This is a genomic window from Algorimicrobium algoritergicola (genome assembly GCF_008086165.1).
In the GTDB taxonomy this organism is placed as follows: domain Bacteria; phylum Bacteroidota; class Bacteroidia; order Flavobacteriales; family Flavobacteriaceae; genus Algorimicrobium; species Algorimicrobium algoritergicola.
Window position 1 is genome coordinate 173,015 of record NZ_VSKL01000004.1, and the last position, 57,671, is coordinate 230,685.

Annotated in this window: 52 protein-coding genes and 1 other RNA gene (2 of these 53 running past the window's edge); 24 read left to right on the forward strand and 29 right to left on the reverse strand. The window is 33.4% G+C overall.

Annotated features, from left to right (window positions below; all coding sequences use genetic code 11):
* The 4 genes from ES675_RS11380 to ES675_RS11395 form a co-directional block, all read left to right on the forward strand.
* Positions 1-521: the 3' portion of a gluzincin family metallopeptidase gene (locus tag ES675_RS11380; protein WP_066252900.1), read on the forward strand. 2,317 nt of this gene lie to the left of the window's left edge; only the last 521 of its 2,838 coding nucleotides appear in the window; its start codon lies off the left edge, out of view; its stop codon occupies positions 519-521.
* Positions 522-706: 185 nt separating this feature from the next.
* On the forward strand, positions 707-3,118 hold the full coding sequence (locus tag ES675_RS11385) for an alpha-ketoacid dehydrogenase subunit alpha/beta (RefSeq protein ID WP_066252896.1): 2,412 nt from the start codon (positions 707-709) through the stop codon (positions 3,116-3,118).
* Positions 3,119-3,254: 136 nt separating this feature from the next.
* Positions 3,255-3,632: a DoxX family protein gene (locus ES675_RS11390; RefSeq protein WP_066253024.1), complete on the forward strand. Its 378-nt coding sequence runs from the start codon at positions 3,255-3,257 to the stop codon at positions 3,630-3,632.
* A 116-nt stretch (positions 3,633-3,748) separates the two neighbouring features.
* Positions 3,749-4,225, forward strand: a complete 477-nt coding sequence (locus ES675_RS11395; protein WP_066252893.1) for a hypothetical protein — start codon at positions 3,749-3,751, stop codon at positions 4,223-4,225.
* A gap of 181 nt (positions 4,226-4,406) precedes the next feature.
* Here the strand turns inward: ES675_RS11395 and ES675_RS11400 are convergent, their stop codons facing one another.
* Both ES675_RS11400 and holA read right to left on the reverse strand, forming a co-directional pair.
* Complete coding sequence (locus ES675_RS11400; RefSeq protein WP_066256326.1) at positions 4,407-4,967, reverse strand: type 1 glutamine amidotransferase domain-containing protein; 561 nt, start codon at positions 4,965-4,967, stop codon at positions 4,407-4,409.
* Positions 4,968-5,110: 143 nt separating this feature from the next.
* Entirely contained in the window at positions 5,111-6,115 is a 1,005-nt protein-coding gene (gene holA, locus ES675_RS11405; RefSeq protein WP_066256329.1) for a DNA polymerase III subunit delta, read from the reverse strand.
* Between the two features lie 106 nt (positions 6,116-6,221).
* Here holA and ES675_RS11410 point away from each other — a divergent pair, with 106 nt between their 5' ends.
* From ES675_RS11410 to ES675_RS11420, 3 genes are all read left to right on the forward strand, one after another.
* Positions 6,222-6,671, forward strand: coding sequence for a type I restriction enzyme HsdR N-terminal domain-containing protein (locus ES675_RS11410; protein WP_066256333.1), 450 nt, complete (start codon positions 6,222-6,224; stop codon positions 6,669-6,671).
* A gap of 4 nt (positions 6,672-6,675) precedes the next feature.
* On the forward strand, positions 6,676-7,656 hold the full coding sequence (locus tag ES675_RS11415; protein ID WP_066256339.1) for a glycosyltransferase family 2 protein: 981 nt from the start codon (positions 6,676-6,678) through the stop codon (positions 7,654-7,656).
* A 191-nt stretch (positions 7,657-7,847) separates the two neighbouring features.
* Entirely contained in the window at positions 7,848-8,687 is an 840-nt protein-coding gene (locus tag ES675_RS11420) for an OmpA/MotB family protein (RefSeq protein WP_066256342.1), read from the forward strand.
* Between the two features lie 110 nt (positions 8,688-8,797).
* Here ES675_RS11420 and ES675_RS11425 read toward each other — a convergent pair whose 3' ends face one another.
* Positions 8,798-9,418, reverse strand: coding sequence for an L-threonylcarbamoyladenylate synthase (locus ES675_RS11425; protein ID WP_066256344.1), 621 nt, complete (start codon positions 9,416-9,418; stop codon positions 8,798-8,800).
* 54 nt (positions 9,419-9,472) lie between these two features.
* On the opposite strand from ES675_RS11425, the gene ES675_RS11430 reads away from it, so the two are divergent.
* Positions 9,473-10,336, forward strand: coding sequence for an alpha/beta hydrolase (locus ES675_RS11430; protein ID WP_066256347.1), 864 nt, complete (start codon positions 9,473-9,475; stop codon positions 10,334-10,336).
* A 5-nt stretch (positions 10,337-10,341) separates the two neighbouring features.
* On the opposite strand, the gene ES675_RS11435 is transcribed toward ES675_RS11430, so the two are convergent.
* From ES675_RS11435 to ES675_RS11450, 4 genes are all read right to left on the reverse strand, one after another.
* On the reverse strand, positions 10,342-12,675 hold the full coding sequence (locus tag ES675_RS11435; RefSeq protein WP_066256351.1) for an ATP-dependent helicase: 2,334 nt from the start codon (positions 12,673-12,675) through the stop codon (positions 10,342-10,344).
* Positions 12,676-12,776: 101 nt separating this feature from the next.
* Positions 12,777-13,151 carry a hypothetical protein gene (locus ES675_RS11440; protein ID WP_066256356.1) on the reverse strand — a complete coding sequence of 125 codons (375 nt, stop codon included), beginning with the start codon at positions 13,149-13,151 and terminating at the stop codon, positions 12,777-12,779.
* A 190-nt stretch (positions 13,152-13,341) separates the two neighbouring features.
* Complete coding sequence (locus tag ES675_RS11445; protein ID WP_066256360.1) at positions 13,342-14,451, reverse strand: TlpA disulfide reductase family protein; 1,110 nt, start codon at positions 14,449-14,451, stop codon at positions 13,342-13,344.
* 72 nt (positions 14,452-14,523) lie between these two features.
* Entirely contained in the window at positions 14,524-15,948 is a 1,425-nt protein-coding gene (locus tag ES675_RS11450; protein WP_246126255.1) for a hypothetical protein, read from the reverse strand.
* Between the two features lie 197 nt (positions 15,949-16,145).
* Between ES675_RS11450 and ES675_RS11455 the strand changes: the two genes are divergently transcribed.
* Positions 16,146-17,705 carry an FMN-binding glutamate synthase family protein gene (locus tag ES675_RS11455; protein WP_066256367.1) on the forward strand — a complete coding sequence of 520 codons (1,560 nt, stop codon included), beginning with the start codon at positions 16,146-16,148 and terminating at the stop codon, positions 17,703-17,705.
* Here ES675_RS11455 and ES675_RS11460 read toward each other — a convergent pair.
* From ES675_RS11460 to ES675_RS11500, 9 genes are all read right to left on the reverse strand, one after another.
* Positions 17,702-18,442 carry a LytR/AlgR family response regulator transcription factor gene (locus ES675_RS11460; RefSeq protein WP_066256371.1) on the reverse strand — a complete coding sequence of 247 codons (741 nt, stop codon included), beginning with the start codon at positions 18,440-18,442 and terminating at the stop codon, positions 17,702-17,704. The two genes, ES675_RS11455 and ES675_RS11460, sit on opposite strands and share 4 nt — an antisense overlap.
* A complete protein-coding gene (locus ES675_RS11465; RefSeq protein ID WP_066256377.1) occupies positions 18,439-21,384 on the reverse strand; it encodes a sensor histidine kinase in 2,946 nt (981 codons plus the stop codon). Before ES675_RS11465 ends, ES675_RS11460 begins: the two co-directional genes overlap by 4 nt.
* 95 nt (positions 21,385-21,479) lie before the next feature.
* Entirely contained in the window at positions 21,480-22,127 is a 648-nt protein-coding gene (locus ES675_RS11470) for a hypothetical protein (RefSeq protein ID WP_066256381.1), read from the reverse strand.
* Between the two features lie 16 nt (positions 22,128-22,143).
* Complete coding sequence (locus tag ES675_RS11475; protein WP_066256383.1) at positions 22,144-22,593, reverse strand: hypothetical protein; 450 nt, start codon at positions 22,591-22,593, stop codon at positions 22,144-22,146.
* 66 nt (positions 22,594-22,659) lie between these two features.
* A complete protein-coding gene (locus ES675_RS11480; protein ID WP_066256386.1) occupies positions 22,660-23,709 on the reverse strand; it encodes an LVIVD repeat-containing protein in 1,050 nt (349 codons plus the stop codon).
* Positions 23,710-24,110: 401 nt separating this feature from the next.
* The gene (locus ES675_RS11485) at positions 24,111-24,965 is read right to left on the reverse strand and encodes a CPBP family glutamic-type intramembrane protease (protein WP_148367458.1); all 855 of its coding nucleotides are present in this window, start codon (positions 24,963-24,965) and stop codon (positions 24,111-24,113) included.
* A 454-nt stretch (positions 24,966-25,419) separates the two neighbouring features.
* Entirely contained in the window at positions 25,420-26,112 is a 693-nt protein-coding gene (locus ES675_RS11490; protein ID WP_066251611.1) for a putative metal-binding motif-containing protein, read from the reverse strand.
* A 4-nt stretch (positions 26,113-26,116) separates the two neighbouring features.
* Complete coding sequence (locus ES675_RS11495) at positions 26,117-26,917, reverse strand: prolipoprotein diacylglyceryl transferase (RefSeq protein ID WP_148367460.1); 801 nt, start codon at positions 26,915-26,917, stop codon at positions 26,117-26,119.
* Positions 26,918-26,922: 5 nt separating this feature from the next.
* Positions 26,923-28,815, reverse strand: a complete 1,893-nt coding sequence (locus ES675_RS11500; RefSeq protein ID WP_066251604.1) for a T9SS type A sorting domain-containing protein — start codon at positions 28,813-28,815, stop codon at positions 26,923-26,925.
* Between the two features lie 227 nt (positions 28,816-29,042).
* Here ES675_RS11500 and ES675_RS11505 point away from each other — a divergent pair, with 227 nt between their 5' ends.
* The 4 genes from ES675_RS11505 to ES675_RS11520 all read left to right on the forward strand — a co-directional run bounded on the left by ES675_RS11505 (position 29,043) and on the right by ES675_RS11520 (position 31,247).
* Positions 29,043-29,561 carry a DUF7935 family protein gene (locus ES675_RS11505; protein WP_066251601.1) on the forward strand — a complete coding sequence of 173 codons (519 nt, stop codon included), beginning with the start codon at positions 29,043-29,045 and terminating at the stop codon, positions 29,559-29,561.
* Positions 29,562-29,604: 43 nt separating this feature from the next.
* Positions 29,605-30,258, forward strand: coding sequence for a hypothetical protein (locus ES675_RS11510; protein WP_066251598.1), 654 nt, complete (start codon positions 29,605-29,607; stop codon positions 30,256-30,258).
* A 123-nt stretch (positions 30,259-30,381) separates the two neighbouring features.
* The gene (locus ES675_RS11515) at positions 30,382-30,858 is read left to right on the forward strand and encodes a hypothetical protein (protein WP_066251593.1); all 477 of its coding nucleotides are present in this window, start codon (positions 30,382-30,384) and stop codon (positions 30,856-30,858) included.
* A gap of 8 nt (positions 30,859-30,866) precedes the next feature.
* Positions 30,867-31,247, forward strand: a complete 381-nt coding sequence (locus ES675_RS11520) for a hypothetical protein (RefSeq protein WP_066251590.1) — start codon at positions 30,867-30,869, stop codon at positions 31,245-31,247.
* Positions 31,248-31,297: 50 nt separating this feature from the next.
* On the opposite strand, the gene ES675_RS11525 is transcribed toward ES675_RS11520, so the two are convergent.
* From ES675_RS11525 to ES675_RS11535, 3 genes are read right to left on the reverse strand one after another with little or no spacing between them, the layout of a single operon-like run.
* The gene (locus tag ES675_RS11525) at positions 31,298-32,191 is read right to left on the reverse strand and encodes a patatin-like phospholipase family protein (RefSeq protein ID WP_066251587.1); all 894 of its coding nucleotides are present in this window, start codon (positions 32,189-32,191) and stop codon (positions 31,298-31,300) included.
* Positions 32,188-33,114: a patatin-like phospholipase family protein gene (locus ES675_RS11530; RefSeq protein WP_066251583.1), complete on the reverse strand. Its 927-nt coding sequence runs from the start codon at positions 33,112-33,114 to the stop codon at positions 32,188-32,190. Before ES675_RS11530 ends, ES675_RS11525 begins: the two co-directional genes overlap by 4 nt.
* A gap of 2 nt (positions 33,115-33,116) precedes the next feature.
* Complete coding sequence (locus ES675_RS11535) at positions 33,117-35,120, reverse strand: M1 family metallopeptidase (RefSeq protein WP_066251580.1); 2,004 nt, start codon at positions 35,118-35,120, stop codon at positions 33,117-33,119.
* An 81-nt stretch (positions 35,121-35,201) separates the two neighbouring features.
* Between ES675_RS11535 and recG the strand changes: the two genes are divergently transcribed.
* Both recG and ES675_RS11545 read left to right on the forward strand, forming a co-directional pair.
* The gene (recG, locus tag ES675_RS11540) at positions 35,202-37,355 is read left to right on the forward strand and encodes an ATP-dependent DNA helicase RecG (RefSeq protein ID WP_066251577.1); all 2,154 of its coding nucleotides are present in this window, start codon (positions 35,202-35,204) and stop codon (positions 37,353-37,355) included.
* Positions 37,356-37,418: 63 nt separating this feature from the next.
* Positions 37,419-37,892: a tRNA (cytidine(34)-2'-O)-methyltransferase gene (locus tag ES675_RS11545; protein WP_066251569.1), complete on the forward strand. Its 474-nt coding sequence runs from the start codon at positions 37,419-37,421 to the stop codon at positions 37,890-37,892.
* Here the strand turns inward: ES675_RS11545 and ES675_RS11550 are convergent.
* The gene (locus ES675_RS11550) at positions 37,882-38,487 is read right to left on the reverse strand and encodes a hypothetical protein (RefSeq protein ID WP_066251566.1); all 606 of its coding nucleotides are present in this window, start codon (positions 38,485-38,487) and stop codon (positions 37,882-37,884) included. The two genes, ES675_RS11545 and ES675_RS11550, sit on opposite strands and share 11 nt — an antisense overlap.
* Positions 38,488-38,731: 244 nt before the next feature.
* Between ES675_RS11550 and pheT the strand changes: the two genes are divergently transcribed.
* Together pheT and ES675_RS11560 are read left to right on the forward strand one after the other, a co-directional pair.
* Positions 38,732-41,158 carry a phenylalanine--tRNA ligase subunit beta gene (gene pheT / locus ES675_RS11555; RefSeq protein WP_066251563.1) on the forward strand — a complete coding sequence of 809 codons (2,427 nt, stop codon included), beginning with the start codon at positions 38,732-38,734 and terminating at the stop codon, positions 41,156-41,158.
* Between the two features lie 8 nt (positions 41,159-41,166).
* Positions 41,167-42,006, forward strand: a complete 840-nt coding sequence (locus tag ES675_RS11560) for a phosphatase PAP2 family protein (RefSeq protein ID WP_066251559.1) — start codon at positions 41,167-41,169, stop codon at positions 42,004-42,006.
* Between the two features lie 60 nt (positions 42,007-42,066).
* Here the strand turns inward: ES675_RS11560 and ES675_RS11565 are convergent, their stop codons facing one another.
* Positions 42,067-42,258 (reverse strand): cold-shock protein, encoded by a 192-nt coding sequence (locus ES675_RS11565; protein WP_066251557.1) that lies wholly within the window; start codon positions 42,256-42,258, stop codon positions 42,067-42,069.
* A gap of 200 nt (positions 42,259-42,458) precedes the next feature.
* On the opposite strand from ES675_RS11565, the gene ES675_RS11570 reads away from it, so the two are divergent.
* A complete protein-coding gene (locus ES675_RS11570; protein ID WP_066251554.1) occupies positions 42,459-42,695 on the forward strand; it encodes a DUF2007 domain-containing protein in 237 nt (78 codons plus the stop codon).
* A gap of 142 nt (positions 42,696-42,837) precedes the next feature.
* Here ES675_RS11570 and ES675_RS11575 read toward each other — a convergent pair whose 3' ends face one another.
* Positions 42,838-44,463: an ABC-F family ATP-binding cassette domain-containing protein gene (locus ES675_RS11575; RefSeq protein WP_066251551.1), complete on the reverse strand. Its 1,626-nt coding sequence runs from the start codon at positions 44,461-44,463 to the stop codon at positions 42,838-42,840.
* A 154-nt stretch (positions 44,464-44,617) separates the two neighbouring features.
* Here ES675_RS11575 and ES675_RS11580 point away from each other — a divergent pair, with 154 nt between their 5' ends.
* Entirely contained in the window at positions 44,618-46,054 is a 1,437-nt protein-coding gene (locus ES675_RS11580) for a TlpA family protein disulfide reductase (RefSeq protein WP_066251548.1), read from the forward strand.
* A gap of 72 nt (positions 46,055-46,126) precedes the next feature.
* On the opposite strand, the gene fsa is transcribed toward ES675_RS11580, so the two are convergent.
* The 3 genes from fsa to ffs all read right to left on the reverse strand — a co-directional run bounded on the left by fsa (position 46,127) and on the right by ffs (position 47,907).
* Entirely contained in the window at positions 46,127-46,780 is a 654-nt protein-coding gene (gene fsa, locus ES675_RS11585; RefSeq protein ID WP_066251546.1) for a fructose-6-phosphate aldolase, read from the reverse strand.
* A gap of 80 nt (positions 46,781-46,860) precedes the next feature.
* Positions 46,861-47,664, reverse strand: coding sequence for an SDR family oxidoreductase (locus ES675_RS11590; protein ID WP_066251543.1), 804 nt, complete (start codon positions 47,662-47,664; stop codon positions 46,861-46,863).
* 144 nt (positions 47,665-47,808) lie between these two features.
* Positions 47,809-47,907: signal recognition particle sRNA small type (ffs, locus tag ES675_RS11595), an RNA gene on the reverse strand.
* Between the two features lie 88 nt (positions 47,908-47,995).
* Between ffs and ES675_RS11600 the strand changes: the two genes are divergently transcribed.
* The 4 genes from ES675_RS11600 to ES675_RS11615 all read left to right on the forward strand — a co-directional run bounded on the left by ES675_RS11600 (position 47,996) and on the right by ES675_RS11615 (position 51,750).
* Complete coding sequence (locus tag ES675_RS11600; protein ID WP_066251540.1) at positions 47,996-49,030, forward strand: glutaminyl-peptide cyclotransferase; 1,035 nt, start codon at positions 47,996-47,998, stop codon at positions 49,028-49,030.
* An 84-nt stretch (positions 49,031-49,114) separates the two neighbouring features.
* Entirely contained in the window at positions 49,115-49,498 is a 384-nt protein-coding gene (locus ES675_RS11605) for an acyl-CoA thioesterase (RefSeq protein ID WP_066251637.1), read from the forward strand.
* A 147-nt stretch (positions 49,499-49,645) separates the two neighbouring features.
* Positions 49,646-51,193, forward strand: a complete 1,548-nt coding sequence (locus ES675_RS11610) for a right-handed parallel beta-helix repeat-containing protein (RefSeq protein ID WP_066251535.1) — start codon at positions 49,646-49,648, stop codon at positions 51,191-51,193.
* A 2-nt stretch (positions 51,194-51,195) separates the two neighbouring features.
* Positions 51,196-51,750, forward strand: coding sequence for a hypothetical protein (locus tag ES675_RS11615; protein WP_148367461.1), 555 nt, complete (start codon positions 51,196-51,198; stop codon positions 51,748-51,750).
* Between the two features lie 118 nt (positions 51,751-51,868).
* On the opposite strand, the gene glyA is transcribed toward ES675_RS11615, so the two are convergent.
* On the reverse strand, positions 51,869-53,140 hold the full coding sequence (gene glyA / locus ES675_RS11620) for a serine hydroxymethyltransferase (RefSeq protein ID WP_066251527.1): 1,272 nt from the start codon (positions 53,138-53,140) through the stop codon (positions 51,869-51,871).
* Positions 53,141-53,339: 199 nt separating this feature from the next.
* On the opposite strand from glyA, the gene fahA reads away from it, so the two are divergent.
* Positions 53,340-54,632, forward strand: coding sequence for a fumarylacetoacetase (gene fahA / locus ES675_RS11625; protein WP_066251525.1), 1,293 nt, complete (start codon positions 53,340-53,342; stop codon positions 54,630-54,632).
* A gap of 103 nt (positions 54,633-54,735) precedes the next feature.
* Here fahA and ES675_RS11630 read toward each other — a convergent pair whose 3' ends face one another.
* From ES675_RS11630 to ES675_RS11640, 3 genes are all read right to left on the reverse strand, one after another.
* The gene (locus ES675_RS11630; protein WP_066251519.1) at positions 54,736-55,710 is read right to left on the reverse strand and encodes a bile acid:sodium symporter family protein; all 975 of its coding nucleotides are present in this window, start codon (positions 55,708-55,710) and stop codon (positions 54,736-54,738) included.
* 209 nt (positions 55,711-55,919) lie between these two features.
* On the reverse strand, positions 55,920-57,362 hold the full coding sequence (locus tag ES675_RS11635; RefSeq protein WP_066251516.1) for a hypothetical protein: 1,443 nt from the start codon (positions 57,360-57,362) through the stop codon (positions 55,920-55,922).
* A gap of 4 nt (positions 57,363-57,366) precedes the next feature.
* On the reverse strand, positions 57,367-57,671 hold the 3' end of the coding sequence (locus tag ES675_RS11640; protein ID WP_148367463.1) for a hypothetical protein. The gene runs 889 nt beyond the window's last position; only the last 305 of its 1,194 coding nucleotides appear in the window; its start codon lies beyond the right edge, outside the window — the gene reads right to left on this strand; the stop codon is at positions 57,367-57,369.

Here is a 57,671-nt window from a genome sequence, read left to right on the forward strand (position 1 = left end):
ATGAATACAGAAAGCTATCTAAAAACAATCGTCAATATAATTTACGCTTCTTTGCTGGTGTTTTTCTTTATAATAAGACTTATAATAATTCCGATTACTTCAGCTTTGCTCTAGATAGACCAACCGATTATTTATTCGACTACAACTATTACGGGCGCTCGGAAAGTGATGGATTATTCAGCCAGCAGCTCATAATTGCTGAAGGTGGATTTAAATCGCAATTAGAACCTAGTTTTGCCAATCAATGGATAACCACCTTAAATGGCAGTATGACTATTTGGAAATACATCATGGCTTATGGTGATGTTGGCTTCGTAAAAAACCATAATGATGGCGCCGAATTTGTTTATGATACGGGTGTACGCGTGAGTTTAATTGAAGATTATTTTGAACTCTATTTTCCGGTTTATTCTAATTTAGGATGGGAAGTTGCCCAGCCACAATATGCCGATAAAATTAGATTTATTGTCACGTTAGATTTTAAAACCTTGTTAGGATTGTTTACGAGGCGTTGGTATTAAATATTTATAAAATAGCATCTTCTCATTCACTACACTATCTGTAACAGAATCCTTTAAATCATCATTTTATTATTAATTTAACAGAAAAACAGGGTGTTTTCTTATAATCATGCATTTTTATAACAGTATTTCCCGTTGTGAATCTTACTTATAATAATTACCTTTGCAAAAACACCTAATCACCTATGAAAGCAAATCCTGAAGTAAATAAAGACCTTTCTTTTGAAGATTTTAAAACCGAAGTTTTAAACGATTACAACCTAGCAGTCACCTCACGTGAGTGCAGTTTATTAGGTCGTCGTGAAGTGCTTACTGGTAAAGCAAAATTCGGAATTTTTGGCGATGGTAAAGAAGTACCACAATTAGCCATGGCTAAAGCTTTCAAAAATGGCGATTTCCGTTCAGGATATTATCGAGATCAAACTTTTATGATGGCCATTGGTGCTTTAAATATTGAGCAGTTTTTTGCTGGACTTTATGGAAATACGGATTTAAAGGAAGAACCTATGTCTGCTGGACGCCAAATGGGTGGACACTTTGCAACGCAGAGTTTAGATGAACATGGCAATTGGAAAAACCTGTTAGAACAAAAAAATTCCAGTGCTGATATTTCGCCTACAGCTGGACAAATGCCACGTTTATTAGGATTAGCGCAAGCATCAAAAATATACAGACAGGTTAAAGGCATTGATACCACTAATTTTTCCAACGAAGGTCATGAAGTGGCTTGGGGAACGATTGGAAATGCAAGCACAAGTGAAGGGTTATTTTTTGAAACCATCAATGCTGCTGGTGTTTTACAAGTCCCAATGGTGATGAGTGTATGGGATGATGACTACGGGATTTCGGTTCACGCCAGACATCAAACGACTAAAGAAAATATATCAGAAATCTTAAAAGGTTTCCAACGTGAAGAAGACGTTAAAGGTTTTGAAATTTTACGTGTTCTGGGCTGGGATTATCCAGCTTTAATTGAAACCTACCAAAAAGCGTCAAAAGTAGCACGTGAGGAACATGTTCCAGTTTTAATTCACGTTCAAGAATTAACGCAACCACAAGGGCATTCCACGTCTGGTTCGCATGAACGTTATAAAAATGAAGAGCGTTTAGCTTGGGAAGCTGCATTTGATTGTAATGTGAAACTTCGTGAGTGGATTATTGCCAATGGAATAGCAACTGATGACGATTTACTGGCTGTTGAGAAAACCATTAAAAAGCAAGTTCGCGATGGTAAGAAAGCAGCTTGGACAGCGTTTACGCAGCCTTTAAAGCAAGAACAGAATGATTTGGTTGCTTTATTAGAAACGGTAGCTGCTGCGAGTTCAAATAAAGTATTTATTGAGAAATTAAAAAATGATTTGGCTGAAATTTCAGAGCCAATTCGTAAAGATATGTTATCAACAGCACGAAAAGCATTACGCTTTGTGGTGAAAGATTCTGCTGAAACGAAACAGCAACTAACAACTTGGATTAACGACTATTTCGCGGTTGTTCAACCTAAATATAGTTCACATTTATATTCGCATTCTGATAAATCGGCTTTAAAAATCAAAGAAGTAAAACCGACTTATGATGATAATAGCGAAGACGTAGATGCACGATTAGTAATTCGTGATAATTTTGATGCTATTTTTAGCAAATACCCAGAAGCCCTTGTTTTTGGTGAAGATGCTGGACATATTGGCGATGTTAACCAAGGTTTAGAAGGCATGCAAGAAAAGTATGGTGAATTACGTGTTTCCGATGTTGGGATTCGTGAAGCTACTATTTTGGGTCAGGGAATTGGCATGGCCATGCGTGGTTTACGTCCAATTGCAGAAATTCAGTATTTGGATTATATTCTGTACGCCTTGCAAATTATGAGTGATGATTTAGCAACTTTGCAATATAGAACCAAAGGCAGACAAAAAGCACCATTAATTATCAGAACACGTGGTCATAGACTGGAAGGTATTTGGCATTCAGGTTCGCAAATGGGAGGTGTAATGCATTTAATCCGTGGTATTCACGTTTTAGTACCAAGAAACATGACCAAAGCTGCAGGATTTTATAACACATTATTAGAAGGTGATGAACCTGCTTTAATTGTAGAGTGTTTAAATGGGTATCGTTTAAAAGAAAAAATGCCTACTAATATTGGTGAATTTAAAACACCATTAGGAGTTGTTGAAACCATTCGTGAAGGGACTGATATTACATTAGTATCTTACGGCTCAACACTTCGTGTGATTGAACAAGCAGCTAAAGAATTGTTAGAAGTTGGGATTAGTGCCGAAATTATTGATGTACAATCCTTATTGCCTTTCGATTTAAATCATGATATTGTTAAGAGCGTGGCGAAAACAAACCGTTTAATGGTGATTGATGAAGATGTTCCTGGAGGCGCTTCGGCATTTATTTTAAATGAAATCTTAAATACCCAAAATGCTTATAAGCATTTGGATAGCAAACCAGAAACATTAACAGCTAAAGCACACAGGCCAGCTTATGGAACGGATGGTGACTATTTTTCTAAACCGTCTGTTGAAGATGTTTTTGAAGCGGTTTACAACGTCATGCACGAGTCAAATCCAGGTGATTTTCCAAAATTGAGATAAGTCGCAATTTTTAAAAATAATTTTAAAGACCTGATTGTTTAAATTAACAATCAGGTCTTTTTGTTTTACTATATTTATGCTCGAACTAAAACAATGACGCTTTTTATTTATATTGGCTTCACAAAAAAACGAACCTATGCTGACAAAAAATTATAACGATTTAGGTTTGGCCGTTTTAAGAATTAGCCTCTCTGGAATGATGCTCGTTCATGGAATTCCCAAAATTGAACGTTTATTTGCAAGTCCTATTGAATTTGGTGACCCTATTGGTGTTGGTCCAACATTATCATTAATTTTAGCCCTTATTGGTGAAGTGGTGGCACCTATATTTATTATTATTGGATTTAAAACCAAATTAGCTGCTCTACCACCAACTATAACCATGTTGGTTGCTGCTTTTATTGTTCATTGGGAAGATGATTTTGGCACCAAAGAAAAAGCACTTTTATATCTTGTTGGATTTCTAGTGATATTTTTAGCGGGTCCTGGAAAGTATTCTTTAGATAAGCCTTAATTTTAAACCTAACTCAAAATAGAAAGGATCCCTCATTTTGAGAGATCAATATGATTTAATAAAACAAAAAAAATCTCGTTCCTACCTGTCGGTAGACAAGTTCACGAAAAATAAATATGAAAGCCGTTTCCGTAGTTACCATAAAAAAAGAGTTACAGCATAAATCCGATAAAGATTTAATGGAATTGGTGCTGCGCTTGTCTAAATTTAAAAAAGAAAACAAGGAGTTGCTTACCTATTTATTGTTTGAATCTCATGATGAAACGGGTTATATAGAATCCGTTAAAAGTGAAATCGATTTGCAGTTTTCAACTATCAATACCAACAGCTATTTCTATATAAAAAAAAGTGTTCGGAAAATCTTGAGACTCATTAAAAAGTACGCACGCTATTCCCTAAAAAAGGAAACGGAAGTCGAGCTCCTACTCTATTTTTGTGAATGCTTAAAGGATATGACACCTTCTATAAAAAGAAATGTGACACTTACCAATATTTATGATAGACAGATTTTAATGATTGAAAAAATTGTTAAAACCTTACATGAAGATTTACAGTATGATTACAATTTGGTTTTGGAAGAGTTGAAAGAATAATAAATCAAATACGGCGTTAAATTAAACACCTATCAAAGTCCCCAAAATTTCTTTGTTTTCGCTATTCAGAAAAAAATGATGGGTTTCTGAAACTAGTTCAGAATGATGCAGGTTTGAATAAACATAAAAAAAAACGCAAACCGTATAGCTTGCGTTTTTTTTTATAAGATTGACAACTAAATTATGCCATCTGTGCTTCATGTTTACCTTCATAAACCTCTTCCACTAATTTCTTATTGAAAGCTGGTAAATCTTTTGGTGAACGACTTGTTACTAACCCGCTATCCACCACAACTTCTTCATCTACCCAATTTGCGCCAGCATTCATAATATCAGTTTTAATTGAACCGTAAGATGTTACTTTTCGGCCTTTTAAAACATCTGCTTCAGCTAACAACCAAGGTGCGTGACAAATTGCTGCTACAGGTTTGTTATTTTCAAAAAATGATTTCACAAAACTCACGGCGTTTTTATTCGTTCGTAATACGTCAGGGTTAATGACTCCTCCTGGTAACATTAAGGCGTTGTAATCGCTTTGCGAAACACTGTCAAACGTTTTGTCAACAGTATAGGTTTTACCCCAATTTCCGTCTGTCCACGATTTTATAGTTCCTGATTCTAAACTCACAATATCAACATGAGCTCCTGCTTCCTCTAGTGCTTTTTTTGGTTCTCTTAATTCACTTTCTTCAAAACCATTTGTAGCTAATATGGCTACTCTCTTTTTATTTAAATCCTTCATTTTAAGTATTTTTAAGATTATTAATTCGTTTACCTTAATATAATAGATATCTAGGCTCACAACGAATTTGAGCCGTCATTTAACGGAAGTTTAATAAAAAGTGTTAAAGGATAAAGTTGAGATGTTAAAATGAAGAAAAACTGTTAATACATAATCCGAACCATGAGTTCTTTCAGTAAATCGCTTTGTGGAACCGCATTGGCGCCTACGCCTTTTCCTTTCACATCAAAAACACGAAGATCAGAAATAATAGCACTTACTTTTTTCATGGGATAATTACGAGCTGCAACAATATATTCCTCCGTAAAATACGGTGATATTTTTAAGGCAGCTGCCACACTTCTTGATGATTTATCCTTTAAACCATGCAAATGTAACACACGACTAAAATACGTATATAAAAAACCAACGGTTAAAACCATGGGATTATCTTTCGGGTTTTCACCAAAGTAGTTGATGATTTTATTCGCTTTTACCACATCACGATAGCCAATAGCTTTGTGTAACTCAAAATTATTATAGTCTTTACTGATTCCTATATTCACTTCAATCAGTTCAGGTGTAATTTGTGTGCCTTCTGGCAGAACAATTCGCAGTTTATCTAATTCATTACTAATTTTGCTTAAATCCGTACCCAAAAACTCGGTTAGCATTTGTGCACCTTTAGGCGTGATGCTATAATTTTTTCCAGCCAAAACCCGATTAATCCAAGCTGGCACTTGATTATCGTATAATTTTTTGCTTTCATAAACTATAGCTGTTTTATTCAGTGTCTTGTAAAGTGATTTACGCTTATCAATCGTTTTGTATTTGTAATTGAATACCAAAATGGTTGATGGCTGCGGGTTTTTAGCGTATTCCACTAAATTTTCAATCGTTCGAGATAAATCTTGTGCTTCCTTAACAATAATGACTTGGTATTCCGCCATCATGGGGAAACGTTTAGCATTACCAACAATTTCATCAATAGTTACATCGCGACCATATAATACCATTTGGTTAAAACCGCGTTCTTCTTCCGTTAAAACGGTTTCTTGAATATAATCGGAAACCTTATCAATATAATAAGGCTCTTCACCCATTAAAAAATAAATAGGCTTAAAATTCCGGTTCTTAATATCGCTTACTAATTGTTTGACTTCGTCCAAAATTGCTGACTTTTCGAAATTTAAAATACCTATTCTTAAAAAAGACTTAAGGCATTTGGTTTTTGACTATTGAACGTTAACTTTGGCAAAACCATAAGTGGCAACTATGCAAGCACTCAATTTTCCGAAGTTTTCGTTTCGTTTCAAAAATAGCGAAAATAAAGTATCTATATTCGATCCTATTCGGAAAAAATTTGTGATTTTACAACCTGAAGAATGGGTTCGTCAGCATTGCTTGCAAGTTTTAATGCAGGAAAAAAACTATCCTAAATCGCTTATAAACGTTGAAAAGGAATTGCGTGTCAACGATTTAAAGAAACGTTATGATATTGTCGTTTATAATTCTGATGGTACCATTCACCTAATTGTTGAATGTAAAGCGCCAAGCATTCCTATTAATCAAAGTACATTTGACCAAATTGCACAATATAACTTAACCCTAAACGCTACCTATTTAATGGTAACAAATGGTTTAAATCATTATTATTGCCAAATGGATTTAGAAGCGGAATGCTACACATTTTTAAAAGATATTCCTGATTATAAGAGAGATTAATACTATGAAAATAGCCGTTGTTATATTGAATTGGAATGGACAAAAACTTTTAGAGCAGTTTTTGCCTGCCGTTATGGCTTTTTCTGAAGAAGCTACCATTTATGTTGCCGATAATGCATCAACCGATGATTCTGTCCATTATATAAAGGAGAACTTTCCAGAAATCACCATTATTGAAAATTCTGAAAATGGTGGTTATGCAAAAGGCTATAATGATGCTTTAATACAGGTTGAGGAAGACATCTATTGTTTGTTGAATTCAGATGTGGAGGTAACAGAAAATTGGCTAAAACCTATTCTAACTGAATTTGTAAACAACTCCGAAACAGCAATCATTCAACCAAAAATTTTAGATTATAAAAACAAAGCTTATTTTGAATATGCTGGAGCAGCTGGCGGATTTATAGATAAATATGGATATCCATTTTGTCGTGGACGTGTTTTTAATGCTATTGAAAAAGATAATAAGCAATACAATGACAAAGCGGACATATTTTGGGCGTCAGGAGCCTGTTTCTTTATCCGAAAATCAGTTTTTAAAACGTTAGGAGGTTTTGATGAATCGTTTTTTGCCCACATGGAAGAGATTGATTTATGTTGGCGCGCTTTCAATCAAGATTTAAAAACGGTTTATATTGGAAAATCAACTGTGTTTCATGTTGGAGGTGCTACGTTAAAAAACACCAACCCCAAAAAAACCTATTTAAACTTTAGGAATAGTTTATTTACACTCACAAAAAATGCGTCTGGTAATTTATTCTTACTAATTTTCACACGTCTTTTATTAGATGGTGTTGCTAGTGTTATGTTTCTATTCACGTTTAAGTTTCAGCACATTTTAGCTGTCCTAAAAGCCCATTTAAGCTTTTATAAAAACCTTCCAACCTTATTGAAAAAGCGACACGTGCTAAATCAGAAAACAGGTTATTTTAAAACCAAATCTATTGTTTGGGATTATCATATTAAAGGTTTGTATCGTTCTTAAAAATGAACCTTATTTTATAGAGCACATTTCTTATTCAAATAAGTTAAAAATAATTCTTTTTTTAATTTATTATACTGAAAACTAATTGTTTATAAATTTGTTAAAGTTTTTGTTAATAGGTACCAAATGAACTAATCTTTTGTATAATTTTGGTATGTTAACAAATAACATCTAAAATCACATTAAGTATTATGAAAAAACTAATTTTATTGAGTATTTCTGCAATGTTCATCTTGAGTTCATGCGTTTCCAAGAAGGAATATGCAGCTCTTGAAGCGAAGCAAAAAGAAACACAAGATTTATTAAATACAGCGACGATAAAATTAAACTCCTGCTTAACTAAAGCACAAGGTTTAGAAGATCGTATTGCTGATTTAAAACGATCCAACGACAACCTAATTACAAGTAATGAGTCTTTAACCATGCTAACAACGAAAGGTGCTAGTAATGTTGAAAAATCATTAGAGAGTTTAAAAGAAAAAGACTTAAGAATTGGTCGTTTACAAGATGCTGTTAGTAAAAAAGACAGTGTTATGTTAGCGCTTGTAACAAGTTTGAAAAAAGAAGTTGGTATCAACGATCCAGACATTGAAATAAATGTTGAGAAAGGTGTGGTATTTATTTCTATTGCTGATAAAGTGTTATTCCAAAGTGGAAGCTATAGTGTAACAACTAGAGCTAAAGAAATTCTTGGAAAAGTGGCAACTGTTGTGAAAGCGAAACCTACATTTGAATGTATGGTTGAAGCACATACAGACCCAGTTCCTTATAACAAACCACCATTAATTGACAACTGGGATTTAAGTGTTAAACGTGCAACATCTGTTGTTCGTGTATTAGAAGATTTAGGTGTAGCACCTAAACAACTTATTGCAGCTGGACGTGGTGAATTTCAACCTTTAGTTGATAATGATACTGCTGAAAACAGAGCTAAAAACAGACGTACAAGAATCATTGTTTTACCAAAAATTGATGAATTTTACGACATGATTGATAAGGAAATGAAAAACCTTGAAGCTGACGGTAGATAATCGTTAAAGCCTATAAAATTAAAAGCCCAATCTTATCGATTGGGCTTTTTTTCTATCTATAAGTTAAATTGATAGCAGTAAAATTTGAGTATCAAACCTATTTAGGCTCATTAAAAAATCTCTAAACTACCTTTTCCTTCTCTAACTATTATTGGTGTGTCTTCAGATAAATCGATAACGGTAGATGCCACATTATCGCCATAACCAGCATCAATAACCAAATCGACTAAATTTTCCCATTTTTCAAAAATCAATTCGGGATCTGTAGTATATTCCAAAACATCATCTTCATCACGAATGGATGTAGAAATAATAGGATTCCCCAATTGCTTCACTATTTCAAGCGCTATATTATTACTCGGCACACGAATACCAACGGTTTTCTTTTTTTTGAAAACAGATGGAAGCGATTTTGCGCCAGGTAATATAAACGTATACGGCCCAGGAAGCGCCCGTTTTAGAATTTTAAAAGTTGTTGTATCTATTTGCTTAACATAATCACTTAAATTACTTAAATCGTGACAAATAAAGGAGAAATTTGATTTTTCTAGCTTTACCCCTTTAATTCTAGCAATTTTCTCCAAAGCTTTTACATTGGTAATATCACACCCTAATCCATAAACCGTGTCAGTAGGATAAATGATTAAACCGCCTCGCTTTAAAACGTCAACAACGCGCTTAATCTCTTTAGGGTTTGGGTTTTCTTCGTAAATTCTTATAAATTCAGCCATACTATTGTCGGGGAAATATCGTTAACTTAAGCAAGATACTTAATTCTATTTATTATGAAAACTATTCATTCGCTCTTAGTATGTTCATTAACAGTTTTACTTGTATTTTCTTGCGATTCTGATGATGAGGCAACTCAAGGCCCAGATTTAAATGCCAAAGCGTATTATGAAAAACTAAATGTTTCGTATGGAAATAGTATCCATCAAAAATTTGATATTTATCTTCCAGCAAACAGAACCCTAGACACCAACGTGATGATTTTGGTACATGGAGGTGGTTGGAGCGCAGGTGACAAAAATGACATGAATGGTTTTAGGGATTACATTAGAAGTGAATTTCCAAACATGGGAATTGTAAATATGAATTACCGCTTGGCAGACGCGAACAATCAGCCATACCCTATGCAAATTAATGATATTACTGCTGTAATTAACTACCTAAAGAATCAACGAAATTTTTATGTTATTGATGATAATTTTGCGTTTATAGGCGTAAGTGCTGGTGCACATTTAGCTTTACTGTGGAGCTATGCGTTTGATACTCACTCTGATATTGATATGGTTTGCAGTATTGTTGGCCCAACAAATTTAACGGATCCTGCATATTTAAATAATACGAGTCCTGAATTACAAGTCCTTCTGGATCTTTATGGTGTGGATGCGTCTACAGAATTTCTAGAAGAAGCAAGCCCATATCATCGTGCCACAGCTTCCGCACCTCCTACCATATTATTTTATGGCGGAATGGATCCACTAATTCCTGTATCACAAGGAACGGATATGCATGCGAAGCTGGATAATTTAGGTGTTATAAATGAATTTACACTATACCCAAATGCAGGTCATGGTTGGATTGGTCTTGAATTATTAGATTCCACTATTAAACTAAAAGCCTTTATGCAAACACATTTTGATTAGCGCGTTTAGCCAATCACTTCTAATTTAGCAAAGCGTAATAATAATTTTTTAACACCACCATTATTGAACTTGATTTCCGCTTTTGTGTCACCTCCTGCGCCTTCAATTTTTAAAACTTCGCCTTTGCCAAAACGCAAATGCTCTACCATATTTCCAACGGCTAATTTACCATCAAATAGATTCGTATTGCCTTTAGTTTGACTGACCGGTTTTAAATTTTTAGAAGTCGGTAATTCCTTTTTCACCACTTTAGAAACGGGTGCACCTTTCTTTTTAAAAGTCGGTTGAACTGGTTTTTTAAAGCGAACTTTATTGGGTTCCGGATCGCCAAAAATATCGGCATCCAGCATCGGGTTAAAACGGCGTTCTTCAATAGGTGTAATAATATCTAAATACTGCTCGTCTATTTCTTCAATAAAGCGACTTGGATCTGAATCAATCAGTTTTCCCCAACGGTAACGCGATAAGGCATAGGTTAAATAAGCTTGTTTTTCAGCTCGCGTTAAGGCCACATAAAACAAACGACGCTCCTCCTCCAACTCACTTCTAGTTCCCATACTCATAGCTGACGGAAACAAATCTTCCTCCAAACCAACAATATAAACATACGGAAATTCCAAACCTTTTGCCAAGTGAATGGTCATTAATGCTACGTGATCGGCATCGCCTTTATCTGCATCTAAATCGGTAGCCAGAGCCACATCTTCTAAAAATTCTGCTAATGAAGCCGTAGCATCTACAATTTCCTTTTGCCCTTCAACGAAATCTTTAATACCGTTTAAAAGCTCTTCAATATTTTCCATTTTAGCAACACCTTCTGGCGTGCTATCTTTATTCAATTCTCTAATTAAGCCACTGGCTTTCGCAACATGATCAGCCAATTCAAAAGCATTTGCTGATTGATTCATCACTTGAAAACTTTCAATAAGTGTGGTAAAATCCCGCAATTTATTACGTGCTCCCGAGTTGATATTCACATCTACTTTATCAATGTTTTGAAGGACTTCAAATATAGTTTTACCATAACCGTTTGCGGCTACAATCAATCTATCCATAGTTGTTTGCCCAATACCACGAGCCGGATAATTAATAACACGCTTTAAAGCTTCCTCATCAGCTGGGTTAATAATTAAACGTAAGTAAGACAGGACATCCTTAATTTCCTTTCGCTGATAAAATGATAAACCACCATAAATACGATACGGAATGTCACGTTTTCTCAACGCATCTTCAATAGAACGCGACTGTGCGTTGGTTCTATATAACACAGCAAAATCGCTGTTCAATAATTGATTTTGCATTTTGTTTTCAAAAATAGAACTCGCAACAAAACGCCCTTCATCACCATCGGTTAACGAACGGTTGACTTTTATTTTAGCACCTTCATCATTGGCCGTCCAAACAATTTTATCAAGCTTGGTTTGGTTTTTATCGATGATGGAATTGGCTGCATTTACAATATTTTTTGTAGAACGGTAATTCTGCTCCAAACGAAAGAGTTTCACATCGTCATAATCCTTTTGGAAGTTCAGAATATTATTAATGTTTGCACCACGGAAGGCATAAATACTTTGGGCATCATCACCTACCACACAGATGTTCTGAAACCGATCTGATAAGGCACGAACAATTAAATACTGCGAATGGTTGGTATCCTGGTACTCATCCACCAGGATATAGCGGAATTTATCCTGATATTTTGCTAATACTTCGGGGAAACGCGTTAGCAATTCGTTGGTTTTCAATAATAAATCATCAAAATCCATAACACCTGCTTTAAAACAGCGTTCCACATAGTTTTTATAAATATCGCCTAATCGTGGACGTCGTGCCATTTTATCAGCTTCCATTAATTCAGGATTCTGAAAATAGGCTTTTACGGTAATTAAACTGTTTTTGTAAGAAGAAATTCGGGAGCGAATCTGTTTGGTTTTATAGATTTCCTTATCCAGATTCATCTCTTTAATTATAGATGCAATCAATCTATCTGAATCTTGCGTATCATAAATAGTGAAGTTACTTGGATAGCCTAATTTATCAGCTTCAAAGCGTAAAATTTTAGCAAAAACCGAGTGAAAGGTTCCCATCCAAAGGTTTTTCGCTTCACTTTCTCCTACAATAGTTGCAATACGCTCTTTCATTTCACGTGCTGCTTTATTGGTAAATGTTAATGATAGGATATTAAAGGCATCCACACCTTGACTCATTAGGTATGCAATACGATAGGTTAACACACGCGTTTTGCCAGAACCAGCGCCTGCAATAACAATCATCGGTCCATCTTTCTGCAATGTTGGCGCGAGTTGCGCTTCATTTAACTGGCTTAAATACTTCTCCAAACTTCTATAATTTTTAAAGTGTGAAATTAACCATTGTTAGCCGTTTAGGCCGTCAGAATTATGAATAATTATAAACAATTTATTATGTAAAATTGAGAAGCCTACTCAAACGTCATAGCTTTGAGTAAACCAGCTCGTGTATTAATCCAGATATAATTGAAAACCGATTGGTTTTTGCTTCTTTCTATTCCTTGTTTGGTAACTTCTTTAAATTGAGATTCGCGATTATTACTATTTTTAGAAACAAAAATGTTTACCACATCTGATAAAAACGTATTCTTTTCTTTACCACCTTCTCGCAGTACAACAACATCAAAATTTTGATATTTTGTTTTGAAATCAATTTGTGAGAGATTGTCATTACCATCAATAGTTAGATAGGTTTTTTCTAATTCACCTTCCAAACGCACATTTAAATTGGGCTGTAAAAATTTATTTAAATAGGAGGCTTTTAAATTTAAAATGTTTTTTAACATAATGTAAAAATTTATAAAATTATATTTGCCGTGGACATTTTAAGACACTCACGGTTTGTGTCTATTGCTCGCGAGAGAATACTTTAAAATAATTGAATTCAAATTTCCATTAGCATTTAATTAATTCCTTTTAAATTAAGCTAGCGCTTACTTACCAATTTTTATTTATACTACCATTAGAAAGTAATCACTAATTCAATACTGATTTTTTGTTAAAAGGTTTTGAACTTTGCTGCGTCGATTCTTCAAGGATATTCTTCAAATCTTCCATGCTAATATCAACTGCTATAATAACACCATTTTCATCAAATAAAACATTGGAAGGTAAAAACGTAATGTTATAACTCGCTCCAATTTTACTCATCATACCATCAAGTTCAACAACGTTATCCCATTCTAACTTATCGTCTTCCAATGCAGAAATCCATTTTTCATAATTCGTATCGAAAGAAACACCTAACACTTTAAAATTTTTATCTTGATAGGATTTATAAATATCAGATAATACAACATTTTGCTTTCTACAAGGCGCACACCAACTTGCCCAGAAGTCTATTAACAACATGGATCCCCTATAATCAGTAGTGTTAATTGTTATAGCATCCTTATTTGGCAATTTAAAATCAATAATAGTATTACCTACATGTATTTCCCTTAAAGGCTCAATGATTCTGCGGATATATTCCATACTAAATTTGGATGGATTCAAACTATCTAAATTTTTATATAAAATTTTTACTTGTTTAATATCTATAGTAGAATCATTTACAAATTCACTAACTAAATCTGCACTATAATGATGTTTAGGATATAGTTTTGTAATACTGTCAATTTTTAAAAACAGCTTAGACCGCCATTCTTTTGTATCCGAATACTTCGTTTTAAATACTTCGAAATCGGTTTGCATTAAATTTGTTTTTGTACCACTAATGTCATTTACTTTAATAAAATTAACATCGTAGCCTTTATATTCCCTTTGATCCACATTAATATCCATATCTATTGAAGTGTTTTCCAAATAAAAAGGTGCATCCATTGATGAAATAGGTCCGAAAGTTAAATTTGCTGCAATAGGATATTCAGCTTTACCTTTAAAGTAAAAGGTTTTACTGGTCACTAATGAGCTATCACTTTTACTGCCGTATTTTAAATAGATATAACCAGGTAAATCGTTATTGACTGTTCCTTTTAATTCAAAGAAATCTTGTTTTTCATTGCTTTTACAACTAGAAACCATGAATCCAATTATGATTCCTAATGAATATAGGAAGGTGGTTTTAATTTTTGGGGATATTTTCATAGGTCTTGTCTAAGGTTAGTTTTTTGAGTATTTTAATCTATAGATTTAATAAGTTAATTCTTATTTGGAAAATTATTCAAACGTCATAGCTTTGAGTAAACCAGCTCGTGTATTAATCCAGATATAATTGAAAACCGATTGGTTTTTGTTTCTTTCTATTCCTTGTTTGGTAACTTCTTTAAATTGAGATTCGCGTTTATTACTGTTTTTGGAAACAAAAATGTTTACCACATCTGATAAAAATTTATTCTTTTCTTTACCACCTTCTCGCAGTACAACCACATCAAAATTTTGATATTTTGTTTTGAAATCAATTTGTGAGAGATTGTCATTACCATCAATAGTTAGATAGGTTTTTTCTAATTCACCTTCCAAACGCACATTTAAATTGGGTTGTAAAAATTTATTTAAATACGATGCTTTCAATAAATCTATTTCTGCCTGGAATAGGAATCTATCTTGAATATCATTCACATCAAACTCCCAATTGGCATGCAATGGTGCATGATCCATAAATTGGGTTTTAATATCCAATGTTGTTTTTGTTGGTGACACATAGGTGTTACTCACATTTTTTATTGTGGCTTGAAAATCATTAAAATTAACAGTTCCGGCTTGACGGTCTGCTTTTACTTTTTCGGAATAACTAATTTTGGTGTCAGCAATTTTGACCTCATCTATGGCTAAATCAAACTTTAAATCTCGTAGCATTTTGCTGTAAAGTGGTTTGATGCTCATATCATCAGCTACCAATTTATCACGATATATGTCTGCATCAATTTCCGAAATTAACACCTGTGGACTTTTAATTTGAAGAATAGAATCCTGACGAAAACCATAATTAAAATCCTTTAGTTGAAGTGATTTTATGGTTACATCATAATGATCTCGTTCTACTTTTATAACGCGAGACAATTCTTCTTTTGAATATTTTGTTTTTATTGAAACATCTTGCAAATTAATTTGTTCATTTTGAATACTAGATTTTCCTGCTCTTAAATCATCATATTCACCCATTCTAAAAAACAAACTATCAAAAATTAGATTTAAATTTTCATAAGCTATTGGGATTTTCTGATTTTTCGTTTTTTCGTCAAAACGAATATTTTCTAATGAAAACTGGGTGTTTTTAACTTGTAGCATTAAGGAATCTGTTGACACATCATTAATTTGGATGCTTCCGTTTTCTATATTAAAATCATCCAACTTCACGATTTTATTAAACGGTTTGTTAGATTTGGGTTGGTATGCAGACTTTTGCACTTTAGGGTTGTGGTTATATAAAACATCTGGGCTATCTAATTCCAAATCGGAAATATGAATGGTATTATTCATTACATAGTTCCAATAACCAACATCTTTTACCAATAACTGATTAAGTTTCAGCGTCATTAATGTATCATTGGTTGTTTCGCCTATTCTAGAAAATTTAAGTTTATTTACCTCCAAACTACCAGAAAAAATGTTCACACGTAAATCTGAATACGTGACCTTCATGGTTTTAGGAAGTTCGTTTTCAAGAAAACTTGTCAGTTTATTTTGTATAAACCACTGTGCAACAAATAATAATATTAAAAAACCAATAATTATTCCGAGTCCTATTTTTAACCACTTTTTTCCAGATTTGCCCATTTTATAAAGATATCTAATTTTTCAGATTATTTTTAAATATCTTTACGTAAAAATTTTACTCTATGAATGCTTTCCTTGATTTTTTAGGCGACATATCTTGGTGGATGTGGATACTAATCGCTTTAGTTTTAGTTGCAATTCGCGATGTATTTTTTCAGAAACACCACACAATAAGTCATAATTTTCCTATTGTAGGTCATTTTAGATATATTCTGGAAAAAATTGGCCCCGAATTAAGACAATATTTAGTTGCCAATAACCGAGAGGAACTTCCTTTTAACCGTATTGAACGTGGCTGGATTTATGCCTCTGCAAAGCACGAAAACAATTACGAAGGCTTTGGAACTGATAGAGATATTTATGCACATCAGCATATTTTTATTAATAATGCCATGATGCCTTTTAAACTTCCCGAAAATCATCCGCACCTAGCAGATCCTACATTTTTACCTTGCGCCAAGGTTATGGGACTTCATAACAACCGAAGAAAACCGTTTAGACCAGCATCTATTATTAATGTGAGTGCCATGAGTTTTGGTTCGTTATCAGCCAAAGCGGTGGAATCTATGAACAAAGGTGTAAAAATTGCTAACGCCTATCACAATACTGGTGAAGGTGGTTTATCTCCATACCATTCGCATGGTGGTGATGTTGTGTTTCACTTTGGAACCGGATATTTTGGTGTCCGAAGTGATGATGGTACTTTTTCTATGGAAAAATTAATTGCTTTAGTGGATAATAATCCATTTGTAAAAGCTATTGAAATAAAACTATCACAAGGTGCTAAACCTGGGAAAGGCGGTGTTTTACCAGGCGCTAAAATTACACAAGAAATATCAGATATAAGACATGTACCTTTAGGCAAAGATGTCCTATCTCCTCCTAACCATTCTGCGTTTTCAAATGTACCAGAAATGATGGTTTTTATAGAACAAATTGCAGAAGCAACGGGATTACCTGTTGGTATAAAAGCGGCCATTGGTAAATTAGAGCAATGGGAAGAATTGGCAGACATTATGGTTAAAACTGGCAAAGGCCCAGATTTTATAACTGTAGATGGTGGCGAAGGTGGAACAGGTGCTGCGCCTCCAAGTTTTGCCGATCATGTTTCTTTACCTTGGGTTTTTGGTTTTAGTGACTTATATAAAGTATTTAAAAACAGAAACTTAACTGAACGCATTGTTTTTGTTGGTAGTGGAAAGTTAGGTTTTCCAGCCAAAGCAGCTATGGCTTTTGCTATGGGAGCCGACTGTATAAATGTAGCACGTGAAGCCATGATGAGTATTGGCTGTATTCAGGCGCAAATTTGCCATACCAATCGTTGTCCAAGTGGTGTTGCTACACAGAGCAAATGGTTGCAAAGCGGTATTGATCCTACCTTAAAGTCTGAAAGGTTAGGACAATATTTTAAAACCTTTAGAAAAGAATTTATTGAAATTACACATGCTGCTGGATATGAACATCCTTGTCAGTTTAAAATGAGTGATGTGGCTGTAAATGTGGACGACCAAACGTTAACTAAAGAATTAGACAGAACGTATATGTACAACAAAACTGTTGTTCCTTTTACTAGCGTTCAAGACTTGAAAGATTGTCAGTATTTAGGAGGTTCTAAAGCCTAATTAAATAAATTTAGAAAAGCTTTTTTGTTTGTTTTAGATATGGGTACTCGGTATTCATTGTCTAAAACAACATAGCCTTCGTTTTCAAAATGACGTACTTTTTCTAAATTTATAATATGCGATTTATGACATTTAAAAAAATTAGCGCTTAATAATTTTTCAAACTTTCCTAAATTGTAAGAGCTTGTTATGGTTACACCATTTGTAATATGAATTTTGGTATAACCTTCATAACCTTCTAAATGAAGAACCTCATCTTGAGGTATAAAGGAAATCCCTTTTTGAGTTGGAATAATGACTTTATTATTTTTAGAAATATTCTCTTCTAAAAGGTTCACTAATTTTAAATTACTAGCACTTTCATTCTTCAATTTAATAACATCCAGCGCTTTATTGATGGCAATAACCAGATCGTCATTATCTATAGGTTTCAACACATAATCAATTGCCGATTTTTTAAAAGCTTCAATAGCATACTCACTATACGCCGTAACAAAAATGACTTGAAAATTAACATCTGTAAGTTTTGAAAGTAATTCAAAGCCATTTATTCTTGGCATTTGAATATCTAAAAACAGAATATGAACCTCTTGTTTTTCTAATGCAACAATAGCATCTTCAGGTTTCTGATAAGCGCCTAGGATTTGAATTTCTGGAAACAAATTTTCAATCTTTTTCTGTAACCCTTTGAGATTGGAAATTTCATCATCGACTAATATGGCTGTTATGTTTTTCATTTTTGTTTTTTAGTAATTATAAACACAGATTTGTTGCCTTTGTCTACCCTATTTGGATTTAACTCTTCCGCTTTATAATCTATTTCCCATTTTTCAGAATAATTTAAAAAATGCAATCTATCATGCAACACATTAGACGATTTTACGTCATCACTTTGTCTGTTATTGGTATTTGCAAAACCTACACCATCATCTATTATTTCTACTTTAAAGGTGTGTTCATCTATGTATATAAAATTTAAGGTAACTAAACCATTATCCATTTTGTTAAATACACCATGGTTTACGGCATTTTCAACTATAGGCTGCAATAGCATGGTTGGAATTTTGGTGTGCTTTGTAACCAAATTAGGATCTACATTAAGCACAAAGTTTAATTTCTCTTTAAAGCGAAGTTTCTCAATTTCTAAATAGTTTTGAAGCAAGCTAACTTCTGTTTCTAATGAAATTTCGTTTTCTTTTGAAAGCTCAAAAAATTGCCGAATGAGCTTGGAAAACTTCACTAAATACAACTCGGAAGTTTCAAAATTATTTTCTCCTATATAATACTGAATCGCTGAAAGGGAATTGAATACAAAATGCGGATTCATTTGAGAACGTAAGGCTTTTAGCTGTAATTCAGATAAACGCTTATCCTCAAAAATTTTCTGATGCTTTTTAAATTGGGCGCGTTTTACAAAATACCTTGATATTAAAACGATGATACTAATAGCTAGTAACACCATGAAAGCTTTATACCAAAATTTCTGCCACCACAAGGGCTTAATAATAAAGCTTACTTGATCAGTAAACCCTTGAGTCTCTATGAAAAGCGTGTAGCTGTCTGGTTGAAGGTCATTAAAATTCAGGTTATTAGTGGATGTTTGGGTCCAATCCTGATATATGGGTTCTAGTTTGTAATTAAAGGATAAATTCGTCTGCCTTTCAGAATAATCTATATTAGAGATTTTAAAGTTTATACTACTATTGTCTTCATACTGAAACACCGAATTACGCGTTGTAATGGGTTGATTATTAAATAGTGCTTCCTCAATATAAACATCTAATAATTGTGGAGTGTGCTTTTGATTTTTTGGTAAAATAGCGATTCCGTTATTGGTACCTATCATAAGTTTCTCTTCATGAACGAGTATATTGTTTACACTATTAGATGGCAATCCGTTGTCTTTATCTAATAGCATTTGAAAAACGAACGTATCATTTTCTTTTGTGTATTTTAATACACCAGACTCGGTTGCTAACCAAATGGTATTGTTTTCTAAATAGGCATTATTTACAATTAGAAATTCGGATTTAGGTAACTGCTTAATGGTTTTTAAATCTGTAATATAAGTGCCAAATCCGTCAGTATTTAACAAAATCTCTGTGTCTGAAATTTTAGTAATACTTAATATGGATTGATTAAATTCTTTGTTATCAAATTGAATTGAAGAAATCACCTCTTCTTTAAATTCCTTTAAACCACTTGATGTGGCTACTAAAAACCTATCATTGAATATTAACAATTCATTAATCCCACTTTGTAGATATTCGTTCTCAATACTAAATTTTTCAGGGTTAATTTTATTGATTCCTACGGAGAATTGCCCAAACAAATAATCATTGTAATAAACAAGCTGACGTGCCTTGTCATTCATTAAATAAATACGGTCTTGAACATCAATATCTATAATCGCATTATTTTTTCCCATTTTAATATGACGTTTAGACATGTAAAATTCAGTGTCTAATTCCTCTACATAAGTGGCCTTAAATAGATATTCGTCTTCGTCTATAAATGGCAAAAATTCATTTTTAGACTGGTTAAACTTATAAAAACCCTTATTAAAAACATTAGCAATAATTTTATCATTTACCTTCCCGATATTATTTATTTTCTCGCCGGTTAAACAATATTTTATATTTTGTTTTTCTATTGGTAAGTGGTAAACTCCATCTGTAAAAGTGCTTATCCAGATAGATCCTGTTTTGTCTATAAGCGCAAAATGGGCTTTTAAATGTTCAGGTATATAGTACGTGTTTCTAATGTGAAAATTTTCATCCAAAACACCAACAAATCCGTTTCCAGAGATCTGGATTTTATTGTTTACTATATTTATTCTTACGTGTTTAGATTGCTCTAATGCTAGTTCATCCTTAAAATTCCGATTATGTAATTTTAAAGTATTCAAATTAAGAATAGAATATTGCTTATCATTTACCCAATAAAACAGACTGTCTGTAATTTGACCCCTTTTATGAATTCTATTCAAGACATCTTTAAAACCATAGCTTTTAATGGTTTTATTGTTTTTATCTTGAACAAAAACAGAGTCCAATAATTCTGTCGTTTTAAAACTAGAAATAGTAGGATGGTCAATAAAGCTATTTGCAGCAATAGAGTCTCCTAATCGATACTTGATTAAAAGCTTCCACTTTTCATTTTTTAAAACATGAAATGTATTAGAACTCGTTAAGAACATTTTATTTCCGACTTGACTTGAATAAATAGGATTAAAAATTTCGCCTTTTAGCTCACTTTCAAAAGCATGAACACTATCATTTTCAATATATCCTAATTTGGATGATTTAGAGAGGTACCATAATTTTCCATCTGGAGTGGGAAAAACTTCCCAAACATCGTTAGTTGCAAGCCCATCTTTGGTGGTAAATATTTTCATGGTATTACCATTATACTTAACCAAACCTTTATCTGTAGCAATCCATAAAAACCCTTTTTCGTCTTGGGCTATTTTATAGATATGGTTACTTGGTAAGCCGTCTTTTGTAGAGTAATTGGTGAACTGTTGCGCGTATGCAAATGCATTTAGGAAAAGAAATACATATAAAAAATAAGCATGCTGTATGCTGTGCTCCTGTTTTTTAAAAACATAATATGAAATAGAAAAAAAACGCCATACCAAAATGCATGTTATTCTGATATAGCGTTGTATTTGTTTCAATATATTTAGTTTTAATTTACTTATTTCAAAAGTAAGTGTTTTTTACTTTAGCTGAAATAGTTTTGATGACGTTTGAGATCAATTTATTATATTAACTAATCTAAAATTACACCAAAAGTTCCTTCGTAATGCCCTACTATGGTTTCTCCATTCTGATTCAGAAAAACATAATCTGCATTTACAGTACTTTCGGTAGGATTATTATTATCAATATTAATAGCATTTATTGTAATGCTTGGTCCTTGTGTTCCTGGAAAATTAAAAACACCCACATTTTCATTTCCCATTCCAAATTCAACATTACTAGTAATATAAACTGGCGATAAGGCATCAATTTGTGCATTTTCAATTATTACGGTATCTGTAATACTAGACACCACATACGTGTTTCCTGGAAGTGGTCCAGCCGCATCCAAAGACGGATTATCCGATACTTGGACATTTAAATACACCCAATTTGTGGTATTTAAAGAAAATAGATAATCGCCAGAAGAGCTATTTACATTCGCATCATTATCAAACATTCTTCCATTGGAGAAGAAAAAGCTGTAACTATCTGGCATTCCATTGTTATCCACATCTCCATCATCTATTTCAAAATACGCATTTGGCGTTGGGTAAAATACGTTGTTATGCGTAAAACCTTCTGTGGGCGTTATAGGATCCGTCTGCAAATCATCATTATTATCACAACTAAAAACTGTGAATATCAATAAAACTAAAAGTGTTTTTAAGTTTTTCATAATTTTAAATACTGTTTTATGGCGTTACATCATCAATTATGACACATAATTCTGCTTCAAAGCCATTATCCAAAAGAATATCGAACCTTAACTCATCTCCAACGGCACTTCCTGCTCTTTGGCAAGTAATAACTCCTGCATAATCCGCACCGTCTATTCGAATTTCTGGATTAGAATCTACAGCGCCTAAAGTAAGCGCTCTCGTTACGATAAAAGTTGTACCAGGATCGGTGGTGTAAAAAACTTCTACAACCGGTATACCTGGACCATCATTGTTAGGGAAATAATCTGTTTGTAATTCAGCTTCAGGAATTAATGTTTGTGTATTATTTATAAGCGCTGTTAAGCCCTGATAGTTACAAACATTCTCATTTGGTGATGTAAGTGGGTCGCCATCGTCATTATCACAGTTAAAAATTGCTAATGCAAAAACTAGTAGGCATAGAGATTTGATTATTGTTTTCATAAATTTTAATTTTTGAGTTATTTTTGAGTTATTTTTAAGTTATTGTTATTTAATATCGTGTGTCAATTATTGTCCGAGCGTTATAAAATTACCAAAACCACTGGCTAAACTGGCTTGCAATACAAAGTTATTTCCAGATATATCATAAATATGCAGTCCATCACCATCCGTTACATAGGCATGATTATCGTGTAAGGCCACGCCGCTAGTTTTATTCAGAGATTTCAAATCTACCAATGATAAGGTTGCTAGATCATACATTCTAACTCCATCGTAACTGTTTTGTAAAGGGGCATTAGTACTAGCTTTCATGGTTACAAAAGCATGACCATTATGAATAGCAAAGGCCGTTGGATAACCTTCTAAAGACACTTCATTAATTAATATTAATGTGGCCGCATCAAATTGCTTTATTTTTTTATCAATTGTATTTGCTACAAAAAGATGAACGCCATCCGTTTCAACCCAGCTATGGTAGTGGCCAAAAGGTGAGTCGCTGTAAAAAGCCACATCAATATCTGTATTATTTAAAGTTCCAGTGGCTGTTGGAATACCTGGATTTGTAACATTATAACCATGCAAACCACTGGCCTGATCTATTACAAATAGTTCGTTTTGCACGTTTGTGAGACTCATGGCAGCTCCTCCCAAATTAACTTGAGAACTAAAGTTGAAATTAGCTAAATCTAATACATGCAATCCCCGAAAAATATCGGTTATATACCCCACATTATTTACTGTGTACATATCGCTTAACAAACTAAAAGCAAGCGAATTGTCCTTTGGAATTGTAAGCGAAACCGCTGGAGCTGTTGCAATACTAATATCTATTAAACTTAAATAAGGCGCCGTAGCATCGTACTGTGCTACATAGGCAACATTGGGCGATACACTTACAAAATAGGATGTGTTTACTGAAATACTGCTCGCAAAAACGGGTGCTGTAGGCGTTGCAACATTTATAATTTTTAAATCGTTACCATCCGTTATATACGCATATTGTGGCGTAATTGTACTTCCCGAAGGACTTGAGGAGCTATTATCGCTACAACCGAGTACCAGCGTGAGTAAAACTGTAACAGTTAGTAATGTTTTAGCTTTGATAGTAATTTTCATGTATTTTATTTTAAAATAATTAGTTTCAATTTATAACATGTTTTCCCTTATACTATAATTTGAAAACTGTTAGACTATAATCATCCGATTTTAATGAATTTTTACAGATGAATTTTTTAAATAGTTCATCTATAATACCATCGCAATCATTATCAATACCATCCTCAATTTCAAGTTCCTAGGGATGAATATCTCCATTAGAACATATTACCTAGATTTTTCCTGATTTTCAATACTCTTTTTGCTACAAAAATTAAGGTAAAGAGTAAGGTTTTTAAAATATTTTTTTTTACTGTTTAGTTAAACAAACATCGTTTTTGTATTAGCGAAAAACAATAGCTATTTAAACAAACGTGCATTTGTTGCAAGGAACTGTCCTTTGTATTTAACGAAAATAAATTTTAAAAATAAATATCAAATTTTTGAATAATTGCCATAAAATCCATTAAAAATGCGACTCCTATATGAATAATAATTCCGCCAATAATAGATTTACTGTGCAAAGAAATAATCCCTAAAAGATAACCGCCAAATATTGAGCCTATAATCTCTCCAGTAGGTTTTCCAACATGAAAAAAAACATATAATGCTACCATAGGTAAAATAGACTTTGAGCCCAAAATTTTAACCATACTTAAAACAAGAAATCCTCTAAAAAACCATTCTATAGAAATAAAATCTAATAAATATGCAGGTTCATAAATAGCTAAAGCATTCATCTTATTTATGGTGTTACCTGTATAACCAATTGAAGGATATTGATTTAAAAAACTAGGTTGAAATGATGCAAAAATAATAACAGGAATTACAAATAGCAAGAGTAAAAAATATGGTTTCCCACTTAAATTTTTCGTTGAAAAACCATAAAAATTGGTGTTATATTTTTCAAAAAAATAATAGAAAAATAAAATTCCGAAGGAAAATATAATGGTACGCATTGCTCTTGTAGCAATTTTAATATAAAAAAAAGCTTTTTCAGGTGCAATATTTTCATAAATCCATTTGTAGTGTTCTAAAAATCCTAATCGTAAACTCACTAAAAGAATAGCAAATATGCTAGTAAACCAAAAACCACGCGATTTTATAAAGCTATAATCTGATTTTGTAAAAACTATTATTGCTATTGTAGCGTAATAAGCAAATCCAAAAAATAAAAAATAAGACACTACAAGTAATGGCGTATTTATAGTATGACTTAAAAAATTTACAGCAAAATCTGTAACATGATTTATAGAGATAAAAACACTTAAAAACAATATAAAAATCAGGTATGTAGAGGTCTTATAATCTTCTTTTAGATGTGTTCTTATATATTTTACTATGGTTTTCATTCTTAAATAGATTTAAAAAATTATTAGTTTTATAAATTTTCATCTATCATGATATTACAAGTATTATCCATACCGTTTTTTACTTCAATTGCATAAGTTTGTATTAGTATCATCACCTATTGCATTTTCATAAATTTCATAGATGTCTGTACCTTCATTTCGACTATTGTCTATTCCATTACTTTTAATTTTATTCGCTTATGGAATAAGAGTTTTGTAATCATCTTATAATCACAGATTCTGTTCATGTTGTTGCTTGGTAAACCAGTACCTATAAAATAATTGGTAATTTATTGGGCAATAGAAAAACTCCATATCAATAGTAAATAAATTGTGATATGGAGTTTTAAAGGTTTCAAAGTCTAGTTTGTGCTATTTTCTAGGTATTATCTTCACCATCACAATTACTGTCTATCCCATCATTTAAGAATTCTCTAGTATATGGGTGAATATTAGCATTAGTATCATCACAATCTAAATTATTATTTACACCTGCTGCTGGTGGAGGCAAAGCACTACCTGCTCCATAACCATCGCCATCTTCGTCTGTGTAATATTCTACGATGTCTATATCTCCATCACAGTTATCGTCTATTCCATTACCTACAATTTCATCGGCTAATGGATTTATAGCTGCATCATCATCATTACAGTCTCCTGCATAATATGAATATCCGCTAGGTATACTTTCATCTACCAGTAATTCTAAAACTTCTGTTTCTTTCCCAAAACCATCTCCATCTGCATCTACAAATAAAGTGATAGATATGTAACCATTACAATCCTCATCAACTCCATTATCAAGAATTTCTGTTGCTCCTGGATATACAGTTGCATCGTTGTCATTACAATCGGTGTTATCCATGACGTAATTTGCAGGAACGTAACTAGTTGCGTAAGAAGTAGGAGATTCAGATGCATCGCCATAGCCATCTTGATCTATGTCTGGCCAATAATTTTGGAAATCTTGAGGTGGACTACTTATACCATCCCCACATCCTGAACCTATTATAAATACTGCTGTTACTAATAGTAGACCAGGTAAAATTGTTTTTAAAAATCGTTTTTTCATAATGTTAAGTATTAAGTGTGTTAATATTAATTTGTTTATAGAATTTATAATAGAAATAAGCGGATACAGAAATAAGGCAAAGCGCTATGAATTGGGAATGAGATAGTAAGTTATCTATAATATAGCCGCGTTCATCGCCTCGAAAAAGCTCTAAAATTCCTCTTCCAAAAGCATATAACATTAAATAGATTAGGAATACCTGACCTTTAAATTGTTGATGCTTTTTAACAAGTAACAGTATTAACATAATAGTAAATATCATACTGCTCTCATACAATTGCGTTGGGTGAACTGCCATATTTTGTGCTGTTGGAAAAACCAATCCGAATCCACTTTCTGTTGGAGAACCATAGCAACATCCTGCCGCAAAACAGCCTAGTCGTCCAATAGCATGTACAATAGTTGTTGTTATTGCAAAAATATCTAGCATGGGCAAAACTGGTATTTTATGCCTTTTTAAATACCAGATGATATAAGGGATGATTACGACAAATGAACCATAAAACACAAAGCCGCCTGAAAAGTTATCAGACATTAAGCTTGGATTTTGAAGATATAGCAATGGGTCTTGTAGGTAATAAAATAGTTTACCTCCCACAAAACCAGCAATAAAAATGCAATAGAAAAATGTGTTTGATAGATTGTTGATTCCCAATTCCTTTTTTGCACGCCATCTTGTATAAATTGCAGCCACCAATGTTCCTAGTGCAATTAAGGCCGCATAAGAGTATATAGTGATTTCCTGTATTCCAAGAATACGTGATAGAAAATCGGGTAGTGAAAAGCTAAAAAGTTCTGTAAACATCGAAACTATTGTTTAATTATTTTTTTGGTTGAAATACCTTGCCTAGTTTCTACTTGTAAAAAGTATAATCCGTTGGATAGGTTTGAAATATTTAAAGAATTTGCACCTGATTGAAGTTTCCCTTGTTTAATAACTTGACCGTTTAAAGTGATTAAACTATAATGTGCTTCATTTTTAATAGAAATTGTAAATTGATTATTTACGGGATTGGGGTATATATCAATTGAGTTTTCAATGTTATTAGCATCTTCCAAAGAAAGCGTTGCATCTATTTGTGTCGTTGCCGTATTTGTTATAATCGGTAAATTATAATCGAAATAAATATCTGCTGAACATTCTACAATATCTCCAATTACAAAACCAGATACAGTTTTAGCTTTAAAAACCACAAAACCATGACTGTTAGGTTCATCTGAAGTACTATCTGCTAGATTAATATTATCAAATTTAAAATTTACTTGATCCCCATTTATAGACGTAACATAACTATGCGATGCATAAATTGGCATAAACGTAGACCAATCTATATCTGCATCTAAAACCGTGTTTACATTAATATTGATGGCAGAAGCTGTACCTGTATTCTGAAAACGAATTCTAAAGTATAAATCATCTAAAGCTTGCGAGGCTGAAATTAATGGTCCTTGTAATACAACGGCGTCGTTAGGATCATAGGATCCAATTGTTATTTGTTGTAAAATAAACGTGTTATTTGCTGAATTTGCATCACTGCTTGGACTTATAGCCGCATCAAACAATAATACATCTCCATTAGTTACTGTTGGAGGTGTATTAATATTAAAGAATACATGAATAACTCTAGTTTCAAATGGCAATAAATTTGAATAATTCCAAGACAATGAGTTTGAGGTGGAAGTATCTTCAATTGGAGCTGAAGATAAATGATTTACTGTAGTATTATCAAAAGACAAATCAACAGAGCCTGAAGCTGCAGTGTCTCCATTATTAGTATAAACGATACTATATCCACTATTAAATCCTGGTCTTGCATCTGTAGTTGGCACAATTACAACTTCTACATCTGCGCCTGAAAGGTTGGATGTAATACAAAAATCCTGATTTGAAACCGCTTGACTTGTAGTGAATGTATTAGAATAATTAGCAGGATTAGATGTTATTACGGCATTGGAAATTTCAGTTGTAACAGTTCCTGCTTCATCAAAAAGAAACCCATAATTACCTAAAGTATTTGTATTAGAAAAATATACATTACCACTAGTAGAAGCCGTGCTTTTAACTTGAATATTTTCCGGCGTATATGTTGAAGTGGCACAGTTATCTGCGTTATCATCATAACTTACCTTTCCATATATGCCATGTGGCGAATTATCTTTATATAAGTTAATTGATCCAAAGTTATAGGTCGTATCGTAATTGTTAGAATCTAAATTTCCTATTGTTCCGGATAATTCTAAATAATAATTTCCTGTTGTATCGATTAAAAAAGGAGAGCTTTCGCAAAAATCCATTTGTCCAGGACCTCCAAAATACGCAGTGCAATCTAAATTAAACGTTTGCACTACAGCACCTGAGGCGTTTTTTAAAACCACACTAGACAAAGTCCCCATTTGACTTGCACCCATCATAGCATCAAAATAATAATAACCGTATTCTGTAAAGAAAACATAGTTTTCATTTGCGAATAATGGAAATAATGATGATTGAATTACAAATGGCTCCTCATTAAAAGTGGCATTCTCTAATGCCAAAACACCACTTGTATAGGATGTGTTAGAGTTAGACATACTAACGTTATTTCCAGTTAGCGTCCAACCATTTAAATCGGTGGCAAAATCAAAATTTGGAATATTAATATTTTGAGCCTTAATGAAATATAGATTGCAAATTAATGCAAGAAAAAGTAATTTTATTTTCATGATAAGTAGGTTGAAAAAATCGCCAGCAAAAAAAATGAATTTCTACTGACGATTTTGGGGTTTATCGATTAATAGCTCATGCAAAATAAGCTGTAATACAAAGACTACAAATCCCTATGAAAGGAAGTAGCCTTTCCATCCAAGGAACGTTAGCTTTCATTCTACGAAGTGAATATTTGTGCTATAATAAAAAACGACTTATGTTTGTGTTCTCATAAATCAGAACCATGGAAGGACAAATAATAAACCTATTAATGTTTACAATTCCAGCAATTATTACTGGATTAATTGCTTATTACTTTTTTAAAGAACATACAAAGAATGAAGACGGCAGACGCCGGTTTTTACTGCATAAAGACATGCAAACAAACAGCATGCCTATTCGTTTGCAGGCTTATGAGCGTATGGCACTTTTTCTAGAACGTATTACGCCTTCAAAATTACTGATTCGTGTAGCCCCACTTTCTGCTAATAAGGAAGATTACGAGTCTTTATTAATTCAAAGTATAGAGCAAGAATTTGAACACAACCTATCCCAGCAAATATATTTGACGGACGATTGCTGGAATATTATTACAGCTGCCAAAAATGCAACCATGCAACTTATTAGAAAAGCCGCGTTGTTAGAAAAAACAGATACTGCTAATAAACTACGCGAAGTAGTCCTGACGGAAATGATGGAAAAGCGTGCGCCTAGTGATGCCGCTTTATCATTTATTAAACAAGAAGTTGGCGAAATGTGGTAGGTTTTAATTATGTTAGGTGATCTAAAAAATTTGAAAAATAGAAATGAATTTTGACGAAAAATTTAAAGCTTATACTTGGAAAAATTGGATGCATTTACATTGGATTATAAACCCAGGTCTTGTAATTAACGAATTATTTTTGGGGCAAAGAGTTCCTAAAATAACGTTAATTGACAAAACTACTGATAAACCAAAATACGAGAGATTATTTATTCCTTGTCCACATTGTGAAACTATTCACGATGCGAGAACTTGGTCAACAACAAATGGAACGGCTTTTAAAAATTGGTTCGGTTTATTCTGTCCGAAGTGTAATCAAATTATTCCTTGTTTAACTAATATATTTACCTATATAATTTTAGCCATAACGTACCCAATCTGGAATTGGTTCCAAAAAAAGTTAAAAAATAAATGGCTGGAAAAGCAACCTAAAAGATTTATTAATCTTGATTTAACTAATCAACCTAATCCTTTTGAAGGAAATGGGTGGATTAAACAAGGTTTAAGTTGGGGACTATTTATGTTTGTATTTATGACTTTTATTCTCCACTTAATCCAAGGAGAAAAAATTACTTTATGGAGTGTTTTAATTGGAGTGCCAATATGGACTATTGGAGGCATGGGATTTGGCTATACAATGAAATCATTAATGGGAAAACCGAAAAGAAATAAAAATAATTTTGGTAATAGTTTATAACTGCAATATAAACATGTAATTAACGGTTATAAAAGACCTTTCTTTTGAAACTGGAAAAATAAGTTCATTCGAAATCATATTTACATTATTATCGCTTAAATTGCAATATCAAACTAACAGAAAATGATTGACAAATTACTAAACACTAAAAAAATAAATTACACTTCAAGCTTGAAGGTTGATAATTTAAAACAAAAAATAGAAGAACTTTTTAATCAAAGTACGTCTACATTTGTTGGAAATTTTACCAATCAAAATGAATTTTCTGCTTATGATAAATGGTCGGTTATAGCCTGGTACGTACCGAATTTTAAAAGGAAGTCAGCTTATTTAAAAGGCGAAATCTTAAAGTCAGGAAAAGGAACGGTGTTAAATTTAAACATGAAACCAAATACCATGTTGTCCGTTGGCCCTATCCTTTCTGTATTATTTGGAATAATTCTCATAATAGCAACTGGATTGAATACAGGCAATTCCCGTTTCTTATTTATTGGCTTGTTCTTTATTTTAGTAGGCATTTTATATTACGCGTTTGGCATATATTCAAGAAATAGACTGCGAAACAATTTTGAGAAAAATTTGGGCTTACAAAAGGTTTAACTAGAAAAATGAAAGCAGCATTTTTTAAATTACCAGAATACTACTTAATCATATTAGCTGTTTTGGCTGGTTATTCGCCACCATTTACCATGAATCCCATTTTTATTGCCATCGTGGGAATCTTAATACTTCAAATTATTTTTAAAAACAGAATTTCAGGAATAGCGCTTGGAATTCTTTTCTTTTTAGCCAACCTGTATTTTTTAGGAGCTTTACTTTCAGAATTTAACGAATTCACGGAGTTTAATAATCACGCAAAACAAATACTGTTTGTCGGTTTAACCATTTGGATTGTAAACATCATATTATCATTGATTATGATTTATAAATACGCAACCAATAACGTTAAAAAGAGTTCTCAAATAGAATTAGACCAGCAAGGTATATAGTCAAAAAACAGGATTGGGTTGCCAGTCATTAAGTATTAATACCTAATCGCCTATTCCTTATTTTTTGTATGCCTTTTCTCTGCATACTCATAGCCTTGCTGCCACCATGCGGTCATTAGTCGTTTACTAAATATCAACGAATTCTCTGTTAAGCTTGATGGTGTGTAATATAAATTGAGTTTAACACCTCTATTTTTTGCAGCCAATTTGCCAATTATAATATCATTTCGTTCTACCTGATTTAATAAATGTCCAAATAGGTTAATCATTAATGAAAACGGATTTTTCCCAAGTACTTTTTGATGCTCAATATTTTCCGCTTCTAATATAATGGCATCCACTTCCGTGGCACCTCTATTTATGGCTTCACGGATTGGCACTACACAGCCCAAACCACCATCTGCATATTCAAACCCATTAACTTTTGCAATGGACATAAACGGAATATAGTTGCATGAAATCCAAATCCAATTACAGAACTCATCATAGGTACAATCTTTAATCGACTTATACTCGACTGAATTTTTAGACAAATTTGAAACAGTAGCAACAACGTCCTTATTTTCTGCTCGAATTTTTAGGTATTCTTCTTTCGTGAAATTCCGTTTAATATGGCGCCTTAAGGCTTTACTCTCCCCAAAGGTTCGTTTTCTTCGAATAAATTGCCATATTGAATTTACAAAATCAATAGACACATATTCGCGATCTCCTTTTTTACGTTGCACAAATGGACTAACACTAAAAATATCATGTTGTTGCACATTGGTATACATATCATACAGTTTTGGAATATTATTAACCGCTAAATGTGGAATTAATAAACTCCCTGTAGATGTTCCTAAAAACATATCGTAGGTTTTACCCTCTTTCTCCATTAAATATTGTGCTACACCTCCAGCATAAGCACCTTTACTTCCTCCTCCTGATATGACTAATGCTTTCATTGCTCTGGTATCGTTTCAGTTTCTATTTCTAACGGGCTTGTTTCTGTGTTTTTATATTTGGCAAAATCGAAACCACTTTGCCACCATTTAGTCATTTTCTCCTTATCAAAAACTAACGAATTGGTTGTTAAAACCGTTGGTGTATAATAAAAATTAATTATCGCATTTTGATTATTAGCAACAAACTTCCCTATCCGCACATTCTGACTTTCAATTCTATCCAACATAAACGCAAACATATTAGTTAGTAGTGAAAATGCGTTAATGGATGGCATTCTATTAAAAGAGGTCACTTCCGTTTGCAATATAATAGCATCAACCGTTGTGGCACCACGTCTAATAGCTTCTTCAATAGGAACCATGGAACCCAATCCACCATCCGCATATTCACAGCCATCCTTTTTAACTAGCGTCATAAAAGGCGTATAATTACACGAAATCCAGATCCATTCGCAATATTCCTCATAGCTAAAATCGTTAATTGATTTATATTCCACCTGGTTTAAAGATAAATTTGAAACCGTTACCACCACATCCGTTTTTGAGGCTTTTAAAACGCCAAATTCACTTTCTGAAAGCGTATTCTGAATCAGCTTTTTTAAATTATGACTTTCGCCAAATGTTTTACTGCCTCGAAATAAATTCCGAAGGACATTAAAGTGATTAATACCAATAGTTTCAACCCCTTTTTTCTTTTTGATGGTAAATGGACGACGATTAAAAATAGCATTCTGATTCACATTGGTGTAAACCTGCTTTATTTTCTCCGCATTTTTTAATCCCAAATGGGATACGAGTAAACTCCCTGTGGATGTCCCGATAAGCAAATCATACTCATGCCCTTTTTCTTCAATTAAATATTGCGCCACACCTCCTGCAAACGCACCTTTACTTCCTCCTCCTGAAATGACTAAAGCACGCATATTTATTGATTTTTCATAGTTAAACGTTGAATAATATCGTCGTATTTTTCTGTGTTGGATAAGACTTCTAATAAATTTTTAGCAAACGATTTAAATCGCCAATTATAATGATGTGATGCATCAATTAAATTTAAAATAGCCCGTTCTGTAAATACCTGTAATGCATTTAAATATGAAAAAGCACCTTGACGAACCTCAAAACCATAATCTGCAGATGTATAGGATGCCAATTCATCAAAATACAATTGCTTATTTGCATCGTCATATTCTGGTGTTGATAATGCTAAAACCAACCACAACAATCGCACATTTTTATCATTAAACCCAACAATTGCTTTTGTCTGATTTAAATAGTCTACACGCTTTTCTGGAAAATTCACCCATAAATTATACAGCGCAGATTCTATCGTAATGTAAGATTTATCAGTTAATAAAGATTCATAATTTGTTTTTAATCCTAACGGTATTTTTGTAAGGTTTTTTGCGATGGCTTGACGCACTTTTAAACCATCATCAAAAACATTAGCAGTTATCCGTTCTGGTACTTGGGCAACAATTTTAGCTTTCGCTTCAGCAGATAATGGTGCTGACAAGTAATAATCGCATTTGGCGTTTTTAGCTTCGCAATCTGCCATCAGATATTCTTGAATGAACTGCGATTGCTCCAAACTTGCCAACGCTTCATTATAAGGAAATGTTTCGGCCTCAAACCAAACAGCAACAAAAGCATCCAGATTTTGCCCACTTGTCTTTTCAGCTTCATGAATAAAGTTGGTTGTTTCTACGTTTTTAAATTGATAGATTTCTAAATAGTTTTTTACGGCTGTTTTAAACGCGTCATCGCCTATTTTTTCACGCAAAGCATGCAAAACCCAAGCACCTTTTTTATAAAATGTGGCACTACTCGATTTCGGGTTTAATAAAGAAGTCCCTTCCTTGCGACTATCTTGCTCTAATAATTCCTGCGCATATTCATACAAACGCATATAATAATAATTTTTACCAAAAACGTCCTGTTCCGCTAATAGCGCATAATACGTAGCAAAACCTTCTTGCAACCAATGATGTGTTCCAGACGTTTCTGTTACCAAATTACCAAACCATTGATGTGCTAACTCGTGCGCATTTACATTCACATAATTTCTGTCGTTAAACGCAATAGAATCTATTACAAACGAATCTGCAAAAATAGTAGTTCCCGTATTTTCCATACCTGAATACAAAAAATCATGAACAGGAACTTGCTTATAATTTTGCCATGGATATGAAACACCAATTTCAGTTTCTAGAAAATTAAACATCTGCGTAGTATACCTGTAGGTTGGTTCCGCTTTTAATGAATCTTCTGGATAATAATACATCTCTAACGGAATTCCGCTTTCCGATATGTCTTCACTTTTATCATAATTACCAATAGCTAAAGCCACTAAATAGCTAGCCATGGGCTGTTTCATATTATAACTCCAAATTGTATTAGCACCTAAAACCTGTTTATCAATTAGTTTCCCGTTTGCAATAACCTGATAGTTTGAATCGAATTCAACGGTTATATCGAATTCCAATTTATCATTCATATCATCTATACTCGGCAACCAATTACTGGTGTATTTCCCTTGTCCTTGACTCCAAATTTGATTAGGCGCATTGGTATCCCAACCAACAAAATACAATGCCTTTTTAGGAACAGCAGTATATTGAAACATTATTTTGTTTTCTAGCGAAGGTTTAAAAGAATTAAATAGAATGAGTCTTTTACCATCATTTTTAAACGTGATTTTATTTCCATTCAATAAAACTTTAGAAAACGTCATGTTTTGTGAATCTAAAAAAATAGAGTCAGCAGATTTTAAAATATCAAAAACAATAGTGAGGTTTCCCGAAATACTTTTAGTGGAATCATCTGGCACAACATACGCTTGAATCTGTTTAAAATCCACATAATCTGTTTGTTGCGAAAAAGCAATGCTGCTGAATAAGAAACCAAGTAGGGCAAATAAATATTTCATAGTGTAATTTAAGCAAAGACTGCTCCAAAATACAAAAAATTGCATTTTATGAATTGATTGAAATGACTTAAATTCGCTTTTATGAATACCCATTTACAAACTCCCATCGATTACCTGAAAGGCGTTGGTCCTAATCGTGCCGATTTACTTCGGAAGGAACTCGGTATTCATACCTATCAAGATTTAATAAACTTATTCCCGAATCGGTATTTAGACCGAACGAAATACTTTAAAATAAACGAATTACAGCAAAACAATGCAGAAGTTCAAGTTATAGGAAAACTGATAAAGTTTGAAGAAATCGCTCAAAAACGCGGCAAACGATTAGTCGCCACCTTTCAAGACGACACGGGAACCATGGAATTGGTTTGGTTTCGTGGGCAAAAATGGATTCGCGATAGCTTAAAACTCCAAACACCTTATGTCATTTTTGGGAAAACAAATTTTTATAGTGGTAAATTCAGTGTGCCACATCCAGAAATGGAACTTTTAGCAGAACATGAAGCTAGTTTACGTTCGGCCATGCAACCCATTTATCCATCAACTGAAAAATTGAACAATAAGGGAATCACGAATCGTGTGGTGAACAAAATTATGCAACAATTGTTTGTTGAAACCAAAGGCAGATTTGTTGAAACCTTATCTCCAGAACTTTTAGAAAGTCAGAAATTAATCTCCAAAAGTGAGGCGCTTTTTAACATCCATTTTCCAAAAAATCAAGACCTTTTAGCACGTGCTCAATACCGGTTAAAATTTGAAGAATTATTCTATATTCAACTGCAATTAATTTTAAAAAACCTCATTCATAAATCGAAAATAAAAGGGCTTCCTTTTGAAAAAGTCGGAAGCAATTTTAACACCTTTTACAATTCACATTTACCCTTTGAATTAACCAATGCACAGAAGCGCGTTTTAAAAGAAATCCGTCAAGATTTAGGAAGCCATGCGCAAATGAACCGGCTTTTACAAGGAGATGTGGGTTCTGGAAAAACTATAGTCGCCTTCATGTCAATGCTCATGGCACTTGACAACGGTTTTCAAGCGTGCTTAATAGCTCCTACTGCTATTTTGTCAGTACAACACTATAACGGATTATCCGAATGGTGTAATCAATTAAATATCAGCATAAAACTGCTCACAGGTTCAAGTAAAACTTCAGAACGAAGAGAAATTCATAAAGCGTTAGAAAATGGCGAATTACAGATCCTAGTTGGCACACATGCCCTATTAGAAGACAAGGTGAAATTTCAAAATTTAGGGCTCGCAATTATAGATGAGCAACATCGTTTTGGCGTAGAACAACGCAGTAAATTATGGCACAAAGGACCAAAAATAAGCCTACCTGAATCCGTCCAAAATAATGAGGCAAAAGGAGCTATAATCCCACCACACATTTTGGTCATGACAGCCACACCTATTCCACGTACTTTAGCCATGTCTGTTTATGGTGATTTGGATATCTCTGTTATTGATGAATTACCACCAGGAAGACAAGCTATAAAAACGGTGCATCGGTATGATAAAAACAGATTAGACGTTTTCCGTTTTATACGTGATGAAATTGAAAAAGGGCGACAAATTTATATCGTTTATCCATTGATTCAAGAGAGCGAAAAAATGGATTATAAAGATTTAATGGATGGCTACGAAAGTATTTCACGAGATTTTCCTATGCCAAAATATCAAATTTCTATTGTTCATGGTAAAATGAAAGCTGCCGATAAAGATTTCGAGATGCAACGCTTTATAAAAGGCGAAACCCAAATTATGGTTGCCACAACCGTTATAGAAGTGGGTGTAAACGTTCCAAATGCTTCTGTGATGATTATTGAAAGTGCTGAACGTTTCGGGCTTTCGCAATTACACCAATTACGTGGTCGTGTTGGTCGTGGTGCGGAACAAAGCTATTGCATCCTCATGACGAGCCACAAATTAAGCAGCGACAGTAAAACGCGTTTGGAGACTATGACGAGGACCAATGACGGCTTTGATATAGCAGAAGTCGACTTAAAACTACGTGGACCTGGTGATATTATGGGAAAACAACAAAGTGGTATTCTAAATTTAAGAATAGCAGATATTATTAAGGATGGTGATATTTTAAAAACGGCTCGTTTTTATGCCAAACAGATTTTAAACACAGACCCTAGCCTATCCAAACCCAATAATAAAGCTATTTTACATACCTATCAGCAAATGAGCAAATACAAGAACATCTGGAATTATATTTCATAATTTTATACGCAAACGCTCAAAAAACGGCTTTTATAAAAACAATCTAATATTTAAAATTAAAAAATGGCATTAAACATTGTACTTATAGAACCCGAAATACCTAATAACACCGGAAATATTGGCCGATTAGCATTGGCTTCTGGATCCAATCTTCATTTGGTAAAACCTTTTGGTTTTGAAATTACAGATGCACGATTGAAACGCGCCGGGTTAGACTATTGGCAACATTTAAATCTACACTATTATGAGAATTTAGAGGAATTTTTCAGTAAAAACAAAGACGCTAACATGGTATTTCTATCTAGTCATGGCGAAAAGAACCATTGGGATATTTCTTTTGAAGACAATATGTTTCTGGTATTTGGTAAAGAATCGGTTGGTTTACCCAAAGCACTTTTACAAAAACATGAAAACAAATTATTTAAAATCCCATTATATAGCAACCATGTAAGAAGTTTAAATTTAGCAAACGCTGTAAGTATCGTGGTTTACGAAGGGATTAGACAGATTCAAATTTTAAATTCCATTAAAAGATAAACCCAAGACTTAAACCGACACCATTTACTTTAATAATATCATCAGAAGTTCCAATGCCTTCATTGGTTAAACTCACGGTTTTATGCGAGTAGAAAATATCCGAAACCAGGAATAATCTGTTTCCAACCTTAAATTTATAACCAACACCGAAATTAAACGCAATTCCTTTTTTAAAATCAGAATCAGCACCTCCAAAACTTAAATTTGGACCTATATCCAAGTAGAAATAGGTTGAATCTTCGGCATCTGAAAAATACCCCCTTAGGTCTAGAAATAAGGGGAGTGTTTTAAAATTAGGCCTATTATACCCATCAATACCAACACCTAATCCAAGCGAAAAATAGCAGGAAACAAAATATCCATTTATCGTCTGAACACTCCAGGCATGAGCACCTGCGGCATCTAAATCAGAAAAAATATTCCCAACCCCTTCAATAAAACGTTCTTGTTTTAATCCTGTAATAGCAGAGAAACTTACTTTAGTAATATTAAAAAAACCACTATTTTTATTCGTGTCCTTTAAAGAATTAGTCGAATTATCTTGTCCAAATGAATATATTGAAATAAAAAATAGTAGATATATCGCTTTTTTCATGGAAATTGATTTTCTAGTTAAAACTTCACTGTGTCAAAAAAAGTAAAAACACATCAATAAACAAGATAAAAACTAATTTTTCAGCTCAAACTAAAAGCCTTTAAAATTCATCAAGAGAAATTTGTATTAAACACAATTGGAACACGCGATATTTTCAATCGCATTTAAATCCACATTTTTACAACCATTGTTTGAATGCTCATGCCAATATTTTATCTTTGCAAACTTAATTAACCCATGATTCATGAAGATTTCTTATAACTGGCTTAAACAATTCATAAAAACGGATTGGAATCCAGAGCAAATTAGTGAACTTTTAACCGATTTAGGTCTTGAAGTAGAAGGCTTAAACGCATATCAATCTGTAAAAGGCGGATTGGAAGGCATTGTAGTTGGCGAAGTATTAACTTGTGTACAACACCCAAATGCAGATCGACTAAAAGTAACCACTGTTTCCATTGGTACAGATGCACCTTTGCAAATAGTTTGTGGTGCACCTAACGTTGCTGCTGGACAGAAAGTACCTGTAGCCACGATTGGAACAACACTTTATACAGCAGAAGGCGAAGCATGGACGATAAAAAAAGGTAAAATTCGTGGTGAGGAAAGTCACGGAATGATTTGCGCTGAAGATGAACTAGGTTTAGGAAAAGGTCATGACGGCATCATGGTTTTAGATTCTAAAATCAAAGTTGGGTCACGAGCGGCCGATATATTCAACATTGAAAATGACCAAGTTTTTGAAATTGGCTTAACACCTAATCGTTCAGACGCTATGAGTCATTATGGCGTGGCGCGAGATTTACGTGCTGGTTTCACACAAAAAGAAATTAATACAGAACTTATTACACCTTCGGTCAGTGCATTTCAAGTGGAAAACAGAGCATTACGGATTGATGTTGATGTGATAAATAAAAATTTAGCACCGCGTTATTGTGGTTTAACCATATCAAACATAAAGGTAACGGATTCGCCAGCATGGCTACAAAACCGTTTAAAAGCCATAGGTCTGACACCTAAAAACAACATTGTTGATGCTACTAATTATGTGCTTCATGAATTAGGCCAGCCCTTACACGCTTTTGATGCTAACAAAATAACAGGCAATAAAATAGAAGTTAAAACACTTCCACAAGGCACCAAATTCATCACGTTAGACGGTGTTGAACGTGAACTTCATGAAGAAGATTTAATGATTTGTAACGCAGAAAAACCCATGTGTATTGCAGGTGTTTTTGGCGGAATAGATTCTGGAGTAACTGAAAATACAACGAGTATATTTTTAGAAAGTGCGTATTTTAATCCTGTAAGTGTTCGAAAAACAGCCAAACGCCACAATTTAAATACTGATGCGTCTTTCCGTTTTGAACGTGGTATTGATCCAAATATTACAGAATACGCTTTAAAACGTGCTGCCATTTTAATTACAGAAATAGCAGGCGGTCTAGTATCAAGCGAAATTATTGATTTTTACCCAAATAAGTTTGAAGATTTTCAAGTACGCTTAAGTTTTGATAATGCTAAAAAACTAATTGGAGAAGAAATTCCAAAAGATATCATTAAACGTATTCTAATGTCTTTAGATATTAGAATTAATAATGTAACCGAAACAGGACTAGGCTTAACGGTTCCTGCATACAGAAATGATGTGCAACGTGAAGCTGATATTATAGAAGAAGTTCTACGTGTTTACGGCTATAACAATATAAAAACAACGGAGAAATTAAACGCTTCTATTTCCAATACCGGAAAATTTGAAGACTATAAACTCCAAAACATTATTGGCAACCAATTGGTTTCACAAGGTTTCTATGAAACTTTAACCAACTCGTTAACATCCCCAGACTATGTGCCATTACATGCTGATTTAAAAGCAGAGCACAATGTAGAAATGCTAAACCCATTAAGCATAGATTTAAGTGTTTTAAGGCAGTCTATGTTGTTTTCTGGACTAGAAAGTTTACGACATAATTTAAATCGTCGTCGTGAGGATTTAAAACTATTTGAATTTGGAAAAACGTACCATAGCTACACAGACAGTCGTGAGGAATTTAAACATTTATCAATTCTGATTACAGGAGATCGTTATGAAAATCGTTGGAATACAGAAAGCAAACCAAGTGACTTCTTCTATTTAAAAGGAACGATTGAAACTATTTTTGCACGATTAGGCATAACGAAACTAAAAGCGTCTCCAGTAAAATCTGCTGTTTTTAGCGAAGGTATGATGCTATCCTTTGGTAAAACGAAGTTGGTAGAATTCGGATTGGTTAAAAAATCTATCTTGAAGCATTTTGATATTTCAAAACCTGTTTTATTTGCCGATTTTAATTGGGATGATGTGATTGAAACCGCCAAATACAACCGTGTTTCATATAGCGCCATTTCAAAATATCCAGAAATTCGTCGGGATTTTGCTTTACTTATAGACCATTCAGTTTCTTTTGAAAGTATTCACACCATTGCCAAACAGTCTGAAAAACACTTATTAAAAAGCATCAACCTTTTTGATGTATACCAAGGAAGTAATTTACCCGCTGGCAAAAAGAGTTATGCGGTAAGTTTCACCTTTCAAGATGCGAATAAAACCTTGACAGATAAACAAATTGATAAGATTATGAGCAAACTACAAGCGAGTTTTGAAAATCAGCTAGGTGCTGAATTGCGATAAAATTCAAATTGAAGTCTCTATTATATATTATAATAAGCTTATTTAGCTTTTCACTTTGCGCTCAAAACAACTTTGGCTTAGAGCGTGAAAGGGACACAACTTTTTGGGAATTATTAAAATACGATTCAAAAAAAACAGCTCAAGGTATTGGATATGCTTTTAGTAGACCTGCCCACTGGAACGAAACGGACTTTAGAAAGCTAACAACACTTGCTGTTGGTGTGTTTGCATTATCCTTAGCTGATGAAGAAATTAATAGATTTACAACCAGCCAAGTTGATACTTACCCACAAATAGGGCGAGATTTCGGATTTAAATTGGGTAAACCGCAAACCTTCTTTCTATTAAATGCAGGACTATATGGTTTTGGTCTGTTTACTAAAAATGAGGCTGTTAGAAAAACTAGTGTTCTAATCATATCATCAGCTATAACGGCAGGAACTATTCAAAGCGTTAGCAAAACCGTTTTTGGTCGTGCCAGACCAAATTCAGGATTTGATTATAACGATTTTAAGCCTTTTTCCAATGAAGCTAATTTCCATTCGTTTCCATCTGGACATACCGTTTTATCAGTTACTCTTGCCCATTCATTGGCTAAACAATTTGATAATATTTGGGTTAAAGTCGGTATTTACTCTTTAGGTTCCATAACGCCAATTACCCGTTTAGTTGAAGGTGCACATTGGTTAACAGATGTTGCCATAGGAACAATTTTAAGTGTTGTAGTGGTTGATAGTATAGACAAATTCTTATCCAAGACAAATGCTTATACTTATAAGAAAAATCAACATATTAGCTGGAATTTAACGCTTTCTGGAAATCAACTAGGTGTAATAGGTGTTTTTTAAACATAAAAAAGCCTCGAATAATTCGAGGCTTTTTTTTTCGGTCAATAAGTTAAATATAAATTATATTACTTTAACGTTTATTGCATTAAGTCCTTTTCTTCCTTCTTCTAAATCGAATTCTACTGCATCACCTTCACGAACTTCGTCGATTAATCCAGAAATGTGAACAAAATGTTCTTTGTTTGTGTCATCTTCTACGATAAATCCAAATCCTTTAGAATCGTTGAAGAATTTTACTGTTCCTTTACTCATTGTAATAGTTTAAAAATTTTAATAATACACAAATATAATTATATAAACGGATGTTCTGAACTTTTTAGAACATTTTTTTATAATCACAAAACCAAAACTGAAGAAAAAAGCTACTTTTTTATGGTTTAATTTCACTCAAAAAGTAGGCAAGGATACGGTTATTTCGTATATTAATGAGTCTTAATTAAGACATCGAAAATATGGATTCTGACTATAAAAAAATTTACACTGGCAGTTTTATTATTGCCCAATTAATTGTTGATAAACTGGATGCTATTGGTATTTCCGCAATCGTTAAAGATGAAAGTGAATCTGGTAGATTAGCTGGTTTTGGCGCTTCTATTTCAGGATCGCAAGATATTTATGTGAATATTGAAGAACTCTCTGAAGCTATTCCTGTTGTGGATAGTGTAACCTCTGAACTTGGCGCACATTAAAAACAAATCACTTTCCGAATTTTTCAAAAATTTATCTAAGTCCGTTTGAGCGCAGTCGAAAACAATTCAATTTTTGAATTTTAATCATTTCGACTACGCTCAATGTGACAGATTTAAATACTTTATGGGCAACCTTTTAAAGTTAAACTGTAACGGAATACATTTTTTGACGCATTTCCTTAATTTTAGGATCCTGCATATACTCATCAAAAGTTGTATATCTGTCAATAACACCTGTAGGTGTCAATTCCACAACACGGTTAGCAACCGTTTGTGCAAATTCATGATCATGGGTTGAAAATAACACCGTTCCTTTAAAGTTTTTAAGCGAATTATTAAAGGCTGTAATACTTTCTAAATCCAAGTGGTTTGTTGGTTCATCTAACTGTAATACATTGGCACGCATCATCATCATGCGACTTAACATACAACGTACTTTTTCACCTCCAGATAATACATTGGATTTTTTCAACGCTTCTTCACCACTAAAAATCATTTTTCCAAGGAAACCACGAATATGAACTTCCTCGCGTTCTTCTTCCGTTTTAGCCCATTGACGTAACCAATCAACCAAGGTTAAATTATTCTCAAAAAACGAACTGTTATCTAAAGGCAAATAGGATTGGGTTGTTGTAATTCCCCAATCAAATTTTCCGGCATCAGCTTGATCTTTTCCATTTAAAATTTGATAAAATGCCGTTGTAGCTCTGGAATCTTTAGAGTACAATACCACTTTATCTCCTTTGTTTAAATTCAAATCGATATTACTAAAAAGTACGTCACCATCAATAGATGCTGCAAGTCCTTGAACATTTAAAATTTGATCTCCAGCTTCACGTTCACGCTCAAAAATAATGGCAGGATAACGACGACTGGTTCTTCTAATTTCAGATATATCTAGTTTATCAATCATTTTCTTTCTACTAGTAGCTTGTTTGCTCTTCGCTACGTTGGCAGAAAAACGACGTATAAATTCTTCTAATTCTTTCTTTTTTTCTTCAGCTTTTTTATTCTGCTGTGCATGTTGTCTGGCTGCTAATTGAGACGATTCATACCAAAACGTATAATTTCCAGAAAAGTGATTTATTTTTCCAAAATCAATATCAGAAATATGGGTACAAACAGCATCTAAAAAGTGTCTATCGTGAGATACAACAATGACACAATTTTCATAATTAGCTAAAAAGTTTTCTAACCACGAAATGGTTTCATAATCCAAGTCGTTAGTAGGCTCATCCATAATAAGCACATCTGGGTTTCCAAATAAAGCTTGCGCTAAAAGCACCCGCACTTTTTGCTTACCATCCAAATCCTTCATTAGCGTATAATGGTGCTCTTCTGAAATCCCTAGGTTAGATAGCATGGCAGCTGCATCACTATCCGCATTCCAACCGTTCATTTCTTCAAATAACACCTGAAGCTCGCCAATTTTTTCGGCATTTTCATCTGTATAATCCGCATAAAGTGCATCTATTTGAGATTTCAATTTATGAAGTGGCTTATTCCCCTGAATTACAGTTTCCAAAACCGTATCTTCATCATGAAGGTTGTGATCCTGCTCTAAAACAGACATACGCTTACCTGGTTCTAAATGCACACGTCCAGAAGTTGGATCCTGCTTTCCAGAAATAATTTTTAAAAACGTAGACTTTCCTGCTCCATTGGCCCCTATAATCCCGTAGCAATTACCATTATTAAATGTGGTACTCACTTCGTCAAAAAGGACGCGCTTGCCAAATTGAACTGATAAATTTGAAACTGATAACATGTATAACTTTTTAATTTTTGCAAAAGTACTAAAAAGCCTTCATAAGTCGAAACAAATCCAACTATATTAATATTTAACAACGTGTTAACAGCATGTGACAGGTACAACTTTTACATTTGTGAATTAAGTCCACAATCTATTCGATAATATATCTATGAGGGAATTTAAACTTATTTGCGCTTTAGTTGTATCTACCTTTGCTTTAATATCTTGTAAAAAAGATACTAAAGCTGATGAAGGTGCTGCATATTTTGGTGGCGAAGTTGTAAACCCTAAAAATAGTTTTGTAATCTTATCCAAATCTGAAAAGATATTGGATACCATTCGGTTAGATGAAAACAATCGGTTTCTGTACAAAATAGAAAATGTTGAAAAAGGGCTTTATACCTTTCGCTTATGGGCTTCTGAAGGATTAGAATATCAAATGGTTTTATTGGAACCTAATGACAGTATTCTTTTTAGACTCAACACATTGGAGTTTGATGAATCTTTAGTGTACACCGGAAATGGTGCAAAAAAGAACAATTACTTAATTAATCTTTTTTTAGATGGTGAAGCAGAAGACAAAACCATATTAGGTTTTAGCCAATTAACTCCAATGGAATTTGAACGTCGTTTGGATTCTATACGAGACCATAAACTACGGCGATTGAAGCAGTTTAATGCGAAAAACCCATCATCTGACACCTTTAACAATTTAATAAAAGGTAATATTAATTACGATTACTATTTAAGCAAGGAAGTTTATCCATTTGTAAATTATGGCAATACAGAACGTGCCAATTTTAATGAACTTCCTGAAGACTTTTATGATTATAGAAAGGATATTAATTACAATTATTGTGAGTTAATGGATTACTTCCCTTACTACTCCTTCCTTAAACATCATTTTGAAAATCTAGCATTATCTGAACATTTCAAAACATCAGAGGATAGCATTTTTAATTTGAAATCTTTAGACTACAACCTTATTAAAATGAATTTAATTGATAGTTTAATGGTTAATGATTCCATTAAGAATTCATTATTAGCACAAACCGCTGTGGAGTTTATGAGCAATAGTAAAAACACAGATGACTATGATAAAGTATTGCATTCATTCTCCGCCAAAAACACGAATGAAAAGAACGACCATTATGTAACAAATATGGTTAATTCATTAAAAGGATTGAAAGCAGGTCAACGCTTACCAGAAGTTACAGTTCTAAATTATAATAGCAAAGAATTAATTTTAGATAAAATAATTAAAAGGCCAACGGTTATTTATTTTTGGTCTTCAGTATATCGTTCTCATAGCGATAGCCACAGAAAAGCTACTGAATTAAAAATAAAGTATCCTGAAGTCGATTTTATAGCTATTAATGCAACCGCTACTAATCTACCTAATTGGAAAAAACAGCTTTCTCAATATAATTATTCAAAATTTGACGAGTTTATATTTAAAGAGCCTGAAATAGCCAAACACAAATTAGCTATTTCGCCAATAAATAAAGTGATGATTATAGATAAGAATGGCAAGGTTGTCAATGCACATACCAATATGTTTTCCATTATGTTTGAAGAAGAATTACTGGGATTGCTTAATCAATAACCTATAAAAACACAGCATAAAAAAAGCCTTAACTATCATGTTAAGGCTTTTTTATTTTATAAATTCTTCAGTCTAATTTCCTTTTTTGAAATCCTCTAAAAATTTCGCTAATCCAATATCGGTTAAAGGGTGTTTTAGCAACCCTTCAATAGCACTTAATGGACCAGTCATAACATCAGCTCCTAATTTTGCACAATCAATAATATGCATGGTATGACGAACAGATGCCGCTAATATTTCAGTATCAAAATCATAGTTGTCATAAATGTGACGAATTTCAGAAATCAGGTTTAAACCATCTGTTGAAATATCATCCAAACGACCAATAAAAGGCGACACATAGGTGGCTCCTGCTTTGGCTGCTAATAAGGCTTGACCAGCTGAAAATACTAATGTTACATTGGTTTTGATCCCTTTATCTGAAAAATACTTACAGGCTTTTATGCCGTCCTTAATCATTGGTAATTTCACCACAATTTGCTCATGTAATTCTGCCAATGCTTCGCCTTCGCGAACCATACCATCATAATCCGTTGCAATAACTTCGGCACTAACATCACCATCTACAATCTTGCAAATGTCAACATAATGCTTCATAATATTGTCATGACCTGTAATGCCTTCTTTAGCCATTAATGACGGATTGGTAGTTACACCATCCAAAACACCTAAATCTTGTGCTTCACGAATCTGATCTAAATTAGCTGTATCAATAAAAAATTTCATAAGTAAAAGTTTGTCTATTCTGCGTTTGCAGATATATTAATATATAGTTGTGTGTGTTCCCTTTATTTAGGATTGTAAAATTACAATTTATAATGATTCATTAGGAGTTTTTCATAAACTTTATCTGGCAGAATTCGCTTTAAAACAATCGAAAATTTTTGCATAAACTCCCCTACTTTATAATGAACTTTAGGATTTGGCGTATTGATTATTTTATGAATTGCCTTCGCCATCTCTAAAGGATCTTTGCCAGTATCTACATGCGTATCCATTAATCTCAAAGTATTCCCATAAGGCCCTTTATACGGTGAACCTTCTAAAACAGGTGCATGATAACGACCAGATGCTATATTGGTTGCAAAATCGCCTGGTGCTACATTGGTCATCTGAATATTAAATGCCTTTATTTCCATGCGGAATGCTTCTGTAATCAGTTCTAGAGCACCTTTACTCGCTGAATAAACGCCGCGATATGGCAATCCCATATAACCCGCAATTGAGGTTACGTTAATAATTAAACCGGATTGTTGCTTACGCATTTGTGGCAAAACGGCTTTGATAACATTAATAGGACCAAAAAAATTGGTCTCAAAATTATTTCGGATTTCTTCTTCGGGAATTTCCTCAATAGGTCCAGTAATTCCAACACCTGCATTATTAATCACAACATCTAACCGACCTGCTTTTTCAATAACGCGATTTACGGTATCAATAATCGTATAAGATTTGTTAACATCTAAACCTAGAATAGGAAAATTACTAGTCGTATACTTTTCTGGTGAACGACTTGTACCAAAAACTGTGAATCCTTTAAGCGTTAAGTAATCTCCTACCGACTTCCCAATTCCAGATGAACCTCCTGTTATTAAAACAACTTTAGACATATATAATAAAATTAATCCTGTAAAATTAAGAATGTATTATTGAAAAAGTCTATAAAAAGAAAAAGATTTGCAAACTAACAGTCTACAAATCTTATTTATAAAAAAATCCTTTCGTATTTGTGAAAGGAAAAGTAAAGGCACAAAAAAAGGCAAGCTACCTACATCACACCGCTACGACCATCTACCTTTGCTGCGTTCCCGCCCTGGAGGATTCAACAGGAGCTGGTTGTGTAGGACTTGCCCGCTGCAAAGATACAATCTTTTAAATTTTTCACAATGATTTTTTAAACTGAATTTTAATAAATATCTTGCTCCAAATAACTAACAACTCATGAAGCTTTATAAGTCTCTTACTATCATAATTTTATGCCTCACTTTGGTTGCTTGCGGCACCAATATTAATGAAGCAAAAAAGGATATTTCTATCAAAACCAATGTATCAAATGATGCTTTTACGCTTGGTGACGACTTGAAACTGTCCATTTCTAATCCTAAAAATCATGAAATAGGTTCGGTAAATTATACTTTGGACGGAAAGGACATCCAATCTTCAGAAACACTTAATAATATGAAATTAGGTATTCATGAATTAGTTGCATCTTTTAGTTTGAATGGGGAATCAACTAGCATTTCTAAAAGCATTACCATTTTAAATAACCAAACACCCAAAATTTATACCTATACAATTATTAACGAATATCCACACGACCAAACGTCCTACACACAAGGGTTGGAATTTCACAATGGCGAATTATATGAAGGTACTGGACAATATGGTGGCTCCAAGCTTCGAAAAGTAGATTATAAAACTGGTGAAGTTTTAAAAAACATCGATTTATCAAACGAATATTTTGGCGAAGGCATTACCATACTTAATGATAAAGTGTATCAACTAACATGGAAAAAAGGCACGGGCTTTGTTTACAACGTGAATACCTTTGAAAAAACTGGTAGCTTTAAATATGGTGAAAGTTTAGAAGGCTGGGGAATTTGCAACGATGGCTCTAAATTATATAAGAGCGATGGTACCGAAAAAATTTGGACTCTTAATCCAGAAACCTTAACCGAAGAAGGTTACATCCAAGCCTACCACAGCAAAGGAAAAGTAGTAGAATTAAATGAACTAGAATGGGTTAATGGCAAAATATATGCGAACCGTTGGAATAAAAATGGTGTAGCAATTATTAATCCTGAAAATGGTGCTGTTGAAGGTGTGATTGATTTTACACCACTTCATAATATGGTAACCAAACACCCTAAATTAGATGTGTTAAATGGAATTGCCTACAACCCAGACACTAAAACCATTTTTGTAACTGGAAAATATTGGGATAAACTCTTTGAGGTTGAAATAACTGAAAAGTAGTTTAAAATATGTCTATTAAACGTTTAAGGTTTGCCTTATGTTACATTTGATGCATTAGCTTTGCCAGGAAAACACCTTGATACTATGCAAACATTTGAAACTAAAATCACAGTCACTTCAGACGATATTGATAATCTAAATCACGTTAATAACGTACGTTATGTGCAATGGGTTGAAGACGTTGCTAAAATGCATTGGTTTACAAAGGCACCAAACTCCATAACTGATAATTATTTATGGATTATGCTGTCGCATCATATTAGCTACAAAAAGCCAGCATTTTTAAATGATGAGATTACACTAAAAACATACGTCCCAAACTCGGAAGGTGTTACGTGCACACGTGTTGTTGAAATATTAAAAGATAACATTCTATTAGCGAAATCTGAAACCACATGGTGTTTTATGGATAGTAACCGCATGCGTCCAACGCGAATAACCGATGAAATAAAAAATATATTTCTCTAATTTTTATAGCTTTCATACGAAATCATCAATTCAAAAGTTATATTTTTGAACAAATTGATATCATCTAATAAAACGAGCATGCTAGAAGCTTTATCACCTAAAGGATTGATTAATAGCATGTGACAATTAAAACAATAAAATAATCACATGAAACGTATTATTTACTTTCTTTTTTGCATTGGCTTTTTAATGCTATGGAGTTCTTGTCGTAAAGATTTAGAATTTTCTCGAAGCTCTGGAAATCTAGAGTTTTCAAAAGACACGGTTTATTTAGACACTGTTTTTACCAATATAGGCTCTAGCACGTACAATTTAAAAGTCTACAACCGCAGTAATGATGACATCAGTATTCCAAGCATCACTTTGGCCGCTGGTATGAATTCTGAATACCGACTGAACGTAGATGGGATGTCTGGAAATTCCTTTGAAAATGTCGAGATTCTAGCTAAAGATAGTATGTTCGTTTTTATTGAAACGACTATAGATATCAACAACCTACCAAATACTGGCGAGTTTTTATACACAGATAAAATTGTATTCGATTCAGGTGCCAACATGCAAGATGTGGATTTGGTTACCTTGGTAAAAGATGCCGTTTTTATTTATCCAAACCGTGATAATAGCACAGGGATTATAGAAACACTAACCTTAAATGTGGGAGGCGAAATATTAGAAACAGATATTCAAGGACGCTATTTAATGCCTGACGAATATACATTTACCAACGATAGACCTTACGTAGTTTATGGGTATGCAGCGGTTCCAAATGGTGAAACTTTAACTATTAATGCAGGAACACGTGTTCATTTTCACGCGAATTCTGGGTTATTAGTTTCTGAAGGTGCATCCTTGAATGTGAATGGTGCTTTAAGTTTAGACCAAGACGTATTAGAAAACGAAGTTATTTTTGAAGGCGACCGTTTAGAACCAGGATTTAGTGATATTCCTGGACAATGGGGTTCTATTTGGTTATTTCAAGGAAGTGTAAATAATGTTATTAATTATGCAACTATTAAAAATGCAGGTGTTGGTATTTTAAGTGATAGTAATGCCGATGAACCAATTGCTAAACTTACGATTACCAATTCGCAAATTTATAACAGTAGTAATTTTGGCATATTAGGAAGAAACACCTCTATTTTAGCGGAAAACGTTGTGATTAACAATTCCGGACAATCTTCATTTGCCGGAACCGAAGGTGGAAACTATAATTTTACACATTGCACCATTGCTAATTACTGGAATAATAGTTTCAGACAGTTCCCTTCCCTACTCCTTAATAATTTCCGCGAAACTGAAGATGCTATTTTGTTATTCGATTTAACGGAAGCTAACTTCAACAATTGTATTATTTACGGTAATGATAATCCAGAATTCATTTTAGATGAAGTAGCAGATCCAGGGAATATTTTCAATTTTAAATTCACCAATTCGTTGGCACGTTTCCAAGATCCGAATAATAATTTTTCAGGAAATAATTATGATTTTGATAATCCATTGCGTTATGAGAACATGCGCTTTAATAATGATCCTGATTTCAAAAACCCAAGAAACAATGAAATGATTATTGGTTTAGATTCGGGAGCATTAAATATTGGTCCTAATGCATTTTCAAATGATGTCTCTACTGATATTTTAGACAAACCTAGAACAGGTGCTCCAGATGCTGGTGCTTATCAACATACGGAATTTTAGAAATGAGGAAAATATTATATGCAATATTATGCGTGATGTTTATTGGTTGTAAAACAGCGGATACTAATTCAACTGAAAAACTTCATGTTAGTGGCTTTAAGAAAGGCGTAACAATAAAAAAAGCTGACTCACCCATATATATTAATGGATTTGAGAGTGCTAAAATTATTCATGACCAAGCGGGTCTTGCTGAAAGCGAATTGCAATTTCACTATACTTCTACCATTGTTCAAACTAGTATGGTAATGGTTAATAATTTCGGAATATGGAAAAAACGCATACCATTTCATAGCGAAAAACATCCAGCTTTCGTCTGGGAAGATGTCCAACTCCTAAAAAGTAGTTCTGAAAAATTTACTGTTATAACTGATGGCAACGAAGCCGATGGTTTACAATTTTCTTCTGTTATGGTTATAGATTCTGAAAACAATGATTGTTTGGCTAAAGGATATGAAATGAGGAATGCCATTATTTCATTTTTTTCTGAAGAGCTTAAAAAAAAGCAATCTTATAAATTAATGCAGAAAGCTTACAAAGACTTCTCAAAAACAAATTGAAGTACTAAAATTCGACCTAAATGAGATTCTTCAGGGCGTTCTGAATGACAAAAAACATCATATAAAAAACCTGCTTGAATTAACAAGCAGGTTTTTTTATTTTATAAGTTGAATCGCCTTAAACAAATAGTGGCAAGTGACTCATCATAGCATTTACTTTGTCGCTAATAGCTTCTAGTTTTGCTTCATCTTCATAGTTCATAATGACCTCATCCACCAAAGCTACAATAGCTTCCATATCGGCTTCTTTTAAACCACGTGTGGTAATCGCTGGTGTTCCAATTCGGATTCCAGAAGTTACAAATGGGCTTTTATCATCAAAAGGCACCATGTTTTTATTTACGGTAATATCAGCTTTCACCAGTGCGTTTTCAGCATCTTTTCCAGTAATATTCTTATTTCGTAAATCAATTAACATCATATGATTATCGGTTCCACCAGAAATAATATGGTAATCTCTATCTACAAAAGCCTTTGCCATAGCAGCTGCATTTTTCTTTACTTGTAACATATAGTGCATAAAGTCTTCTGTTAAAGCTTCACCAAAAGCAATAGCTTTAGCTGCAATAATATGCTCTAATGGCCCACCTTGATTTCCTGGAAACACACCAGAATCTAACAACGAGGACATTTTACGCAAGTTGCCATTTTTCAATTTTAAACCAAATGGATTATCAAAATCTTGCCCCATCATAATCATTCCTCCTCGAGGTCCACGTAAGGTTTTATGTGTTGTGGTTGTAACAATATGACAATGCGGTAATGGATCGTTTAAAATACCTTTAGCAATTAAACCCGCTGGATGTGAAATATCACCTAATAATAAAGCACCAACGCTATCTGCAATTTCGCGAAAACGTTTAAAATCCATATCACGAGAATAAGCTGATGCACCACAAATAATCATTTTTGGTTTTTCACGTTCAGCAACTTCGGCTACATGGTCATAATCTATAATTCCCGTTTCTTTTTTAACACCGTAAAAAACAGGATTGTATAATTTTCCTGAAAAGTTAACAGGCGAACCATGCGTTAAATGACCACCATGCGATAAATCGAAACCCAAAATAGTATCACCTGGTTTTAAACACGCTGAATAAACAGCTGTATTTGCCTGACTTCCCGAGTGTGGTTGTACATTTACGTAAGCAGCACCAAATAAAGTTTTGGCACGATCTATAGCCAATTGTTCTACTTCATCTACCACTTCGCAACCACCATAATAGCGTTTGCCAGGATAACCTTCAGCATATTTATTGGTTAAAACAGAACCTGCAGCTTCCATTACTTGGTCGCTTACAAAGTTTTCTGATGCAATGAGTTCTATACCATGAAGCTGTCTTTGTTTTTCAGCTTCTATTAATTCAAAAATCTGTTCGTCGCGTTGCATAAATTTTGGTTATTGTTAAATAGAATTCAAAAATAAGAAATACATTAGTTTAATTCATCAAAAAACATATATTTACTTGACAGATATAATTTTTCGGAAAGGTTAAAGTATTGCTATATTTTACATCATAAATTAGTATAAAAACGAAAAGTTATGTAGGTTTGATTAGAATTTTACAAACACAAAACCACCCTTAGTTATGTCACTTACAGCTAACAATCCAGATAGAAAATCCTGGTTACACGTAGATAAAAACTCCGATTTCCCAATTCAAAACATTCCATTTGGTGTGTTCCTTACACGTGATGATATTATCACGATCGGTACACGAATTGGAGATACGGCTATAGATTTAGGTGCTTTACACCAATTAGGGTATTTTGAAGGTATTCCGTTAACTGATGATATTTTTCTTCAAGATTCGTTAAACGATTTTATTGCAGACGGCAGAAAAACATGGCGTTTGGTTAGAAACCGAATTGCTGAAATTTTTGATGCAGAAAACAGTGAATTAAAAGACAATAAGAAAAATAAAGAAACGGTTTTGTTCCGTTTGGATGAGATTGAAATGCAATTACCTGTCCAGATTGGTGATTATACCGATTTCTATTCAAGCATAGAACACGCTACAAATGTGGGCACCATGTTCCGCGATCCTGAAAATGCATTAATGCCAAATTGGCTGCATATTCCGGTTGGATATCATGGCAGAAGTTCATCTATTATACCTTCGGGAATTCCAATACACAGACCTCAAGGTCAAACATTGCCAGCTGGTAGTGACACGCCTATTTTTGGTCCAAGTAAATTGGTGGATTTTGAATTAGAAATGGCATTCATAACAACAGATGCTAACGATTTAGGTGAACCGATTCCTATTGCTGAAGCCGAAGAGTATATTTTCGGATTGGTTTTATTCAATGACTGGTCTGCTCGTGATATTCAAAAATGGGAATATGTACCATTAGGACCGTTTTTAGCGAAAAGTTTTGCGTCGTCCATTTCACCTTGGATTGTAACATTAGATGCTTTAGAGCCATTCCGAGTGGAAAGTCCGAAGCCATTAAAACCACAATTACCTTATTTACAATATAAAGGCAAAAAGAGTTACGACATTAAATTAGAAGTTGCTATTAAGCCAAAAACAGCTAAAGAAACGGTTGTTAGTAAGTCCAATTTCAAATATATGTATTGGAATATGTCTCAACAATTAGCACACCACACTGTTAATGGTTGTCCTGTAAATTCAGGTGACATGATGGGTAGCGGTACCATCTCGGGTTCTACACCAGATTCTTATGGATCTATGTTAGAATTGAGTTGGAGAGGTGAAAAACCTGTTAAATTACAAGATGGTTCAGAACGTAAATTTATAAATGATTATGATACCGTAATCATGCGCGGCCATTGTGAAAAAGATGGTACACGAATTGGTTTTGGTGAAGTTTCAACGGAATTATTGCCTATTTATGTTCCCAAAAGCAATAAGTAAAAACACCCTTATTATAAAATAGAAAAGCCCACAAATATCATAATTTGTGGGCTTTTTTTTTATGTCTTTCCATTATATGCGCTAACTCCTGTGTGATATAAAATTACGCATCAAGAACCTTGCTTTTTGCAAGCCTACCTGCAACGACACTAATTATTAAAATTTGTATGGCATGAAATAACATTAATGGCAATAATATCATGCCCAGTATCGCCATATTCCCAAATAGTATTTTAGAAAAAACAGTACCGTGCACTAATGATTTTTTAGTCCCGCAAAACTGCGCGGTAATTTGATCTTCTTTTTTGAGCTTTAATTTTCGAGAAATAAAACCCGTTAAAGTAAAGGCAACAACAAATAACATTAAGACACCAACAAAAATGGCGCTTAAATCCAAAAATGAGACCACACTAAAAATATTGTTATTAAAAGATTCTGCGAAGCTCTTATAAATTATCAATACGATTACAGACTTATCAAATACCGTTAATTTGCTACTGTATTTATGTGCTAATTCACCTAAAAAACGCTGTAATACAAGACCTAAAATTACAGGTATAATGATTTGAACGATGAGTTTGAGGTAAATATCGGTAAAATCAAAATCTGTTTGTGTATTTACAACAAACAAGCCCATCCAGAGTGGCGTAATGACAATTCCAATAATTCCAGATATACTAGCGTTAAAAATGGCTGCTGGTACATTTCCTTTAGCCATAGACACCATAACAACCGATGATGATACCGTTGATGGCAATGCCGCCAAGAAAAAGAAAGCCAACCAAATAGTTTCCTGTTCCTCATTTTGAATCCATGGCCGAAATAACAAAACTAATATTGGAAACATTATAAATGTAGCACCTTGCACTAAAAGATGTAATTTCCAGTTTTGAAGTCCCGCTTTTAACTGTGTCGGATTTAATTTAAGCCCGTAGAAAAAGAATATAAGCGAAATCCCTATCACACTAATAGTATCGATAGGAACATTACTTTCTTGAGCTCCCCATTGTGGAAAAAAATAAGCAATTATAATAGTCCCAATGATAGATAAAACAAATTTATCAATCTTAAATTTCATGATAGTTCCTTTACTTCTAAATGCTAAATTAAATATTTCCTACAAAACAATAAAAAGTAGTTTAAGAACAAAAATAAGCAACTTTCAATCTTAACAGCTCATTTATAAATTCTACTATTTATTTTTTTAAAGCGCTAGTATTAAATGAAAAAGCACGGTTTATTTTACTGCTATAAACCGTGCTTCTTAAAAAGTGTTCTCAATTTACATTAATTCGGGAAATTACTCATATCCATTAATGACATGGTATTATCACGATGATAACGTGCTAATTTTAAAATTCTACTATCTGGCGAATAATGCATTAATTGATTAACAAAAACACCATAATCGCTTAATGTAGAGTACCCAAAAAGTTTACGTCCATATTCGTCATCTAAATCATTTAACTGGCTTGGCTTATACAAGCCATAATACCAACCGGTATTGATATAAAAATCACCTTGAACATTAATAATTCCTAATGAATTAGAAATTTCTGGTAACATACCAACACTTGTTTTAAGTGTCGTAGCATTCATAACTTTTCCGGCCATATCCATTTGTAATACGTAACCAACTCCATATTTAATTAAATCTTGTTCAATAGTAGCAGAACTTCCCGCATACATAGGTTTTTCAACAGTACCTGCTTTATACATAGATTCTAAAACTAAATACATGCTCTCGTCTTTAAAAATGAGTTCCGAAATTTTGACATCTGTAATTTCTGCTGGCGAAAAACCCGTTAAACTTTTATATTGCGTTAACGCTTCCACTTTATTATCATTCAACACTTTCTGGTCTGTAATGCTATACATTAAAAGGCGATTGAATTTTCCGGCACTAACACCAAAAGATTTATCTTCATAAAAAGCTATAAAATAATCCTGACTGCCTATTGAAAATACTTTAGGTTCAAATAAAGCCGTCTTTTCAGGAAATGCTAATTGTTTCATTCCTGCTGAAGTCACTTCAATAACTTGATTCGTTTCCGCTTTAAAACCTTTTTCAATGCGCACTAAAAGTACGTTTCCTGAATTGGTAACAGCTACATGCTTTTCAGTTGTATCTTCAAAAACCACCTCGTTGCTCCAAACTTCGTCACCATTTGTTGTATTATAAACATGGACGATTGTATTTTTCGGCTCTTTACGTTTAGAATAAGGTGTGTAAACTACCGCTGCAAAATGACCATTTTCTGAAATACGAAATGACATATCGCCAGATTTAGAATTAGACTCAATAGCATGCGTGAAAATTAAACGTGAGGTAAAGGCATCCGTTGTTTTATCGAAAACAATTTCATGAACCTCCATTTTGTCGGTCTTACCAGTATAACCATGTGTATAAGCCACCACTTGATTTTCGTTACGTTGATACATACCTAAAAAATTGTACAACGTGCTTGCGCCCATTCCTGGGAATTCAAAGTTAAACGTATCAACCAAGGCATTTTTCTGATCGAATTTGCGTAAAATAATATCATGCTGACTTTGCATGCCATGTTCATTTATCTGGCTGAATAAATAGGTGTTATAATTATCAGCTAAAACAAATTGAGCTTCTTTTTCAGATTCTGGATTAAACGGAAATTTATCGCCATAACTAAAGTTTTGCGCTTGTAATCCGCTAATAACAGCAAAAAGTAAAATTACTAATGTATGTTTCATAAGTTTAATTATTATAGATTTCTTGTTCTAAACGTTCCAATGTTTTTTCATCATCATAGGATAGTTTAATGTTCACTAAATTTTCTTGTAAATCGTTTAAATACTGCTCTGCTTCTACTTTTCTATTTAAAGCAACATGTAGTTTTATCAGGTTGAAATAAACGTATTGTGCTATTTTAGCATTGTAATCCGCTTTGGAGTCTTTGTAATCCACTAAAGTCAATACATTATTCCAAATATCAATTCCTTTTTGCATGTTTTCCATAGCCGAAATGGTCATTCTTGAATTTGGATCTTCTTGAATTTTCT

Bases quoted from the DNA above. Each gene is read 5' to 3' on its own strand.
- ES675_RS11385 (WP_066252896.1), top strand. From the start codon at position 707: ATGAAAGCAAATCCTGAAGTAAATAAAGACCTTTCTTTTGAAGATTTT.
- ES675_RS11390 (WP_066253024.1), top strand. From the start codon at position 3,255: ATGCTGACAAAAAATTATAACGATTTAGGTTTGGCCGTTTTAAGAATT.
- ES675_RS11395 (WP_066252893.1), top strand. From the start codon at position 3,749: ATGAAAGCCGTTTCCGTAGTTACCATAAAAAAAGAGTTACAGCATAAA.
- ES675_RS11400 (WP_066256326.1), bottom strand. From the start codon at position 4,967: ATGAAGGATTTAAATAAAAAGAGAGTAGCCATATTAGCTACAAATGGT.
- ES675_RS11410 (WP_066256333.1), top strand. From the start codon at position 6,222: ATGCAAGCACTCAATTTTCCGAAGTTTTCGTTTCGTTTCAAAAATAGC.
- ES675_RS11415 (WP_066256339.1), top strand. From the start codon at position 6,676: ATGAAAATAGCCGTTGTTATATTGAATTGGAATGGACAAAAACTTTTA.
- ES675_RS11420 (WP_066256342.1), top strand. From the start codon at position 7,848: ATGAAAAAACTAATTTTATTGAGTATTTCTGCAATGTTCATCTTGAGT.
- ES675_RS11425 (WP_066256344.1), bottom strand. From the start codon at position 9,418: ATGGCTGAATTTATAAGAATTTACGAAGAAAACCCAAACCCTAAAGAG.
- ES675_RS11430 (WP_066256347.1), top strand. From the start codon at position 9,473: ATGAAAACTATTCATTCGCTCTTAGTATGTTCATTAACAGTTTTACTT.
- ES675_RS11440 (WP_066256356.1), bottom strand. From the start codon at position 13,151: ATGTTAAAAAACATTTTAAATTTAAAAGCCTCCTATTTAAATAAATTT.
- ES675_RS11445 (WP_066256360.1), bottom strand. From the start codon at position 14,451: ATGAAAATATCCCCAAAAATTAAAACCACCTTCCTATATTCATTAGGA.
- ES675_RS11450 (WP_246126255.1), bottom strand. From the start codon at position 15,948: ATGAAGGTCACGTATTCAGATTTACGTGTGAACATTTTTTCTGGTAGT.
- ES675_RS11455 (WP_066256367.1), top strand. From the start codon at position 16,146: ATGAATGCTTTCCTTGATTTTTTAGGCGACATATCTTGGTGGATGTGG.
- ES675_RS11460 (WP_066256371.1), bottom strand. From the start codon at position 18,442: ATGAAAAACATAACAGCCATATTAGTCGATGATGAAATTTCCAATCTC.
- ES675_RS11470 (WP_066256381.1), bottom strand. From the start codon at position 22,127: ATGAAAAACTTAAAAACACTTTTAGTTTTATTGATATTCACAGTTTTT.
- ES675_RS11475 (WP_066256383.1), bottom strand. From the start codon at position 22,593: ATGAAAACAATAATCAAATCTCTATGCCTACTAGTTTTTGCATTAGCA.
- ES675_RS11480 (WP_066256386.1), bottom strand. From the start codon at position 23,709: ATGAAAATTACTATCAAAGCTAAAACATTACTAACTGTTACAGTTTTA.
- ES675_RS11490 (WP_066251611.1), bottom strand. From the start codon at position 26,112: ATGAAAAAACGATTTTTAAAAACAATTTTACCTGGTCTACTATTAGTA.
- ES675_RS11495 (WP_148367460.1), bottom strand. From the start codon at position 26,917: ATGTTTACAGAACTTTTTAGCTTTTCACTACCCGATTTTCTATCACGT.
- ES675_RS11500 (WP_066251604.1), bottom strand. From the start codon at position 28,815: ATGAAAATAAAATTACTTTTTCTTGCATTAATTTGCAATCTATATTTC.
- ES675_RS11505 (WP_066251601.1), top strand. From the start codon at position 29,043: ATGGAAGGACAAATAATAAACCTATTAATGTTTACAATTCCAGCAATT.
- ES675_RS11510 (WP_066251598.1), top strand. From the start codon at position 29,605: ATGAATTTTGACGAAAAATTTAAAGCTTATACTTGGAAAAATTGGATG.
- ES675_RS11515 (WP_066251593.1), top strand. From the start codon at position 30,382: ATGATTGACAAATTACTAAACACTAAAAAAATAAATTACACTTCAAGC.
- ES675_RS11520 (WP_066251590.1), top strand. From the start codon at position 30,867: ATGAAAGCAGCATTTTTTAAATTACCAGAATACTACTTAATCATATTA.
- ES675_RS11525 (WP_066251587.1), bottom strand. From the start codon at position 32,191: ATGAAAGCATTAGTCATATCAGGAGGAGGAAGTAAAGGTGCTTATGCT.
- ES675_RS11530 (WP_066251583.1), bottom strand. From the start codon at position 33,114: ATGCGTGCTTTAGTCATTTCAGGAGGAGGAAGTAAAGGTGCGTTTGCA.
- ES675_RS11535 (WP_066251580.1), bottom strand. From the start codon at position 35,120: ATGAAATATTTATTTGCCCTACTTGGTTTCTTATTCAGCAGCATTGCT.
- recG (WP_066251577.1), top strand. From the start codon at position 35,202: ATGAATACCCATTTACAAACTCCCATCGATTACCTGAAAGGCGTTGGT.
- ES675_RS11545 (WP_066251569.1), top strand. From the start codon at position 37,419: ATGGCATTAAACATTGTACTTATAGAACCCGAAATACCTAATAACACC.
- ES675_RS11550 (WP_066251566.1), bottom strand. From the start codon at position 38,487: ATGAAAAAAGCGATATATCTACTATTTTTTATTTCAATATATTCATTT.
- pheT (WP_066251563.1), top strand. From the start codon at position 38,732: ATGAAGATTTCTTATAACTGGCTTAAACAATTCATAAAAACGGATTGG.
- ES675_RS11565 (WP_066251557.1), bottom strand. From the start codon at position 42,258: ATGAGTAAAGGAACAGTAAAATTCTTCAACGATTCTAAAGGATTTGGA.
- ES675_RS11570 (WP_066251554.1), top strand. From the start codon at position 42,459: ATGGATTCTGACTATAAAAAAATTTACACTGGCAGTTTTATTATTGCC.
- ES675_RS11575 (WP_066251551.1), bottom strand. From the start codon at position 44,463: ATGTTATCAGTTTCAAATTTATCAGTTCAATTTGGCAAGCGCGTCCTT.
- ES675_RS11580 (WP_066251548.1), top strand. From the start codon at position 44,618: ATGAGGGAATTTAAACTTATTTGCGCTTTAGTTGTATCTACCTTTGCT.
- fsa (WP_066251546.1), bottom strand. From the start codon at position 46,780: ATGAAATTTTTTATTGATACAGCTAATTTAGATCAGATTCGTGAAGCA.
- ES675_RS11590 (WP_066251543.1), bottom strand. From the start codon at position 47,664: ATGTCTAAAGTTGTTTTAATAACAGGAGGTTCATCTGGAATTGGGAAG.
- ES675_RS11600 (WP_066251540.1), top strand. From the start codon at position 47,996: ATGAAGCTTTATAAGTCTCTTACTATCATAATTTTATGCCTCACTTTG.
- ES675_RS11605 (WP_066251637.1), top strand. From the start codon at position 49,115: ATGCAAACATTTGAAACTAAAATCACAGTCACTTCAGACGATATTGAT.
- ES675_RS11610 (WP_066251535.1), top strand. From the start codon at position 49,646: ATGAAACGTATTATTTACTTTCTTTTTTGCATTGGCTTTTTAATGCTA.
- ES675_RS11615 (WP_148367461.1), top strand. From the start codon at position 51,196: ATGAGGAAAATATTATATGCAATATTATGCGTGATGTTTATTGGTTGT.
- glyA (WP_066251527.1), bottom strand. From the start codon at position 53,140: ATGCAACGCGACGAACAGATTTTTGAATTAATAGAAGCTGAAAAACAA.
- fahA (WP_066251525.1), top strand. From the start codon at position 53,340: ATGTCACTTACAGCTAACAATCCAGATAGAAAATCCTGGTTACACGTA.
- ES675_RS11630 (WP_066251519.1), bottom strand. From the start codon at position 55,710: ATGAAATTTAAGATTGATAAATTTGTTTTATCTATCATTGGGACTATT.
- ES675_RS11635 (WP_066251516.1), bottom strand. From the start codon at position 57,362: ATGAAACATACATTAGTAATTTTACTTTTTGCTGTTATTAGCGGATTA.